Source organism: Actinotalea lenta, assembly GCF_030586465.1.
In the GTDB taxonomy this organism is placed as follows: domain Bacteria; phylum Actinomycetota; class Actinomycetes; order Actinomycetales; family Cellulomonadaceae; genus Actinotalea; species Actinotalea lenta.
In genome coordinates, this window is sequence record NZ_JAUQYP010000001.1 from 1,813,505 (window position 1) to 1,870,275 (window position 56,771).

General features: G+C 71.9%; 54 protein-coding genes, 2 tRNA genes and 1 pseudogene (2 of these 57 running past the window's edge). 39 read left to right on the forward strand and 18 right to left on the reverse strand.

Annotated features, from left to right (window positions below; all coding sequences use genetic code 11):
* Nucleotides 1-100 carry the 3' portion of a hypothetical protein gene (locus Q6348_RS08655; protein WP_304600895.1) on the forward strand. 29 nt of this gene lie to the left of the window's left edge, so 100 of the gene's 129 nt are visible here — the last part of the coding sequence; its start codon lies off the left edge, out of view; the stop codon is at nt 98-100.
* Between the two features lie 16 nt (nt 101-116).
* On the opposite strand, the gene Q6348_RS08660 is transcribed toward Q6348_RS08655, so the two are convergent.
* On the reverse strand, nt 117-536 hold the full coding sequence (locus Q6348_RS08660) for a MarR family winged helix-turn-helix transcriptional regulator (protein ID WP_304600896.1): 420 nt from the start codon (nt 534-536) through the stop codon (nt 117-119).
* 112 nt (nt 537-648) lie between these two features.
* On the opposite strand from Q6348_RS08660, the gene Q6348_RS08665 reads away from it, so the two are divergent.
* Nucleotides 649-2,229, forward strand: a complete 1,581-nt coding sequence (locus Q6348_RS08665) for an MDR family MFS transporter (RefSeq protein WP_304600897.1) — start codon at nt 649-651, stop codon at nt 2,227-2,229.
* Between the two features lie 91 nt (nt 2,230-2,320).
* Here Q6348_RS08665 and Q6348_RS08670 read toward each other — a convergent pair whose 3' ends face one another.
* Nucleotides 2,321-3,307: a glycoside hydrolase family 113 gene (locus tag Q6348_RS08670; protein ID WP_304600898.1), complete on the reverse strand. Its 987-nt coding sequence runs from the start codon at nt 3,305-3,307 to the stop codon at nt 2,321-2,323.
* A gap of 123 nt (nt 3,308-3,430) precedes the next feature.
* Between Q6348_RS08670 and Q6348_RS08675 the strand changes: the two genes are divergently transcribed.
* The 7 genes and pseudogenes from Q6348_RS08675 to Q6348_RS08705 form a co-directional block, all read left to right on the forward strand.
* Nucleotides 3,431-4,468, forward strand: coding sequence for a LacI family DNA-binding transcriptional regulator (locus Q6348_RS08675; RefSeq protein WP_304600899.1), 1,038 nt, complete (start codon nt 3,431-3,433; stop codon nt 4,466-4,468).
* A 201-nt stretch (nt 4,469-4,669) separates the two neighbouring features.
* The gene (locus Q6348_RS08680) at nt 4,670-6,007 is read left to right on the forward strand and encodes an ABC transporter substrate-binding protein (RefSeq protein ID WP_304600900.1); all 1,338 of its coding nucleotides are present in this window, start codon (nt 4,670-4,672) and stop codon (nt 6,005-6,007) included.
* A gap of 89 nt (nt 6,008-6,096) precedes the next feature.
* Nucleotides 6,097-7,080: a carbohydrate ABC transporter permease gene (locus Q6348_RS08685; RefSeq protein WP_304600901.1), complete on the forward strand. Its 984-nt coding sequence runs from the start codon at nt 6,097-6,099 to the stop codon at nt 7,078-7,080.
* Entirely contained in the window at nt 7,077-7,895 is an 819-nt protein-coding gene (locus Q6348_RS08690) for a carbohydrate ABC transporter permease (RefSeq protein ID WP_304600902.1), read from the forward strand. Before Q6348_RS08685 ends, Q6348_RS08690 begins: the two co-directional genes overlap by 4 nt.
* Nucleotides 7,892-10,411, forward strand: a complete 2,520-nt coding sequence (locus tag Q6348_RS08695) for a glycoside hydrolase family 2 protein (protein WP_304600903.1) — start codon at nt 7,892-7,894, stop codon at nt 10,409-10,411. The genes Q6348_RS08690 and Q6348_RS08695 overlap by 4 nt, the downstream gene beginning before the upstream one ends.
* Entirely contained in the window at nt 10,408-10,635 is a 228-nt protein-coding gene (locus Q6348_RS08700; RefSeq protein ID WP_304600904.1) for a hypothetical protein, read from the forward strand. Before Q6348_RS08695 ends, Q6348_RS08700 begins: the two co-directional genes overlap by 4 nt.
* Nucleotides 10,632-10,976: pseudogene (locus tag Q6348_RS08705) on the forward strand (AGE family epimerase/isomerase); the annotation flags it as partial. The gene Q6348_RS08700 and the pseudogene Q6348_RS08705, both read left to right, overlap by 4 nt.
* Nucleotides 10,977-11,231: 255 nt before the next feature.
* On the opposite strand, the gene Q6348_RS08710 reads toward Q6348_RS08705, so the two are convergent.
* Nucleotides 11,232-11,302: transfer RNA gene (locus Q6348_RS08710), tRNA-Gly, on the reverse strand.
* Between the two features lie 93 nt (nt 11,303-11,395).
* Between Q6348_RS08710 and Q6348_RS08715 the strand changes: the two genes are divergently transcribed.
* The 6 genes from Q6348_RS08715 to Q6348_RS08740 all read left to right on the forward strand — a co-directional run bounded on the left by Q6348_RS08715 (nt 11,396) and on the right by Q6348_RS08740 (nt 17,070).
* Nucleotides 11,396-11,469: transfer RNA gene (locus Q6348_RS08715), tRNA-Pro, on the forward strand.
* Nucleotides 11,470-11,582: 113 nt separating this feature from the next.
* Nucleotides 11,583-12,944, forward strand: coding sequence for a trigger factor (gene tig / locus Q6348_RS08720; protein ID WP_304600905.1), 1,362 nt, complete (start codon nt 11,583-11,585; stop codon nt 12,942-12,944).
* A 184-nt stretch (nt 12,945-13,128) separates the two neighbouring features.
* Complete coding sequence (locus Q6348_RS08725; RefSeq protein WP_304600906.1) at nt 13,129-13,752, forward strand: ATP-dependent Clp protease proteolytic subunit; 624 nt, start codon at nt 13,129-13,131, stop codon at nt 13,750-13,752.
* Between the two features lie 9 nt (nt 13,753-13,761).
* Nucleotides 13,762-14,445, forward strand: a complete 684-nt coding sequence (locus tag Q6348_RS08730; RefSeq protein ID WP_304600907.1) for an ATP-dependent Clp protease proteolytic subunit — start codon at nt 13,762-13,764, stop codon at nt 14,443-14,445.
* A gap of 144 nt (nt 14,446-14,589) precedes the next feature.
* The gene (gene clpX / locus Q6348_RS08735; protein ID WP_304600908.1) at nt 14,590-15,846 is read left to right on the forward strand and encodes an ATP-dependent Clp protease ATP-binding subunit ClpX; all 1,257 of its coding nucleotides are present in this window, start codon (nt 14,590-14,592) and stop codon (nt 15,844-15,846) included.
* Between the two features lie 54 nt (nt 15,847-15,900).
* Entirely contained in the window at nt 15,901-17,070 is a 1,170-nt protein-coding gene (locus Q6348_RS08740; protein WP_304600909.1) for a baeRF2 domain-containing protein, read from the forward strand.
* A gap of 3 nt (nt 17,071-17,073) precedes the next feature.
* On the opposite strand, the gene Q6348_RS08745 is transcribed toward Q6348_RS08740, so the two are convergent.
* The 5 genes from Q6348_RS08745 to valS form a co-directional block, all read right to left on the reverse strand.
* Nucleotides 17,074-18,852 (reverse strand): AMP-dependent synthetase/ligase, encoded by a 1,779-nt coding sequence (locus Q6348_RS08745; RefSeq protein WP_304600910.1) that lies wholly within the window; start codon nt 18,850-18,852, stop codon nt 17,074-17,076.
* A gap of 45 nt (nt 18,853-18,897) precedes the next feature.
* Nucleotides 18,898-19,653: an amino acid ABC transporter ATP-binding protein gene (locus tag Q6348_RS08750; protein WP_304600911.1), complete on the reverse strand. Its 756-nt coding sequence runs from the start codon at nt 19,651-19,653 to the stop codon at nt 18,898-18,900.
* Nucleotides 19,650-20,441, reverse strand: coding sequence for an amino acid ABC transporter permease (locus Q6348_RS08755; protein ID WP_304600912.1), 792 nt, complete (start codon nt 20,439-20,441; stop codon nt 19,650-19,652). Before Q6348_RS08755 ends, Q6348_RS08750 begins: the two co-directional genes overlap by 4 nt.
* A 45-nt stretch (nt 20,442-20,486) precedes the next feature.
* The gene (locus Q6348_RS08760; protein WP_304600913.1) at nt 20,487-21,272 is read right to left on the reverse strand and encodes a transporter substrate-binding domain-containing protein; all 786 of its coding nucleotides are present in this window, start codon (nt 21,270-21,272) and stop codon (nt 20,487-20,489) included.
* Nucleotides 21,273-21,360: 88 nt separating this feature from the next.
* A complete protein-coding gene (gene valS / locus Q6348_RS08765; protein ID WP_304600914.1) occupies nt 21,361-23,994 on the reverse strand; it encodes a valine--tRNA ligase in 2,634 nt (877 codons plus the stop codon).
* 265 nt (nt 23,995-24,259) lie between these two features.
* Here valS and Q6348_RS08770 point away from each other — a divergent pair, with 265 nt between their 5' ends.
* The 8 genes from Q6348_RS08770 (at nt 24,260) to cofC (ending at nt 31,943) form a co-directional block, all read left to right on the forward strand.
* The gene (locus Q6348_RS08770) at nt 24,260-24,598 is read left to right on the forward strand and encodes a hypothetical protein (RefSeq protein WP_304600915.1); all 339 of its coding nucleotides are present in this window, start codon (nt 24,260-24,262) and stop codon (nt 24,596-24,598) included.
* A 263-nt stretch (nt 24,599-24,861) separates the two neighbouring features.
* A complete protein-coding gene (locus Q6348_RS08775; protein ID WP_304600916.1) occupies nt 24,862-25,761 on the forward strand; it encodes an ABC transporter ATP-binding protein in 900 nt (299 codons plus the stop codon).
* Nucleotides 25,758-28,307: an ABC transporter permease gene (locus tag Q6348_RS08780; protein ID WP_304600917.1), complete on the forward strand. Its 2,550-nt coding sequence runs from the start codon at nt 25,758-25,760 to the stop codon at nt 28,305-28,307. Before Q6348_RS08775 ends, Q6348_RS08780 begins: the two co-directional genes overlap by 4 nt.
* Before the next feature lie 125 nt (nt 28,308-28,432).
* A complete protein-coding gene (locus Q6348_RS08785) occupies nt 28,433-29,227 on the forward strand; it encodes a hypothetical protein (protein WP_304600918.1) in 795 nt (264 codons plus the stop codon).
* A 64-nt stretch (nt 29,228-29,291) separates the two neighbouring features.
* On the forward strand, nt 29,292-30,293 hold the full coding sequence (locus Q6348_RS08790) for a TIGR03557 family F420-dependent LLM class oxidoreductase (RefSeq protein ID WP_304600919.1): 1,002 nt from the start codon (nt 29,292-29,294) through the stop codon (nt 30,291-30,293).
* The gene (locus tag Q6348_RS08795; protein ID WP_304600920.1) at nt 30,290-30,541 is read left to right on the forward strand and encodes a hypothetical protein; all 252 of its coding nucleotides are present in this window, start codon (nt 30,290-30,292) and stop codon (nt 30,539-30,541) included. Before Q6348_RS08790 ends, Q6348_RS08795 begins: the two co-directional genes overlap by 4 nt.
* Complete coding sequence (gene cofE / locus Q6348_RS08800; protein WP_304600921.1) at nt 30,538-31,338, forward strand: coenzyme F420-0:L-glutamate ligase; 801 nt, start codon at nt 30,538-30,540, stop codon at nt 31,336-31,338. Before Q6348_RS08795 ends, cofE begins: the two co-directional genes overlap by 4 nt.
* Nucleotides 31,335-31,943 (forward strand): 2-phospho-L-lactate guanylyltransferase, encoded by a 609-nt coding sequence (gene cofC, locus Q6348_RS08805; RefSeq protein ID WP_304600922.1) that lies wholly within the window; start codon nt 31,335-31,337, stop codon nt 31,941-31,943. The genes cofE and cofC overlap by 4 nt, the downstream gene beginning before the upstream one ends.
* Nucleotides 31,944-31,992: 49 nt before the next feature.
* On the opposite strand, the gene cofD is transcribed toward cofC, so the two are convergent.
* Nucleotides 31,993-32,985 (reverse strand): 2-phospho-L-lactate transferase, encoded by a 993-nt coding sequence (gene cofD, locus Q6348_RS08810; RefSeq protein WP_304600923.1) that lies wholly within the window; start codon nt 32,983-32,985, stop codon nt 31,993-31,995.
* Nucleotides 32,982-33,554: an HhH-GPD-type base excision DNA repair protein gene (locus Q6348_RS08815; RefSeq protein ID WP_304600924.1), complete on the reverse strand. Its 573-nt coding sequence runs from the start codon at nt 33,552-33,554 to the stop codon at nt 32,982-32,984. The genes cofD and Q6348_RS08815 overlap by 4 nt, the downstream gene beginning before the upstream one ends.
* 122 nt (nt 33,555-33,676) lie before the next feature.
* On the opposite strand from Q6348_RS08815, the gene Q6348_RS08820 reads away from it, so the two are divergent.
* Entirely contained in the window at nt 33,677-34,429 is a 753-nt protein-coding gene (locus tag Q6348_RS08820) for an SDR family oxidoreductase (protein ID WP_304600925.1), read from the forward strand.
* Nucleotides 34,430-34,470: 41 nt separating this feature from the next.
* Here the strand turns inward: Q6348_RS08820 and Q6348_RS08825 are convergent, their stop codons facing one another.
* Genes Q6348_RS08825 through Q6348_RS08835 form a run of 3 tightly spaced genes read right to left on the reverse strand, consistent with a single transcriptional unit; the run spans nt 34,471 to nt 37,314 of the window.
* Nucleotides 34,471-35,241 (reverse strand): ABC transporter ATP-binding protein, encoded by a 771-nt coding sequence (locus tag Q6348_RS08825; protein ID WP_304600926.1) that lies wholly within the window; start codon nt 35,239-35,241, stop codon nt 34,471-34,473.
* A gap of 1 nt (nt 35,242) precedes the next feature.
* Nucleotides 35,243-36,262, reverse strand: coding sequence for a putative F420-0 ABC transporter permease subunit (locus Q6348_RS08830; RefSeq protein WP_304600927.1), 1,020 nt, complete (start codon nt 36,260-36,262; stop codon nt 35,243-35,245).
* Nucleotides 36,259-37,314 carry a putative F420-0 ABC transporter substrate-binding protein gene (locus tag Q6348_RS08835; RefSeq protein ID WP_304600928.1) on the reverse strand — a complete coding sequence of 352 codons (1,056 nt, stop codon included), beginning with the start codon at nt 37,312-37,314 and terminating at the stop codon, nt 36,259-36,261. Before Q6348_RS08835 ends, Q6348_RS08830 begins: the two co-directional genes overlap by 4 nt.
* A gap of 292 nt (nt 37,315-37,606) precedes the next feature.
* Between Q6348_RS08835 and Q6348_RS08840 the strand changes: the two genes are divergently transcribed.
* Both Q6348_RS08840 and Q6348_RS08845 read left to right on the forward strand, forming a co-directional pair.
* The gene (locus tag Q6348_RS08840; RefSeq protein WP_304600929.1) at nt 37,607-38,125 is read left to right on the forward strand and encodes a SigE family RNA polymerase sigma factor; all 519 of its coding nucleotides are present in this window, start codon (nt 37,607-37,609) and stop codon (nt 38,123-38,125) included.
* Nucleotides 38,122-38,940: a hypothetical protein gene (locus tag Q6348_RS08845; RefSeq protein ID WP_304600930.1), complete on the forward strand. Its 819-nt coding sequence runs from the start codon at nt 38,122-38,124 to the stop codon at nt 38,938-38,940. The genes Q6348_RS08840 and Q6348_RS08845 overlap by 4 nt, the downstream gene beginning before the upstream one ends.
* A gap of 26 nt (nt 38,941-38,966) precedes the next feature.
* On the opposite strand, the gene Q6348_RS08850 is transcribed toward Q6348_RS08845, so the two are convergent.
* Entirely contained in the window at nt 38,967-39,200 is a 234-nt protein-coding gene (locus Q6348_RS08850; protein ID WP_304600931.1) for a hypothetical protein, read from the reverse strand.
* A gap of 613 nt (nt 39,201-39,813) precedes the next feature.
* On the opposite strand from Q6348_RS08850, the gene Q6348_RS08855 reads away from it, so the two are divergent.
* From Q6348_RS08855 to Q6348_RS08870, 4 genes are all read left to right on the forward strand, one after another.
* On the forward strand, nt 39,814-40,137 hold the full coding sequence (locus tag Q6348_RS08855) for a hypothetical protein (RefSeq protein WP_304600932.1): 324 nt from the start codon (nt 39,814-39,816) through the stop codon (nt 40,135-40,137).
* A gap of 121 nt (nt 40,138-40,258) precedes the next feature.
* Complete coding sequence (locus Q6348_RS08860; protein WP_304600933.1) at nt 40,259-41,032, forward strand: LLM class F420-dependent oxidoreductase; 774 nt, start codon at nt 40,259-40,261, stop codon at nt 41,030-41,032.
* Nucleotides 41,033-41,085: 53 nt separating this feature from the next.
* A complete protein-coding gene (locus tag Q6348_RS08865; protein WP_434062047.1) occupies nt 41,086-42,936 on the forward strand; it encodes an ABC transporter ATP-binding protein in 1,851 nt (616 codons plus the stop codon).
* Nucleotides 42,933-44,750: an ABC transporter ATP-binding protein gene (locus tag Q6348_RS08870; protein WP_304600934.1), complete on the forward strand. Its 1,818-nt coding sequence runs from the start codon at nt 42,933-42,935 to the stop codon at nt 44,748-44,750. Before Q6348_RS08865 ends, Q6348_RS08870 begins: the two co-directional genes overlap by 4 nt.
* A gap of 37 nt (nt 44,751-44,787) precedes the next feature.
* Here the strand turns inward: Q6348_RS08870 and Q6348_RS08875 are convergent, their stop codons facing one another.
* Nucleotides 44,788-45,564: a DUF1206 domain-containing protein gene (locus Q6348_RS08875; protein WP_304600935.1), complete on the reverse strand. Its 777-nt coding sequence runs from the start codon at nt 45,562-45,564 to the stop codon at nt 44,788-44,790.
* 131 nt (nt 45,565-45,695) lie between these two features.
* Between Q6348_RS08875 and Q6348_RS08880 the strand changes: the two genes are divergently transcribed.
* Nucleotides 45,696-46,286 carry a phosphoribosyltransferase gene (locus Q6348_RS08880; protein ID WP_304600936.1) on the forward strand — a complete coding sequence of 197 codons (591 nt, stop codon included), beginning with the start codon at nt 45,696-45,698 and terminating at the stop codon, nt 46,284-46,286.
* Between the two features lie 15 nt (nt 46,287-46,301).
* Here Q6348_RS08880 and Q6348_RS08885 read toward each other — a convergent pair whose 3' ends face one another.
* Genes Q6348_RS08885 through Q6348_RS08895 form a run of 3 tightly spaced genes read right to left on the reverse strand, consistent with a single transcriptional unit; the run spans nt 46,302 to nt 47,980 of the window.
* A complete protein-coding gene (locus Q6348_RS08885; protein ID WP_304600937.1) occupies nt 46,302-47,078 on the reverse strand; it encodes an anti-sigma factor in 777 nt (258 codons plus the stop codon).
* A complete protein-coding gene (gene sigK, locus Q6348_RS08890; RefSeq protein ID WP_304600938.1) occupies nt 47,075-47,662 on the reverse strand; it encodes an ECF RNA polymerase sigma factor SigK in 588 nt (195 codons plus the stop codon). Before sigK ends, Q6348_RS08885 begins: the two co-directional genes overlap by 4 nt.
* Nucleotides 47,663-47,665: 3 nt before the next feature.
* Nucleotides 47,666-47,980: a hypothetical protein gene (locus Q6348_RS08895; protein WP_304600939.1), complete on the reverse strand. Its 315-nt coding sequence runs from the start codon at nt 47,978-47,980 to the stop codon at nt 47,666-47,668.
* Nucleotides 47,981-48,301: 321 nt separating this feature from the next.
* Between Q6348_RS08895 and ileS the strand changes: the two genes are divergently transcribed.
* The 8 genes from ileS to smc all read left to right on the forward strand — a co-directional run.
* Nucleotides 48,302-51,571, forward strand: a complete 3,270-nt coding sequence (gene ileS, locus Q6348_RS08900) for an isoleucine--tRNA ligase (protein ID WP_304600940.1) — start codon at nt 48,302-48,304, stop codon at nt 51,569-51,571.
* On the forward strand, nt 51,568-52,950 hold the full coding sequence (locus Q6348_RS08905; RefSeq protein WP_304600941.1) for a bifunctional folylpolyglutamate synthase/dihydrofolate synthase: 1,383 nt from the start codon (nt 51,568-51,570) through the stop codon (nt 52,948-52,950). The genes ileS and Q6348_RS08905 overlap by 4 nt, the downstream gene beginning before the upstream one ends.
* A gap of 182 nt (nt 52,951-53,132) precedes the next feature.
* Complete coding sequence (dhaK, locus tag Q6348_RS08910) at nt 53,133-54,128, forward strand: dihydroxyacetone kinase subunit DhaK (protein ID WP_304600942.1); 996 nt, start codon at nt 53,133-53,135, stop codon at nt 54,126-54,128.
* Between the two features lie 114 nt (nt 54,129-54,242).
* Entirely contained in the window at nt 54,243-54,881 is a 639-nt protein-coding gene (gene dhaL / locus Q6348_RS08915) for a dihydroxyacetone kinase subunit DhaL (RefSeq protein WP_304600943.1), read from the forward strand.
* Entirely contained in the window at nt 54,878-55,570 is a 693-nt protein-coding gene (dhaM, locus tag Q6348_RS08920; protein ID WP_304600944.1) for a dihydroxyacetone kinase phosphoryl donor subunit DhaM, read from the forward strand. The genes dhaL and dhaM overlap by 4 nt, the downstream gene beginning before the upstream one ends.
* A 25-nt stretch (nt 55,571-55,595) precedes the next feature.
* Nucleotides 55,596-55,964 (forward strand): DUF4233 domain-containing protein, encoded by a 369-nt coding sequence (locus Q6348_RS08925; protein WP_304600945.1) that lies wholly within the window; start codon nt 55,596-55,598, stop codon nt 55,962-55,964.
* 20 nt (nt 55,965-55,984) lie between these two features.
* On the forward strand, nt 55,985-56,407 hold the full coding sequence (gene ndk / locus Q6348_RS08930; protein ID WP_304600946.1) for a nucleoside-diphosphate kinase: 423 nt from the start codon (nt 55,985-55,987) through the stop codon (nt 56,405-56,407).
* A 21-nt stretch (nt 56,408-56,428) separates the two neighbouring features.
* A protein-coding gene (smc, locus tag Q6348_RS08935; RefSeq protein WP_304600947.1) for a chromosome segregation protein SMC crosses the window boundary here: on the forward strand, nt 56,429-56,771 show its start. 3,206 nt of this gene lie beyond the right edge of the window; the window shows 343 of its 3,549 coding nt (coding positions 1-343); its start codon is at nt 56,429-56,431; the stop codon falls past the right edge of the window.

The following is a 56,771-nucleotide window of genomic DNA, read 5'->3' on the forward strand; positions in this document are numbered from 1 at the left end:
CGAGCGAGAGCTGCGCCGTTGGGCGGTGGTCCTGCGCCTGGAGACGCTGCGTCGGCTCCGGGACCGCGGCCGGCCCGTCGCCGCGGCCGCACGCCGCTGACGACCGCGGACCGTCGTCACGAGGGTTGGTGGGACGCCCCGATCGGCTCGTCGACGAGCTGCTCGAGGAGGCTCAGCAGCTCCACACGGTGGGCCTGGTCGAGGCGGGCCGTCGGTGAGCTCGCGGTGGCGACCGCGATGATCCGGTCGCGCATCGCGGCGCCGTCCGCCGTGAGCTCCAGGAGCTTGACACGCCGGTCGTGCCCGGCGACCCGTCGTACCAGACCGCGCTCCTCGAGGCGGTCGGCGATCCCCGTGATGTGCGAGGGGTCGCACCGCAGGTGACACGCGAGGTCGCCCATCGGTTCCGGTTCCTCCAGCGCGAGCAGCGTGCGGGCCAGCGGGACGGGCAGGTCGAGCTGGTCCATCGCCTCGGCGAACGCGCCCTTGATCCGTTCGCCGACCACGATCAACGTGCGCGCGAGTCGGCGAGACACTGCGACGTCGTTCTCTTGCGCCAGCACTCGACTAGAATACCTCACTCGCTCAACAGTAGACTGAGTCAAGCAATTCTCTCCCACCCCGCGCACGGCCCCAGGAGGTCCGCCCATGAGCCAGCCCGTCGAGGGCGCCGGCACGTTCCCCGACCCGGAGGACGTCGCACGGAACAAGCGGCAGTTCGCGTGGACGTTCGTCGGCCTCATGCTCGCGATGCTGCTCGCCGCACTGGACCAGACCATCGTCGCGACTGCGCTGCCGACGATCGTCGGCGACCTGCACGGGCTCGAGCACCTGTCCTGGGTGGTGACCGCCTACCTCCTGGCCAGCACCATCGGCCTGCCGATCTACGGCAAGATCGGCGACCTGTTCGGCCGCAAGCCGATCTTCCTGTTCGCGATCGCCGTCTTCCTGGTCGGATCCGCGCTGTCCGGCGCGGCGCACAACATGGGTGAGCTGATCGCGTTCCGCGGTCTGCAGGGCATCGGCGGCGGCGGCCTCATGATCGGCGCCCAGGCGATCGTCGGCGACATCATCCCGCCGCGTCAGCGCGGCAAGTACGCCGGCCTGATGGGCAGCGTGTTCGGCCTCGCGTCGATCGCGGGTCCCCTGCTCGGCGGCTACCTCACCGACAGCGTCGGGTGGCGGTGGGTGTTCTACATCAACCTGCCGCTCGGGATCGCGGCGTTCGCAACGGTGCTCGTGACCCTGCACCTGCACAAGCCGACGGGGCAGCGTCCGCGCCTGGACTACGCGGGTACGACGCTGCTGGCCCTGTTCTCCTCGGCCGCGGTCCTGCTGACGAGCTGGGCCGGGAACACCTACGCCTGGGGCAGCCCTCAGATCCTGGGGCTGGCGGTCGTGATCGTCGTGACGGCCGTCGTGTTCGTCCAGGTGGAGAAGCGCGCCGAGCACCCGGTCATCCCGCTGTCGCTGTTCCGGGAACGCAACTTCGTCTTCCCGGCCGCGGCCGGCGTGACCATCGGGATCTCGATGTTCGCCGTGGTCGCCTACCTGCCGACCTACCTGCAGATGGTCCAGCGAGTCAGCGCAACGGCCTCGGGTCTGATGATGATCCCCATGGTCCTGGGGATGCTGACGTCGTCGATCCTCACCGGGCACGCGATCACCCGCACCGGCAAGTACCGCGTCTACCCGGTGGCCGGCGCGGCTGTTGCGGGCGGGGGGCTGCTGCTGCTCGGGCAGATCGGGGTCGCCACACCGTACTGGGAGCTCGCACTGGCCATGGTGATCCTCGGGCTCGGCGTCGGTGGCGCGATGCAGAACCTCACCCTGATCGTGCAGAACAGTGTCCCGCACGGCGTGCTGGGCGCGGCGACGTCGGCGCAGAACTACTTCCGGCAGATCGGTGCCTCGCTCGGCATCGCGGTGTTCGGGTCGATCTTCGTCAACCGCCTCACCACGCAGCTCGCGAGCGGTCCGCTGGCCGGTCACCCCGTCGGAGGCGGGGGAGTGAGCTCGCTCACGCCGGAGGTGCTGGGGACCCTGCCTGCCCAGGTGCAGCAGGCCATCGCCGACGCCTTCGGCACCGCGCTGCCACCCATCTACCTGTATGCCGTACCGGTGGTGCTCCTCGGCGCGGTGCTCGGCCTGTTCATCGAGGCGCGGCAGCTCTCGGACACCGCGCCTGCCGCGGCAATGCGAGAGGAGCGGGTCGAGTCGGCCGTCTAGCTGAGCCCGTGGGGCCATCGCGTCGTCAGCGCGGTCTCGAGGCGGCTGTCCAGCCGGCCGGAGATCGTCACCGGTGTGGTCACGGAAGTGATCACACCGCAGTGGACGCGCCCGCGTCGGCGAAGTGCCGGGCCACGACGGCGGCGCCCACCTTCCCGTACACGCAGTAGTCGCCGTTGGTGGCAGCCTGGGACGGCGGGTACAGCTCCGGCGGCCAGTCCCACAGCGCCACGCCACGCACCCACGGTTCTCGGGCCAGCGCGGTGAACATCTCCTCGAGGTAGTCCGCCTGAGCCTGTTCGTCCGGCGTGCCGGGAAGGCTCCAGTCATTGGGGCGTTGCGGCGACGTGTCCCGGCTGGGGCAGCCCGCTTCGAGGAACACGAACTCCTGGGCGTGCTGTTCCGCCACGGCACGGATGCGTGCGAGGTTCTGGTCCCAGGTCCCGGTGGGGTAGTACCCGGAGGAGCTGATGACGTCGACGGCGTCCCACCACGTCAGCCGGTCCTCCTGGTACTTGTCGCAGTTGTAGGTGATCGGACCGGAGTAGGCCTCGCGCACCCGGGCGGCAAGGCGGCGCCACCGACCTTCCTGGGCGTCGGCCCTGACCAGCTCGCACCCGATCGCGAACATCTCGGCGCCCAGCTCCTCGGCGAGGCGTGCGTGGTGCAGGATGTAGCGGTCGTAGGAGTCGAACCACTCGTCCCACGTGGGCTCACCGGGGACGTCGCGGTCGAAGAACCCGATGTGGGCGCGCCACGTGCCGTCCGCGACGTTGACCGTCGGCTTCAGGCACACCTTCAGCCCGAGGCTCCGTGCCTGAGCGACGGCTGACCGGACGTCGTCGTCGGTGAGTGCGGGAGCGTCCTGCCAGTGGATCTGCGTCGACTGCGCAGTGTCCTGCAGGGCTGCGTAGGCGAGCACCACCCACGTGGGATGCACGGTCGTCATCGCGTCCATCGACGCCTTCGCCGCTGGAGACGTCCAGGTGCCTCGGACGCCCGTCCAGCCCCACGTCATCGCGTGGAAGGCGCCCGGAGGGAGTGCGCGTGGCGTGGTCGTGACTGCAGTCTCTGCCATGGGGGAGAACCTTCCTACTTAATCGTTACATCTTGCCACGGGGTGCCGGGCGTGGGCGCGGTCCGGCCCGCGTTATGGTGACGTCCAGCGAGCGGCCGACCCGCTCGACATGAGGAGGGGCACATGGCCAGCCGCGGTGTGCGACGGCCGACGATCGCGGAGATCGCCGAGCGGACGGGCGTGTCTGCAGGCGCCGTGTCGTACGCGCTCAACGGTCGGCCCGGCGTGTCGGAGGAGACTCGCTCGCGGATTCTCCAGGTGGCGCGCGAGATCGGGTGGATGCCGAGCGCCGCCGCCAGAGCCCTGCGGGGAGGCGGGACCTCGACCGTCGGGCTGGTCATCACCCGCGAGCCCGCCGTGCTCGGGATCGAACCGTTCTTCATGGCCTTCGTCGCAGGTATCGAGCAGGTGATCTCCGAGGAGGGCTACGCACTGCTCCTGCAGGTGACCGCTGACCCTGCACGGGTCCTGCAGACCTACCGCGAGTGGTGGTCGGCCAATCGCGTCGACGGCATCTTCCTGACCGACCTGGAGCGCAGCGACGCGCGCCTGGGCCTCCTCAAGGAGCTCGAGCTGCCGGCGGTCGTCGTGGGTGACCCGGCCTTCGCGGAGGGGCTGTGTGCGGTGGGCAGCGACGATGCGGGCGCTGCGCGGGCGGCCGTCGCCAAGCTGGCCGACCTCGGCCACCGGCGGATCGCGCACCTTGCCGGTCCCGACCGGTTCGTCCACACGCGGGTGCGGTCCGAGGCGATCGGTGCGGCGGCGCGGGAGCTCGGCATCGAGGTGGTGTGCGAGATCCACACCGACTACTCCCTGGACTCAGGGGCACGCGCCTGCGACCGGATGCTCGATGCCCAGCCCCGGGCCACGGCCATCATCTGCGACAACGACCTGACTGCGGTGGGCGCCGTCCGCGCGGCTCGCAGCCGGGACCTGCAGGTCCCGCGGGACCTCTCGGTCCTCGCCTGGGACGACTCGCCGCTGTGCCAACTCGCCGAGCCTCCGCTGAGCGCGCTGAGCCGGGACGTGTCCGCCTATGGCGTCGCCGCGGCCCGGGCGCTGCTCGACCTGGTGAAGGGCGGCGACGCCGTGGGCCTGACGCCCTCGACCGCCACGCTCGTCGACCGCGGGAGCCTCGCCCAGGTCCCGGCCGGCAACTAGGGACGCGCGATGCCGGGCCGCCACTGCGCGCGGCCCGGAGCGGGGACGCGTCGGGGCAGGGGTAACGATCACGTAACGACTGTGACGTTTAAGTACACGACCCTTGTCAGCCTCGCCTTAAACGTTAAAGTACAGGCAGTCGCCACGGTCGGCGGCCCCCCGCGTGGCAGCGGTGGTCTGGTACGGACAGGAGAAACATCGATGAGGATGCGGAACACGGCTGCACTTGCGGTCGCGGCCGGACTGGTACTCGGGCTCGGGGCGTGCGGCGGCGTGAGCACGCCGGGTTCGTCGGCGGCCGGCTCGTCGTCGGCGGATGCGGGCCCGGCCGGCGAGATCACCTTCCTGACGAACAGGACGGACCTGCAGCAGGACGGCACCTTCGACGGCTACGTCACTGAGTTCCAGAAGACCTACCCGAATGTCAACGTGAAGGTCGAGGGCATCACCAACTACGCCGACGACGTGCGTACGAGGATGAGCACGCCCAACGGCTACGGCGACGTGCTGATGATCCCGCCGTCGGTTCCCGCCAACGAGTTCCAGACGTTCTTCGAGCCGCTCGGGTCGGTCTCGGACCTGGCCGCGACGTACCGCTTCCAGGCCCCCGCGAGCTACGACGGCACGCAGTACGGGATCGCGCTCGGAGGCAACGCGAACGGCGTCCTGTACAACACCAAGGTCTGGGCGGACGCCGGCATCACCGAGCTGCCCACGTCGCCCGACGCGTTCCTCGCGGACCTGGCAGCCATCAAGGCCTCGACAAGCGCGATCCCGCTCTACACGAACTACAAGGACGGCTGGCCGCTGGGCGGCCAGTGGTTCAGCAACGTCGGCGCGATCTCCGGTGACGTCAACGCGCAGAACGAGATGGCCCACGACCCGGCGCCCTGGACCCCGGGCAAGGACGTGTACGTGATCGACTCGCTGCTCTTCGACGCCGTGGCGAAGGGGCTCACCGAGTCGGACCCGCTCACCACGAACTGGGAGCAGTCGAAGGGAGACTTCGCCACCGGCAAGATCGCGACGATGGTGCTCGGCTCTTGGGCGATCTCTCAGTTCCAGGCGGCCGCGAAGGACGCAGGCGTGGATCCGTCCGTCGTCGGCTTCATGGCTTTCCCGGCCACCGCCCCGGACGGCAAGCAGTACGCCACCATCGGCGGCGACTACAACCTGGCGATCAACGTCAACTCCAAGAACAAGGACGCTGCGCGTGCCTGGATGGACTTCCTCCTGCAGAAGTCAGGCTTCACGGACTCGCAAGGAATGATTTCCGCACTCAAGGATGCGCCCCTGCCGGCCAACCTCGCGAGCCTGTCGGACAACGACGTCACCCTGATCGAACCGGCTCCGGCACCCGCGGGTGAGGAAGGCTTGCTCAACTCGGTCGCCGACAAGTCGAAGGTCGACGTCTGGGGCAACATCTACCGCCAGAAGCTCGTCGACGTGGCGCGAGGCCAGGCGTCCGGTGACAAGGCGTCGTTCTTCGCCGACCTCAATGCCAGGTGGGCCAAGGCCGTCCAGGAGCTCGCCTCCTGACCCGGCGCGCCCCGGTGTCGTCATCTCGCGCAGGGCGACACCGGGGCGTGCGCTGCGGTACGCACGTCAGTCCGACTCTTGGAGCTTCGATGTCGATCGTGTCGAACGGTTCGCTGGCGAGGTCCGGTGCCGAGGAACCGATCGCTGTGCGGGGGCGCCGACCCGTGCGCCCGCGTGGCCGGCGGCGCGGGCAGGGTCCGCGAACGCGGCGACTGGTACGCGGCCTGACTCCCTACCTCTTCGTGGCGACCGCGTTCGCACTGCTGGTCCTGCTGACCTACCTGCCGGCGGCCAACATGGTGTGGTACAGCCTCAACGAGTGGTCGGGCTTCGGCCCGGTCGACAGCTTCGTCGGCCTGAGGAACTACGTCGAGGTGTTCACCGACCCGTCAATCTTCGCGGTCTTCGGCGTGAGCCTGTACTACTTCGTCGGCTCCTTCGTCCAGATGGCCCTCGCCCTGTACTTCGCGACGGTGCTCAGCTTCAGCACCAGGTTCTCCAACCTCTTCCGCGGCATCTTGTTCTTCCCCTACCTCATCAACGGTGTGGCGATCGGGTTCGTGTTCCTCTACCTCTTCCAGCCGGGAGGCACGCTCGACACCGTGCTCGGGTGGGTAGGGGTCTCCAGCCCTCCGCAGTGGCTCGGGGATGCGTCGATCGCCAACTACTCGCTCGCCGGTACGTCGGTGTGGCGGTACACCGGGCTGAACTTCGTGCTCTTCCTGGGCGCCATCCAATCCATCCCTCGCGAGCTCTACGAGGCCGCCGAGCTCGACGGCGCGGGCCGCTGGCGCCAGTTCCGCTACATCATCTTCCCCGGGATCCGACGCATCATCGGCCTGTCGTTCATCCTCGCGGTCTCCGGGTCCCTCTCAGTCTTCGAGATCCCATACATCATGACGTCCGGTGCGAACGGCACGTCGACGTTCGTGATCGAGACGATCCAGACGGCTTTCCAGTACCGACAGGTCGGCCTGGCGTCAGCGATGGCCGTCGTCCTCCTGGTCATCGTCCTCGTCGTGACGTGGATCCAGCGAAGAGTCTTCCCCGACGAGAAGGTGGATCTCGTATGAAGCGCACGGTCGCCGGCACAGTCAAGTACGCGACGTTGATCGGCGCTTCGTTCGTGGTCCTCTTGCCGCTGACGGTCGTGCTCTTCGCTAGCTTCAAGACAAAGAAGGAATATGCGACCACCGGCCCCCTTGCGCCCCCTGAGAACTGGCTGAACTTCCAGAACTTCATTGACGCCGCCGTCAAGAGCGACATGGTGTCGGGATTCATCAACACGACGATCGTCCTCGCGATATCTCTGACCGGGACGGTGATCATCGGCACCATGGCTGCCTACGCCATCGACCGGTTCGACTTCCGCGGACGGAAGCTGGTCATGGCCATGTTCCTGGTGGCGACCCTGATCCCCAGCGTGACGAGTCAGGTGGCCACGTTCCAGATCATCTCCGGGCTCGGCCTCTACAACACGAAGGCTGCTCTGGTGCTGCTCTTCATGGGTACCGACATCATTGCCATCTACATCTTCATCCAGTTCATGCAGTCGATTCCGGTGGCGCTGGACGAGGCCGCGATGCTCGACGGCGCCAACCGGTGGACCATCTACTGGAGGATCATCCTGCCATTGCTCAAGCCCGCGATAGCCACGGTAGCGATCATCAAGGGGATTGCCATCTACAACGAGTTCTACCTGCCTTTCCTCTATCTGCCCTCGCAGAATCTCATCTCCACATCGCTGTTCCGGTTCAAGGGACCGTACGGCGGCCAGTGGGAGCTGATCACGGCGGCGACCGTGATGGTCATCGTCCCGACCGTCATAGCGTTCGTCTTCTTGCAGCGATGGATCTACCGCGGTCTGACGGCTGGGGCGGTCAAGTGACCGCCCCGTCCACCGCGGGGGTGGCCCGGGCGGTGGAGCGGCGGCAGCTGACCACGTGGACGCTGCACCTCGTCTCGGCGGACTCCGACGTCCCGCAGGCGCTGGCTCCGGTCCTGCGGGCCGGGCTCGAGACCACGGTGCCCGGCTCCGTGCTCGGCACGCTGATCGCCGCGGGCCTGGCCAGCGACGTGACCGTCGACGGGCGCGAAGAAGACGTCGCGTGGGCGTCGGGATGCAGCTGGGCCTACCGGGCCACCGTGCCCAAGACCGGTGACGGCGCGCGAGTGCGGGTCGTGCTCGAAGGTGTCGACACGCTCGGGGTCGTGCGCGTGGACGGTCGCGACGTCGCCCAGACCGACGACATGTTCCACCGGTGGGTCGTGGACCTCGGGGTCGACGATGCGCCTGGTGCGTGGTCGGTCGAGGTCCAGGTGGACCCGGTTCTCCCGGCGATCCGCGCCGCTCAGCGGGCTCACCCCCTGCCACGCGCGGAGATGTACGAGATCCCGTACAACCAGGTGCGCAAGATGGCCTGCTCGTTCGGCTGGGACTGGGGGCCCACCACCGCGACCGCGGGGCTCTGGCGCGCCGCCCAGGTCGAGCGTGCGCACTCGGCCGGGCTCGCGCGTGTTCTCCTGGCGCCGACCTGGGACGGGGGGGCGGTGCTGAGAGGCACCGTCGTCGTCGAAGGCGACGCGCGAGCCGCCTCGGTCAGGGTGGCGGCCGCAGGAGGTGGGCGGACCCTCGTCGAGGTCGAGGTGCCGGTCGAGGCATCTGCTCGTGAGCTGGACCTCCCGGTCCCCGGGGCCGAGCGCTGGGACGTGGCGGGGCGTGGTTCGCAGCCGCTGTACGACGTCGAGATCGTCCTGCTGGCCGCGGACGGGTCGGGCGTGGACCGCGTGACGCGTCGAGTGGGCTTCCGCCGGGTCGAGCTCGTCCAGGAGCCGGACGCCGGGGGGCGGAGCTTCGAGCTGCGCGTGAACGGTGCGCGCGTGTGGGCCCGAGGATTCAACTGGGTCCCGCCCGACGTGCTGCCCGAACGGGTGACGCGCGAGCGTGCACGGTTGCTGGTCGGCGAGGCCGCGGCAGCCGGAGCGAACCTGTTGCGGGTGTGGGGCGGGGGGGTCGTCGAGTCCGACGACTTCTTCGACGTCTGCGACGAGCTCGGCGTCCTGGTCTGGCAGGACTTCGGGTTCGCCTGTGCGGCCTATGCGGAGGACGACGACCAGGCCGCGCGAGTGCGACGGGAGGTCGAGGACGCCGTCGTCCGGGTGGGGCACCGACCGTCACTCGCCCTGTGGTGCGGCAACAACGAGAACCTGTGGGGCTGGCGGGACTGGGGTTGGCAGGACGTCCTCGGCCCCGACGGGGCGTGGGGAGCGCGCCTGTACTACGACGTGATCCCCGGCGTCCTGTCCTCCCTGGACCCTGCGCGGCCCTACGTCCCTGGCTCGCCGTTCTCGCCCGACACGCACGCGCACCCGAACGACCCGACACAGGGCCTCACCCATCATTGGGACACCTGGAACCGGCTGGACTACACCGCCTTCGACGACAAGTCCTCGCGGTTCGCCTCCGAGTTCGGCTGGCAGGCGCCGGCGTCGTGGCCGACGCTGGTGCGCGCGATCGGCCATGAGCCGAGGTCCGGGGACGACCCCGACCTCCGTCGCCTGCAGAAGCATCCCGACGGGCGTGCGGCGCTGGCCCGGGCCGTGGCCGACCACGTTCCGCACCTACCGACCGACGGGCGCGGCTGGTACCTGGCCACCCAGCTGGTCCAGGCGCGCGCCCTCCGCGCCGCCGTGGGCCGGTTCCGCTCACTGCACGATCTGTGCTCGGGCGCTCTGTGGTGGCAGCTGGACGACTGCTGGCCCGCACAGTCCTGGGCAGTGCTCGACGTCGCCGGTCGGCGCAAGCTCGCCTGGTACGCCGCAGCCGAGGTCATGGCACCGCGTGCGGTGATCCCGACCGCCGCCGCCGACACCTGGGGCCTCACCCTTGTCAACGACCTCCCGCAGGACTGGGAGGTGGCCGGCACGCTTCGCGTGCTGGACGAGGCGGGCGGGGCGCTGCACGAGCAGCGGATCGACAGCGTCGTTCCCGCCGACGACCATCTGGTGGTCGCCCCGGCGGGCGTGCCGCGTGGCGGCAGCCTGCGTGGGGCTGCGGTGGTGGTCGTCGACGTCGACGCGGTGCGCGGAGCTCGATGGATCAGGCCCGACCTGGAGCTGACCCATCTCCGTGCGAGCCTGTCCGTGGTCGAGGTGTCCCGCGGACCCGACCGGGTTCAGGTCACCGTGGCGGCCCGGTCGCTCGTCCGCGACCTCGTCCTCCTCGCCGAGCTCGCCCCCCAGCTCAGCGACGCGCGTGTGGACGGGCAGCTCCGGCTGCTGCTCCCCGGAGAGCGCACGACGTTCACGATCCACGGGTCAGCCGCCGACGCAGTGGCGGACGCGGACCTGGTGGGCCTGCTCGCTGCGGGGGGCGAGCTGGACGTCACCTGGGAGCCGGGATGACGCCGCAGGAGTCGGCATTCCTCGCGGCGCAGCGGGCAGACCTGCTCCGTTTCGCCGCGCGGGCCGTCCGGCTGCTCCGGCTCGCGGAGCACGGTGTGCGCAGCCTGAACGACGTCTTCCGGGATCGGTGGCATGGCGGTTGGTACTCGTCCGTCGGTGGGGGCTCGCCACGGGACGCGCCAACAGGCACACCGTCGAGGCGTACCTGGCCGCCGGAGACGTGACGGGCCAGCGCGCCTGGCACGAACGGGCGGGTCGCACGGTGGCGCGCGTCGCCGGCTGGGCGCAGGCCAACGGGTGGCGCATCCCGGAGCACTTCGACGGCGACTGGAAGCCGCTGCTCGACTACCACCGCGACCAGCCGGCGCACCCGGTCCGCCCCTACGGTGCCACCGTCGGCCACGCCCTGGAGTGGGCCAGGCTCATGCTGTCGGTCGCCGCGTCGCTGGGGGCCGACGCCCCCGCCGGGCTCGAGCGTGCGGCGGTGGCCCAGTACGACCGCGCCGTCGCCGACGGCTGGGGCGTCGACGGCGCCGATGACTTCGTGGACACCACGGACTGGGACGGCACGCCGGTGGTCCGCGAACGCATGCACTGGGTGCTGGCCGGGCGTATCGGTCCGGCCCGGGAAGCCCGACGCCTACCACGCCTCCCAGGCGGCACTCCTCCCTGCGCTTCCCCTCGTGCCCTCTTTCGCTGCAGCGCTTGCTCGGGCGCGGCCACGACTCCCGTGACGGACCCGCCCACCGTGAGGAGCTCTCCGGCCCGCGGCCCACGCTCGCGGCAGGGTGGACGGGCCCCGCTCGGCTCCGCGCGTCGGAGCGGACGACGGGAATCGAACCCGCGTAGCCAGTTTGGAAGACTGGGGCTCTACCATTGAGCTACGTCCGCGTGGCCCGTCCGGGCCGTGCCCCAGGGTAGTGGCACGCAGCCCTCCGGCTGAACACGGCGGACGACGCAGCGGCGGCACTACGATGCGCAGCACGGGATGTGGCGCAGCTTGGTAGCGCGTCCGCTTTGGGAGCGGAAGGTCGTGGGTTCGAATCCCGCCATCCCGACCCGGTGAGGCTCACGCGCGACGAGCGCGGCCGGTGCCGTAGGATCGACGGGCCGAGCGCGTGGCTCACGCCTGCCCGCGCACCCCTGACCACCACATCTGGAGACCACTGCTGTGAAGAGCGATGTCGAGACCCTGGACGCCACCACGGTCAAGCTCACCGTCGAGGTGACCGGGGAGGAGCTCAAGCCCAGCGTCGACCACGCCTACCAGGCGATCGCGTCGCAGGTGCAGGTCCCCGGCTTCCGCAAGGGTAAGGTCCCCGCCCGCATCATCGACCAGCGCATCGGCCGTGCGGCCGTCGTCGAGCAGGCCGTCAACGAGGGGATGGCGACCTTCTACCGGCAGGCGATCACCGAGGCGAACCTGCGCCCGCTGGGTCAGCCGGAGATCGAGGTCACCGAGATCCCGGCGCTGACCGAGGCCACCGGCGGCCTGACCTTCACCGCCCAGGTCGAGGTGCGCCCGGAGATCGCGCTGCCCGCCCTGGACTCGCTGACCGTGACCGTGGACGACGTCGAGGTCACCGAGGCCGATGTGGACGCTCGCCTGGACTCCCTGCGCGAGCGCTTCGGCACGCTCGTCGGGGTCGACCGGCCCGCGGCCGACGGCGACTTCGTGGTGCTCGACCTGGCTGCGCACGTGGGCGAGGAGGAGGTCGACGCGGTCAGCGGGATCTCCTACCAGATCGGCGCCGGCAACATGCTCGAGGGCCTGGACGAGGCGCTCGTCGGCCTCTCGGCGGGGGAGACCACCACGTTCGAGACCGCGCTGGCCGGCGGTGAGCACGCCGGCGAGACCGCGACCGTGACGGTGACGGCGACCTCGGTGAAGGTGCGGGACCTGCCCGAGCCGGACGACGACTTCGCTCAGCTGGCCTCGGAGTTCGACACGCTCGAGGAGCTCCGGGCCGACCTGCGGGTGCAGGTCGCCGGGACCAAGGCGTCGAACCAGGCGGTGCAGGCGCGGGACGCGCTGCTGACGGCCCTGCGTGAGCAGGTCGAGATCCCGATCCCCTCCGGCGTCGTGCAGGCCGAGGTGCACCGGCACCTGGAGTCCGAGGGTCGCCTCGAGGACGACGAGCACCGTGCCGAGGTCGAGAAGGACGCGACCGAGAACCTCACCCAGCAGATCCTGCTCGACGTGCTCGCCGAGCAGCTCGAGATCAAGGTCTCCCAGCAGGAGCTCGTGGACTACCTGATCAACGCCGCCCAGCAGTACGGCATGGACCCCAACGAGTTCATCCAGACCCTCGACCAGCAGGGTCAGATCCCGGCGATGATCGGTGAGGTCGGCCGTTCCAAGTCCGTCGCCGTGGCGCTGCGCCAGGTCTCGGTGGTCGACTCCACGGGTTCGGCGGTGGACCTGACGCCGTACATCGGCACCGACGAGGAGGCCCAGGGCGAGGAGCCGGAGGCCGGCGAGGCGTCGCAGGCCGACGAGCAGGACGAGGCCGAGGCGACGCCCGCCTCCTGAGCGCACCTCGAGACCGCCGGCCCGCGCCACACGCGCGGACCGGCGGTCTCGTGCGTCGGGCGCGGGGTGCGGACGAACGGCCGGCGGACCCGCCGGGTGCGCCGACAGCGAAAACCTCCCCGGAGCGGACGTGGCGGCCCTGGGCACCGCGTTAGGGTCCAAGAACATCGAGACGAGGAGCGCCGTGAACGACATCTCCACCGCCCCGAGCGCGAGGGGTGAGGGCCCCCAGCTCGGGCTGTCCGACCACATCTTCAACCGACTGCTGCGCGAGCGGATCATCTGGCTCGGCTCCGAGGTGCGCGACGACAACGCGAACGCCATCTGCGCCCAGATGATGCTGCTCGCCGCCGAGGACCCGGACAAGGACATCTGGCTGTACATCAACTCCCCGGGCGGCTCCATCACCGCTGGCATGGCGATCTACGACACCATGCAGTACATCCAGCCCGACGTGGCGACCATCGCGATGGGCATGGCCGCGTCGATGGGCCAGTTCCTGCTGTCCTCCGGTGCGAAGGGCAAGCGCTACGCCACCCCGCACGCGCGGGTGATGATGCACCAGCCCTCCGGCGGCATCGGCGGCACCGCCACGGACGTGCGGATCAACGCCCAGCTGATCCTGCACATGAAGAAGGTGCTCGCCGAGCTGACCGCCGAGCAGACCGGAAAGTCGATCGAGCAGATCAACTCCGACGCGGACCGCGACCGTTGGTTCACCGCCGACGAGGCGCTCGAGTACGGCTTCATCGACCACGTCGTCACGCACGCCGGCTCCGTGTCCGGCGGCGGTGGCACCACCCGCTGAGGAGTGAATGTGAGCATCGAGCACGACTACCTGGCCCGCGCGGCCTCGCTCGCCGGTGGCCGCGGACTGCCCTACGGCGCGCCGTCCTCGCGGTACGTGCTTCCTCAGTTCGAGGAGCGCACGGCCTACGGCTTCAAGCGCCAGGACCCGTACACCAAGCTCTTCGAGGACCGGATCATCTTCCTGGGCGTCCAGGTCGACGACGCGTCGGCCGACGACATCATGGCTCAGCTCCTGGTGCTCGAGTCGCAGGACCCGGACCGCGACATCACGGTCTACATCAACTCACCCGGCGGCTCGTTCACGGCGATGACCGCGATCTACGACACGATGCAGTACATCAAGCCGCAGATCGCCACCGTGTGCCTGGGGCAGGCGGCGTCTGCCGCGGCCGTCCTGCTCGCGGCCGGCACCAAGGGCAAGCGCCTCGCGCTGCCCAACGCCCGGGTGCTCATCCACCAGCCCGCCCTCGAGGGTGGGGGCTACGCGCAGGCGTCGGACATCGAGATCCACGCCAACGAGCTCATCCGGATGCGCGAGTGGCTCGAGGAGGTGCTCGCCAGGCACACCGGCAACGAGGTGGAGAAGGTTCGCAACGACATCGAGCGCGACAAGATCCTGTCCGCGCAGCAGTCGATGGAGTACGGGATCGTCGACCAGGTGCTCGAGAGCCGCAAGGCCCAGGTCGTCTGACCCACCGCAACCGGGCGTGTCCGCCGCTCGACTCGACCTGGGTCGCACGAACGGAGCAGACACGCCCGGTTCCCGGCTGACAGCCGGGCCGCGGTGGTGTGCAATGGTGGTGGTTGCTGCGCCCACGAATGGGAGGAGGGCTCCGTGGCACGAATCGGTGACGGTGCCGACCTGCTGAAGTGCTCGTTCTGCGGGAAGAGCCAGAAGCAGGTCAAGAAGCTCATCGCCGGCCCTGGGGTCTACATCTGCGACGAGTGCATCGACCTGTGCAACGAGATCATCGAGGAGGAGCTCGCCGAGGCGACCGAGGTCGGTATGGTCGAGCTGCCCAAGCCTCGCGAGATCTACGACTTCCTCGAGCAGTACATCGTGGGCCAGGACACCGCCAAGCGGTCGTTGGCCGTCGCCGTCTACAACCACTACAAGCGCGTCCAGGCCGGTGAGGCCAAGGACGTCGACGTCGAGCTGGCCAAGAGCAACATCCTGCTCATCGGCCCGACGGGCTGCGGGAAGACGTACCTGGCCCAGACGCTGGCGCGGATGCTCAACGTCCCGTTCGCCATCGCCGACGCGACGGCGCTGACGGAGGCCGGCTATGTGGGCGAGGACGTCGAGAACATCCTGCTCAAGCTGATCCAGGCGGCCGACTACGACGTCAAGAAGGCCGAGACCGGGATCATCTACATCGACGAGGTCGACAAGATCGCGCGCAAGAGCGAGAACCCGTCGATCACGCGCGACGTGTCGGGCGAGGGCGTGCAGCAGGCGCTGCTGAAGATCCTGGAGGGCACGACCGCCTCCGTGCCACCGCAGGGGGGCCGGAAGCACCCGCACCAGGAGTTCATCCAGATCGACACGACGAACGTGCTGTTCATCGTGGCCGGTGCCTTCGCAGGGCTGGACGAGATCATCTCGTCGCGCGCCGGGCGCAAGGGCATCGGTTTCGGCGCGCCGCTGCACAGCGCGGACGACGCCGACGTCTACGGCGAGGTGATGCCGGAGGACCTCCTGAAGTTCGGGCTCATCCCGGAGTTCATCGGCCGGCTCCCCGTCATCACCACCGTCTCGCCGCTGGACCGCGCAGCGCTGGTGAGGATCCTCACCGAGCCGCGCAACGCGCTGGTCAAGCAGTACCAGCGGATGTTCGAGATCGACGGTGTCGAGCTCGAGTTCACCGAGGATGCCATCGAGGCGATCGCAGACCAGGCGTTGCTGCGCGGTACCGGTGCGCGCGGGCTGCGGGCGATCCTGGAGGAAGTGCTGCAGCAGGTGATGTTCGACGTGCCCAGCCGCGACGACGTCGCCCGGGTTGTCATCACGGGGGACGCGGTGCTGGACAACGTCAACCCGACCATCGTGCCGCGGGAGACGAAGCGGACTCCGAGGGAGAAGTCCGCCTGACTGGCGAGCCGCGGCCAGGTCGGAGAGTGTGGAGACCCCGACGGAAGGTGCGCGATGAAGCTCGACTCGCTCAGGCCTCTGCTGGACCACGACGGACCGCTGACCACGGTCTGCATGGATGTCACCAGGGCCGACGAGGCCGGAGATCGCGAGATCCGGAACCGATGGAGCGCGCTCAAGCGCGCCCTTGACCACCAGAAGGCACCGGCGGAGACCGTCGACACGATCGCCGACGTGTTGCTGCGTCCCACGCACGTGCCCGGGCCGCACGGCAGGTTCGTGGTGGCGTCGGGCACCGAGATCCTGTTCGACCGGGTGCTCGCCGACGCCCCGGTCCACGAGGAGGCGTTCCACGACGGCGTCCCGTCCCTCATGCCTGCCGCTCAGGCGATCGACGAGGCCGTGCGCTACCTGCTGGTGGAGATCGACCGTACCGGTGCCGACCTGACGTGGTCCGGCGTCGACCTGCCCGACGAGGAGGTGGTCGGCGGCCACGACGTGCTGCACAAGGCTCGCGCGGGCGGCTGGTCGCACCGGCGTATCCAGACCCGGGCGGAGGACTCCTGGGAGCGCAACGTCGGCGCGGTCGCGGCAGAGCTGGACCGTCTGGTCGGCCTCGCGCACCCCGAGGTCGTGCTCGTGACCGGCGACGTCCGTGCGGTCGCGATGCTGCGCGACGAGGTCGGCAAGGCTGTGGCCGAGGTGCTCGTCGAGGTGCCGGGCGGTTCACGGGCCGACGGCGTGAAGGAGGACGTGTTCGCGGCGCGTCTGCACGAGGCGATGGAGGCTTACCGTGCGCGGCGCCGGGAGGCCGTGGTCGACCGGTTGCGGGAGGCGCTGGGCCGCGGCGCCGGCGTCACCGCCTTGGACGACGTGGTGGACGTGCTGCGGCGCGGTCAGGTGGCCGAGCTGGTCATCGTGGAGGACGCGGCCGGGAACCCGCCGCCGCTCGGCGAGCGGGAGCTGTGGGTCGGTCAGGACGCGCTGGCGCTTGGCACACGACGCAGCGAGATCGAGGCGTTGGGCCAGGACCCGCGGCGACTGCGTGCCGACATCGCACTGCTGCGTTGCGCGGTCGGGCAGGACGCCGGCGTGACGTTCGCGGTCGAGGGCAGCATCTCACTGGTGGACGGTGTGGGCGCGGTGCTGCGCTGGACCGACCCGGCCACGCCGCACGAGACGGCACCCGCCTACACGGCGGACCGGCACCGCAAGAGCCGCTGAGCCTCAGGTGTAGAGGCTCTCGATCTCCGCGGCGAAGTCGGTGAGGACGCGGGCCCGCTTGACCTTGGTCGACGGCGTGAGATAGCCGTTGGTCTCGGTGAAGTCCACGTCGAGGACCTTGATCTTGCGGATCGACTCGGCGCGGGAGACCGCCTGGTTGGCCCGCGTCACGGCCCGGTCCAGTGCCGCCAGCACGGCGTTGGACCGGGCGGCCTCGGCCACGGTCATGTCCGGCAGGTCGTGGCCGGCGAGCCAGCCCGGCAGCATCTCCGCGTCCAGCGTGACCAGCGCGGCGATGAACGGCTTGCCGTCCCCGACCACGACGACCTGGCTCACGAGCGGGTGGCCTCGCAACCGGTCCTCGAGCACGGCCGGGGCGACGTTCTTGCCCCCGGCAGTGACGATGATCTCCTTCTTGCGGCCGGTGATCGTCAGGTAGCCGTCCTCGTCGAGCGACCCGAGGTCGCCCGTGTGGAACCACCCGTCGACGAGCGCCACGGCGGTCGCCTCGGGGTTGTTGTGGTACCCGCGGAACACGTGCGCGCCGGAGACCTCGATCTCGCCGTCGTCGGCGATCCGGATGCTTGCGCCGGGGAACGGTGGCCCCACAGTCCCGATCTTGGACTTCGCGGGCATGTTGACGGCTGTCGGCGCTGTGGTCTCGGTCAGGCCGTAGCCCTCGAGCACGTGCAGACCCAGGCCTCGGTAGAAGTGGCCCAGCCGGTCGCCGAGCGGAGCTCCGCCGGAGATGGCCCAGCGGGCCTGGCCACCGAGGGCCGCCCGCAGCCGGTGCAGCACCAGGGCATCGGCCACCTTCAGCCAGAGCTTCTGGCGCAGGCTGGGTCGGGTGTCCATGGAGCGCGAGTAGGTGATCGCGACCTTGGCGGACCAGCGGAAGATGCTCAGCTTCAGGGTGCTCGCGGACGCCGTCTGCTCGGCCGAGTTGTAGACCTTCTCGAACACCCGCGGCACAGCGAGGAGGAACGTCGGTCGGAACGTCGCGAGGTCCGACAGGAGGTTCTTGGTGTCCGGCGTGTGCCCCAGCACGGAGCCCGACGCGACGCACATCACCTGGATGTAGCGCGCGAACACGTGCGCCAACGGCATGAAGAGCAGGGTCCTGGCACCGGGGTGGGCAACGACCTCGGGCAGGCCGGTGGCGCCCTCGAGCGACAGGGACGTGAAGTTGCCGTGCGTGAGCTCGACGCCCTTGGGCCGACCGGTGGTGCCCGAGGTGTAGATGATGGTCGCCAGGTCGTCGCTGCCGGCCAGGCCGCTCCGGCGCTCGATCTCGGCCTCGGGCACGTGCAGGCCTTCGGCGACCAGGGCCTCCACCGCGCCGTCGTCGATCACGAGCACCGGCACCTCGGCCGTCGCAGCACGCGTGACCTCGGCGTGCGCGGGCGTCTCGACGAGCGCGAGCCGCACGCCGGCATCCCCGAGGATCCAGGCGATCTGGTCCCTCGACGACGTCTCGTAGACCGGGACCGGGATCGCGCCGGCGGCCCAGATGGCGAAGTCCAGCAGGGTCCACTCATACCGCGTCCGGGCCATGATGCTGACCCGGTCGCCCGGCTCGACTCCGCGGGCCACGAGCCCGCGCGCCACGGCGTTGACCTGGTCGACGAACGCCCGGACGGTCATGGCACTCCACGTGCCGCCGAGCTCGGCCTTGCGTTCGCAGAAGGTGCTGGCCGGGGCGCGCTCCAGGCGCGCCGCGAGCAGGCCGGGGATGGACGGCAGGGCCGGGTCGATCAGGCTGGGCGACGTCGCGGTGCGCACGGGGGGCTCCAGGGGGCAGGCGGTGGCTCAGACCCTAGCGGCCCGTCAGGCGTCGTGGTGGTGGGTCGGGTCGAGCACGCGGGCCAGGAACGTCCGGGTGCGCTCCTCGCCGGGGTTGCCGATCACGTGGTCCGGCGAACCCTGTTCGACGATCTGCCCGTCGTCCATGAACACGACGCGGTCGGCGACCTCACGCGCGAAGGCCATCTCGTGCGTGACGACGATCATCGTCATCCCGGCCTCGGCCAGATCGCGCATCACGGAGAGCACGTCGCCGACGAGCTCCGGATCCAACGCGGACGTCGGCTCGTCGAAGAGCATGAGCGCGGGGTCCATGCTCAGGGCCCTGGCGATCGCGACGCGCTGCTGCTGGCCACCGGAGAGCTGCGCCGGGTGGGAGTCGGCGCGGTCAGCGAGCCCGACCTGCTCGAGGTTGCGGCGCGCGACCTCCTCGGCCTCGGACGCTCCGCGCCGCAGGACCTTGCGCTGCGCCATGGTGCAGTTCTCCAGCACTGTGCGGTGCGGGAAGAGGTTGAACTGCTGGAACACCATGCCGACATGCGTGCGCACCCGGTCGATGTCCACATCCGGGTCCGTCACCTCGACGCCGAGCACGCTCACGGCGCCTCCGGTGGGCTGCTCGAGCAGGTTCACGCAGCGCAGGAGCGTGGACTTGCCCGATCCGGACGGCCCGATCACGCACACGACCTCGCCCTGGGCCACGGCCAGGTCGATGCCCTTGAGCACCTCGCGCTCGCCGAAGGACTTGCGCAGGCCGGAGATCTCGACGACGGCGCTCACACGTGCCCCTTGCTTCCGGTCTTGCGCTCCAGCCACCGGGTCAGGGCGCTGAGCGGGATCGTGATCATCAGGTAGGCGATGCCCACCACGACGAACGCGGTCAGGCCGCCCACAGCGACGTTGTTCAGCGTGTATCGGGCGAGTCTGGTGAGGTCGTAGTCGGGCACCGCCAGGCCCATGACGTAGATCAGTGACGTGTCCTTGGTCAGCAGCACGATCTCGTTGGTGACCGGGGGGAGCACCATGCGGAACGCCTGCGGGATGACCACGGAGCGCATCGTCTGGCCGGACGTCATGCCCAGCGATCGGGCGGCCTCGACCTGGCCCTTGGGCACGGCCTGGAGCCCGGCGCGCAGGGTCTCGGCGAGGTACGCCGCGGAGACCATGCCGAGTGCGAGGGCGATCGTCACGGTCACCGAGGAGAACCTCACCTGGAACGCCACGGGGACGATGTAGGCAAAGGCGAGCACCACGAGCAGGGCAGGGACGCCACGGAAGAACTCGACGTAGCCCGTGGCCACGATCCGGTAGAGCCGGACCGACGACAGCTTCATGAGGGCGAGGACGAGCCCGAGCGCGAGTGCCACCGCGAACGCCGACGCGGTGTACTTCACCGTGTTGACGAACGCGTACGGCACGTCGGACGCCATCTTCTGGACGGCCTCGAGGTTGAACACCTGCTCGCGCATGTTCGACCAGTCGGTGCCCATGACCACGGCGACGACGATCACCACCAGGACGCCGTACTGCACGACCCGGGAGTACCGGGCGCGCTTGCGCGGGCTCATCCGCGCACGCCCTGGGGGCATCGTCACGCTCGGGCTCGTCATCGCTCAGCCCTTGCTCGGTGCGGTCCCGATGTACGTGGTGTAGATCGAGTCGTAGGTGCCGTCGGACTTGATGCGCGTGAGGGTGGCGTTCACCTTGTCGAGCAGTGCGGTGTTCCCCTTCTTGACGCCAAGACCGTACTGCTCGCCCGTGACGAACTCGGTGCCGACCTCGTAGCCGTCCGTCGCGTACGGGCCGAGGACCGCGATGTCGTTGATCACGGCGTCGACGTCACCGTTCTTCAGGCCCTGGATCTGCAGGCCGAGGTCCTCGTACTCGAGGGTGTCGAGGTTGTTCTTCTTGGCGAAGTCTGCGCCGGTCGTGGCCTGCTGCACGCCGACCTTCTTGCCGGCGAGCGACTCGAGCGAGTCGAGGCCGGAGCCAGTGGGCACCAGGAGGCCCTGGTTGGCGTCGAAGTACGGGTCGGAGAAGTCGAGCTTGCCCTTGCGCTCGTCGGTGATCGTGATCGCCGACGCGACGAGATCGCAGGTCCCCGCGTTGAGCGCGGCCCCGGACTGGATGCCGTCGAAGCCGGTCTCGACGGTGGTGAGGGTCACGCCGAGGTCGTCCGCGACCTGCTGGACGACGTCGATGTCGAGCCCCACCAGCTTGTCGCCCTCCTGGTACTCGAAGGGCTCGTAGGGCGGGTTGGTGCACACGGTCAGCGTGCCGGGAGTGACGAGCGGCACCTCGGACGCGCCGTCGGAGCTGCTGCTCCCAGCGGTCGAGCTGCAGGCGGCGAGGGTGAGGACGGAGATCGCGCCGAGGGCGGCGATGCGGAGCCGAGCCATGGGGGTCCTCTCGGAATGGCGGTGGAAGAGTATGCAGGATCGACGATAGATATACAGGATCTCGGCGCCCCGGACCAAGGTCCCAGGGCTACGCGTCCCCGAGGGTCCCCTCGCGCACGAGCGGGACCTCGACGTCGTCCGGGACCAGCGTGACCCGGGCTCGACCGGCGGCGAGGACGTCGCGCCATGCGGTCTCGACCAGGGCCGCGTCGGCGTTCGGCACCGCCAGCTCGCCCGCGATGATCGGGGTGCGCATCGAGACCTTCGCCTCACTCTTGACCTTGCGCAGCGCAGCCAGCGCGCGACCCGCGGCCTCGAGCGTGGCCGGGTCGGCGTCGCCCGCGATCGCGCGCAGCGGGGCCGATGTGGGCCACGGCGCGCGGTGCACCGACCCCGCACGCCACCAGGACCAGACCTCCTCGGTGGCGAACGGGATGATCGGAGCCAGCAGCCGCAGCAGGGTGTCCAGCGCGGTGGCGAGCGCCAGGCGTGCGGACGCGGTCGCCTCGGGCGGCACGCCGTCAGCCCCGTAGGCACGGTCCTTGACCAGCTCGAGGTAGTCGTCGCAGAACGTCCAGAAGAACGTCTCCGTGGTCTCCAGCGCGCGCGTGTGGTCGTAGGCCTCCAGGGCCTCGGTCGCGGTGTCGACCACGGCGGCAAGCCCGGCGAGCATGGCGCGGTCCAGCGGTTCGGTCACCCGCGCGTCGTCGGCGACCTCGCCGAAGCCGAGGGCGAACTTGCTGGCGTTGAGGACCTTGATCGCCAGTCGGCGCCCGATCTTCATCTGGCCCTCGTCGAAGGCGGCGTCGGTACCCAGGCGTGCACTGGCCGCCCAGTACCGGACGGCGTCCGAGCCGTGCTTCTCCAGCAGGCCCATCGGCGTGACGACGTTGCCCTTGGACTTGGACATCTTCTTGCGGTCGGGGTCGAGGATCCAGCCGCTGATGGCGGCGTGCTTCCACGGCAGCGAGCCGAACTCCAGGTGCGAACGCACCACCGTGGAGAACAGCCAGGTCCGGATGATGTCCTGGCCCTGCGGGCGCACGTCCATGGGGAACACCCGGGAGTACAGGTCCTCGTCCCAGCCCCAGCCACCGGCGATCTGTGGGGTCAGCGAGCTGGTGGCCCAGGTGTCCATGACGTCGGCCTCGCCGACGAAACCGCCCGGGACGCCACGCTGGTCCGCCCCGTAGCCGGGCGGGACGTCGCTGCTCGGGTCGACCGGGAGGGTGTGCTCCGCGGGCACGATCGGGTGCTCGTGGTCAGGCGCGCCGTCGGCGTCCACGGGGTACCACAGCGGGATCGCGACGCCGAAGAAGCGCTGGCGCGAGATCAGCCAGTCGCCGTTGAGACCGCCCACCCAGTTCTCGTAGCGCACGCGCATGAAGTCCGGGTGGAACTCCAGCTCCCGACCGCGCGCGAGCAGCTGCTCGCGCAGGCCCTGGCCGGCGCCCTCGTTGCGGCCCCCGTTGCGGATGTACCACTGGCGCGAGGTGACGATCTCCAGGGGCTTGTCGCCCTTCTCGAAGAAGTTCGCCATGCGCTGGGTCGGGGTGGGTTCGCCGTCCAGGTCCCCGGTCTCGCGCAGCAGGTCGACGACGGCCGTGCGTGCGGAGAAGGCGGTCTTGCCGGCGAGGTCGGCCCAGCGGCGCCGACCGGCCGCGGTCTCGATCCAGGACGGGACCTCGCGCAGCAGGCGTCCGTCGCGGGTGATGACGGGGTGGGTGGGCAGCTGGAGCTCGCGCCACCACTGGACGTCGGTGAGGTCGCCGAAGGTGCAGCACATCGCGATGCCGGCGCCCTTGTCGGGCTCGGCGGCGGGGTGGGCGAGGACCGGGATCTCGATGCCGAACAGCGGGTCGCGGACGCGGGTGCCGAACAGCGGCTGGTACCGCTCGTCGTCCGGGTGCGCGATGAGCGCGACCACGGCGGGGATGAGCTCGGGCCGCGTGGTCTCGATGTGGACCGGCGTGTCGTCCTCGACCTTGTGGAACGCGACGCGATGGAAGTGGCCCGGGTACTCGCGCGCCTCGAGCTCGGCCTGGGCCACCGCGGTCTGGAAGGTGACGTCCCACAGCCCCGGCGCCTCGGCCTGGTACGCCTCGCCGCGGGCCAGGTTGCGCAGGAACGCGCGCTGCGCGACGGCCCGGGAGCGCTCGTCGATGGTCTGGTAGTGGTGCGACCAGTCCACCGAGAGACCCAGGTGCCGCCACAGCGCCTCGAACTGCTGCTCGTCCTCGACCGTGAGACGTTCGCACAGCTCGACGAAGTTGCGACGCGAGATCGCGGTCTGGTCCGCCGCCTTGATGCTCTTGCCCTCGCCGCCCTCGTGCGGGGGCGTGAAGACCTCGTCGTAGGGCAGCGACGGGTCGCAGCGCACTCCGTAGTAGTTCTGGACGCGGCGCTCGGTGGGCAGGCCGTTGTCGTCCCAGCCCATCGGGTAGAAGACCTCGCGGCCGCGCATCCGCTGGTAGCGGGCGACCACGTCGGTGTGGGTGTAGCTGAACACGTGGCCCACGTGCAGCGAGCCGGACACGGTGGGCGGCGGCGTGTCGATCGAGTAGATCTCCTCGCGCGTCTTGCTGCGGTCGAAGGCGTAGGTGCCCTGCTCGCGCCAGACGCCGTCCCACTTGTCCTCGAGACCGTCCAGGCTGACCTTGTCCGGTACGCGCGACGCCGACGGGGTCGACGGGACAGGGCGGATCGGCTGGTCGTCGCTCATGGCCGGTGATTCTCCCAGAGATCGCGGGGTGGACGCGCACGGGTCGTGCAGTTCGGGCACGCGTGCGTGCCGAGCCGGTCACGTCCCTCGGTGGTCACGCCGGAACTGAGGCATGTCCGGCCCGGACCTTGGTCCCTTGACGCCTCGCTTCGGACTATCGACAGGGGTCGCCCTCGGGTGCATGCTTAGGTCACCCTAAGGAGAGCCTTCACCGGCGAAGCGCTCCACCCGGTGCGTGCCCGGGCGGCTCGGAACGGAGTTGTCCATGCGTATCAGACGGATCGTCGCGGTGGCTGTCTGCGCCCCGCTCCTGACGATCGCGGGAGCTGGTGCTGCGAATGCAGGCGAGATCAGCGGCCCCCCGCAGGACGGGTTCGGCACCGGTGGCTGGACCCCCGTCGCCGGCTACGTGATGCAGTCGATCTGCGCGTTCTCCGGGCTCAACGCCTACCACCCGGCCGGTGGCGGCTTCCCGGAGAAGCAGCCGGCCTTCCCCACCGTCCAGAGCTACGGCATGTTCGTCAAGGCAGGCCTCAAGGACGTCGTCCCGGCTCCTGGTGACGCGTGCAACGGGCACACGGGAGAGATCGCCTCCGGAGGCTGACGGGCCTCGGCCGCAGGCGGCGGACCGACGTGACAGCGGCCCTGGCGCACGGTGCGCCAGGGCCGCTGTCCGCTCGAACCGGCGGATGACCACGGCCGCGTGCGCAGGCTCGGGAGCCCGGCGCGAGCTCCCGAGCGGCGCACCAGGAGCAGGGGTCCGCGCGCGCAATGATCAGGGCCGGCCCAGGGTTGTCCCTGATGACCCGCCGGCGCTGGTTGCTGCAGGATCGTCCCCAGGACACGCCGGGACGATCAGGAGAGCACATGCGGGCACTCGCACAGGACCCCACCGACAAGGCGCAGATCGCCTCCGCGCGGGGTCTCGTCAAGATCTACGGCAAGGGCGAGGCTGCCGTGCGCGCGCTCGACGGCGTGGACGTGGACCTCGCTCGCGGCGAGCTCACCGCGATCATGGGGCCCAGCGGCTCCGGCAAGTCGACGCTCATGCACTGCATGGCCGGGTTGGACACCGCCACCGCGGGCAGCATCGTCGTCGACGGGCTGGACATCGGCCGGATGAACCAGCGCAAGCTCACCAGCCTGCGCCGGACCCGGATCGGCTTCGTCTTCCAGGCGTTCAACCTCATCCCCACGCTGACGGCGGAGGAGAACATCACCCTGCCGTTGGACATCGCGCGCGCGCCGCTGGACCGGGAGTGGTTCGACGCGGTGGTCGACGCCGTGGGGCTGCGGGACCGCCTGGACCACCGGCCCAGCGAGCTGTCCGGCGGGCAGCAGCAGCGGGTGGCGTGCGCCCGCGCGCTCGTCTCGCGGCCGTCGGTGATCTTCGCCGACGAGCCCACCGGGAACCTCGACTCGCGCTCGGCGGCCGAGGTGCTCAGCTTCCTGCGGCGCTCCGTCGACGAGCTCGGGCAGTCGGTGGTCATGGTCACGCACGACCCGACGGCGGCCTCCTACGCGCACCGGGTGCTCTTCCTGGCAGACGGCCGCCTGGTCGGAGAGGTGCAGGACCCGACACGGGAGACCGTGCTCGACGCGCTGCGGCTGTACGGCGACGCCGGTCACGACGAGCGGGAGCACGGGCACGTCGCACCGGCCGGCACGGCCCCCTCGCCGCACCACGAGCCGGCGCTCGAGGGGGGCCGGCACGCTGCGCTCGACGCCGCTGCGGTGGCCGCCCCGGCCGACACGGTCGAACGATGACCCGCGTCGGGCTGCGGGGGATCCGTGCGCACCTCGGGCGGTTCCTCATGTCCGTGGTCGCCGTGCTGCTCGGCGTCGCCTTCGTGGCCGGGACGTTCGCGCTGCGCACGATGATGTCGGCGACCTTCGACCGGATCGTCGACGCCGGCACCGTCGGTGACGTGTACGTGCGTGGCCCGGAGGTGGCCGGCGGTGGCGGACCGGGTGGCGACCAGGGCCCGGTCTCGGGGACCACCCGCAGCCCGATCCCGCTGTCGCTGACCGACCGGATCGCGACCGTGGCAGGCGTGACCGACGTGGTGCCCGACATCTCCGGACCGATCGTCCTGGTGGGCGCCGACGGGACCGCCACGTCCAGCGGCAACGGGGCGCCGAGCTTCGCGATGGCGCTCGAGCCGGGTGATCCCAGCCTCAGCGTGGCCGCCGGCCGAGCGCCGCGCGGCCCGGGCGAGATCGCCCTGGAGTCCAGCACGATGGCGGCGTCCGGCCTGAGCGTCGGGGACACGACGAGCGTCGTGCTGGGCGGCACGGTCCAGCAGGCCACGGTCGTGGGGGAGGTACGGTTCGGCGCACCGATCGCCGGGGCGACCATCGTGTTCCTGGATCCGAAGACCGCGCGGCAGGCGTACGCGCCCGACGGCACCACCTCCTCGATCGCCGTCTACGCCGACGCCGGGATCTCTGAATCGACCCTCGCCGACCGTGTCCGCCAGGAGCTGTCGGGCGCGTCGGGCGTCCAGGTGGTCACCGGGGACACGGTGCGCACCGAGACCAAGGACCAGATCGCCTCCGCGCTGGGTTTCGTGTCCACGTTCCTGCTGGTGTTCGCGGGGATCTCGCTGTTCGTCGGCGGTTTCCTCATCGCCAACACGTTCCAGATGATCGTGCGCCAGCGGCAGCGTGAGTTCGCCATGCTCCGCGCGATCGGGGCGTCGCCGACCCAGGTGTTCGGCTCGATCCTCGTCCAGGCCGCCGTCGTCGGGCTGCTGGGCTCGGGGCTGGGCATCGGAGCCGGAGTCGCGCTGGTGGCCGGGCTGCGTGTCGTCCTGGACCGGATGGGCATGGAGCTGTCCGGCGAGATCCCGCTGGACGGGTTCACCGTCGTGATCGCCCTCGTGGTCGGTGTGACGCTGAGCGTGCTGGCCGCCCTCGTGCCGGCCCGCCGCGCCGCTCTCACCCCTCCCGTCGAGGCGATGCGGGACGACGTCGCGACCCACGACCGCGCCTCGGTGCTGCGCGCGGTGGCCGGTGGCGTGCTCGCCCTGGCCGGGGTCGGCGCGGTGCTGGCCGCGTCGGTCGGCGATCTGAGCAGCCCGGGTCCCGTGCTCGGGCTGGGTGCCGCCTGCCTGCTGCTCGGGACGCTGATGCTCGCTCCCAGCGCCGTGCCGGGAGGCCTGCGGCTGCTGGCCGCCCCCGCGGCGGCTGCCCTGCGCCCGCTCGGCGGCCTTGCGCGCGGCAACGTGACCCGCAACCCGAGGCGCACGGCGAGCACGGCCAGCGCCCTGATGATCGGCATGGCCCTGGTGGGCGCCGCCTCCGTCCTGGCGGCCTCGACCCAGGCGTCGACGCGCACGATCGTCGACAGCGAGGCCACCGCTGACTTCCTGCTCCAGTCCGCGACCCGCGACGTGCCCGCCGACCTGGCTTCCGAGGTCTCCGGGCTGCCCGGCGTCGGGCACGTCGACACGCTGCACGTGGGTCCGGCGACCGTCGGTGGACGCGACACCTTCGTGACAGGCGTCGACCCGGGGGTCTTCGACCACTCGTTGGACGTCCCGGTGGACTCGGGGGACACCGCGGCCCTGGCCTCCGGCGAGATCGTCGTGCTGCGCTCCATGGCTGCTGCGCAGGGATGGGCGGTCGGGGACACGGTCGAGGTGACCGGAGGGGCGGGGAGCCGCGAGGTCCGGATAGGCGCGATCATCGACTCGCGCTCTCTGCAGGGCACGGTGATCGCGCCCCAGTCGCTGTTCGACGCCGTGGTCCCGCCCGCTCAGGGCTCGATCAACACGGTGTTCGTCGAGGTGGCGGCGGGCGCCGACGGCGAGCAGGTACGAGCGGAGCTGACGGCGGCCGCCAAGCCGTACGTCGTGGTCTCCGTGCTGGACAAGGAGCAGTTCGCGGACCGGCTCGCCGAGCAGGTCAACCAGATCCTGGTGATCCTGTACGCGCTGCTCGGACTCTCGATCGTGATCGCTGCCCTCGGCATCGTCAACACCCTCGCCCTGTCCATCGCCGAGCGCACCCGGGAGATCGGTCTGCTGCGAGCGGTCGGTCTGGGCAGGCTCCAGCTCGCCACCGTCGTGACGATCGAGTCGGTCCTCACAGCCGTGTTCGGGACGGTGCTCGGTGTGGCGATCGGTGCGGGTCTGGCGTCGACGCTGCCGACCGTCTTCGCCGACCAGGGCCTGTCCACGCTGGTGGTGCCCTGGGGTCAGCTCGGGGTGTTCCTGGGTGTGGCGGTCGCGGTGGGTGTGGTCGCGGCGGTCTGGCCCGGGGTCCGGGCGGCGCGCCTGGACGTGCTGGAGGCGATCTCCTACGAGTGACGGCCACGGGCCTGTGCGCCGCTGCGGGTGATCTCCGCGTGACCGACTCATGGCCGACGTGCGACCTGCCGATGACCGGGACGGTCCGTCGCGCCGGCGGGCCCGCGCCACCGATAGGGGACCCGATGAGCCAGCAGTTCTGGCAGCCCGCCGACCCGCCACCCGACCCGTACGCGGTCGCCCCCGAGCAACCCGACGGGGCGGGGTACGCGGCAGGCGGTCCGGGCTACGGTCAGCAGCCGTACGGGCAGCCGGGCTACGGTCAGCAGCCGTACGGGCAGCCGGGCTACGGCCAGCAGCCGTACGGGCAGCAGTCGGGCTACGGCCAGCAGCCGTACGGCCAGCAGTCGGGTTATGGGCAGCAGCCCTACGGGCAGCAGCCGGGCTATGGGCAGCAGCCCTATGGGCAGCAGCCGTACGCGCAGCCGGCCTACGGCCAGGCGCCCTACGCCGGCGGCCCGTACGCCCAGCCGTTCTGGGGTCAGCCGGCGCGGTCGTATCCCCACCACGCGTGGTCGCGGACGATGATCGTCGTGCTGAGTCTTCAGCTGTTGGTCGGGGTTCTCGGACTGCTCGCCGGTCTCGTGATGCTGGGCTCAGCTGGTGCCGCCCCCGACGAGTACGGGTACGGCGACCTCGGCGCCGCGATCGGTGGCGTCGTGGTCATCGCGATGCTCGTCGACCTCACGATCGCGATCGTGCTCATGTGGCTCACCGTCTCCGGGCGCAAGCGGGCGGACCTGGGTCGACCCGGTCGGCTGCGTGCAGTTGGCATCATCGCGACCGTCCTGGGTTCCTTGGGACTGCTCGGCGCGGTGTCGAACCTGGCCCAGGGGACACCGGGTGGAGCGATCGCGAGCCTGGTCGGTGCCTCCTTGTACCTGGTCCCCGGGATCCAGCTGATCCGGCTGACGCGCTGACCGCGCGGTGCGTCTGCGCCGTGACCTAGGGTCGGGGCGAAGGCGACGAGGACGGGTGGTCACGGTGGCAGGTCTCACGGTCGGGTTGGCGGCGGCGCTCGAGCAGTTCTCGCCGTCCGAGATCCTCGAGCACGTGGTGCTCGCCGAACAGCATGGGTTCTCCGGCGTCATGGCCGCGGACCACTTCCAGCCATGGGTCCCCGCGCAGGGCCAGGCGAGCTTCGTCTGGAACGTCATGACCGCGATCGCCGAGCGCACCGCCGGGGACATCGGCCCTGGCGTGACCGCGCCGACGTTCCGATGGCACCCCGCGCTGGTGGCCCAGGCCTCGGCCACCCTCGCGGCGATGTACCCCGGGCGGCACTGGCTGGGCCTGGGCTCGGGCGAGGCGCTCAACGAGCACATCCTGGGCACCTACTGGCCCGAGGTGCCGGTCCGGATCAACCGGATGTTCGAGGCCATCGAGATCATCAACAAGTTGTTCGGCGGCTCGCTCGCCGGCAAGGACGTCAAGCACGCCGGCGAGTACTACACCCTGGAGTCGACCCGGCTGTGGACCATGCCGCAGACCCCGCCGGACATCTACGTCGCCACCGCCGGGCCCGTCACCGCCAAGCGCGCCGGCCGGCACGCGGATGGTCTGATCACCGTGGGAGCACCGCTGGAGAAGATCGGGACCCTGTTCTCCCGGTTCGACGACGGCGCGCGGGAGGCCGGCAAGGACCCGTCAACGATGCCTCGCCTCCTTCAGGTGCACCTGTCCTGGGCCGAGACCGACGAGGAGGCCATGGCCAACGCTATGGACCAGTGGCCCAACGGCGGCATGAAGTTCCCCAAGGGCGACATTCGCTCGCCCTACGACTTCGAGCAGATGGCCAAGCTCGTCCGGCCGGAGGACTTCGAGGGCCGGATGGTCATCTCCGCCGACCCGGACGTGCACCGGGCCGCCCTCCAGAAGTACGTCGACCTCGGCTTCGACCGGGTGTACCTGCACAACGTGGGCCGCAACCAGGCGCAGTTCTTCGAGGTCTTCGGCCGCGACGTGCTTCCCCAGCTCCACCGGTGAGCGCCGTGGTCGCGCACCGGCCGTGGTCCACCGCGCTGGTCAGGTTCGCCGGCCTGGCAGCCGTGGCAGGTGCGGTCGCGCTGGTCATGGCGCTGGCCGGCGCTGCGCAGCACGGTGTGGCCGGCCCGGCGGCCGCCTTCCGCCTCGCGACGCTGGTCTTCGTGGCGCTGGTGGCGTGCTGCGCCGTCGCGGTCATCCGGGCCACGCGAGTGGTCGTGGCCACGCCTGCCCGGGCCGAGTCACCGTGACCGCCCCCGTCGAACCGGGCGCCCGCCTGGAGGCCTGGGCACCGGCCGGCATGGGAGAGGTCCGCCCGGGCGATGACCTGGGCGCCCTGATCGGCACGCTCCTCGAGGATGTGATCGCCGACGGCGACGTCGTCGTGGTCACCAGCAAGATCGTGTCCAAGGCCGAAGGCCGGGTGGTCGCGGCCGACGACCGCGAGCAGGCGATCACCGAGCAGACGGTGCGCGTCGTCGCGACCAGGGAGCATCCCGGAGGGGTCCTGCGCATCGTGGAGAACCCGCAGGGCCTGGTGATGGCCGCCGCCGGGGTCGACGCGAGCAACACCGCACCTGGCACCGTCCTGCTCCTGCCGGTCGACCCGGACGAGTCGGCGCGCCGGCTGCGCGCTGCGCTGACCGGCCGGCTGCGCGTGCGGGTCGCGGTGGTGATCACCGACACCGCAGGGCGCGCGTGGCGCGACGGCGTGGTGGACCTGGCCATCGGCGCGGCCGGCCTGCGCGTGGCTGAGGACCTGCGCGGCACTCCCGACTCCCACGGCCAGATGCTCTCCGCCACGGTGGTGGCGGTCGCCGACGAGATCGCGGCAGCCACCGATCTGGTGCGTGGCAAGGCGGCCGGCCGCCCGGTGGCGGTGGTGCGAGGTCTGGCCCGGCACGTCACCGACGACGACGGCCCTGGTGCCCGCGCTCTGCAGCGGCACGGCGAGAGCGACCTGTTCCGGCAGGGCGCCGACGAGGCGTGGCGTGCCGGGTACGACGCGGGGGTCGCCGCGGCCGGCGAGCGGGAGCCCGGGTCGTGACGGTCTGGACCGTTGTGGTCCCCATGAAAGACCTCGAGCTGGCCAAGTCCCGGCTTGAGGCGCCCAGCGGCGCGCGGGCCGAGCTCGCGCTCGCCTTCGCCCGGGACACGCTCACCGCCGTGCTGGCCGCGGCCTCCGTGACGGGCGTGGTGCTGGTCACGTCCGAGCCGCGGATGGTCACGGCGCTGCCGGACGGCGTGCGCATGGTGCCGGACCCGGGGAGGGGACTGGTCGCGGCCTTGGCCGCCGGGGTCGAGGTGGTGCCTGGCGGCCCCGTCGCCCTGCTGCTCGGCGACCTGCCGGCGCTGCGGGCCGCTGAGCTCGACGCGGCCCTAGCCGCGGCGTCCGACCACGAGCGCGCCATGGTTCCCGACGCCGAGGGCACGGGCACCACGCTGCTCACCGCGACCCGGCCCGACCTGGTGCGGCCGGCCTTCGGCCCCGGCTCGCGCGCCGCGCACGAGCGGGCCGGCCATTGGGTCGTGGAGGCCGGCCCAGGCCTGCGCCGTGACGTGGACACGGCGGACGACCTCGCGGCCGCAGTCCGGCTCGGCGTAGGTCCGGCCACGGCGGCCGCGCTCGCGGCGCTGGCTCCGCTGGACTGAGGGGCCGCGCTGTCGGGAGCTCGCCCAGCACGAAGACGTGTCGGGTGCGTCAGCGCCGGGTACGGCTCGCGGCGAGCTCGCGGCCCAGGTCGAGCGCGGCGCGCGCGATGGCGGCGGTCGCGGCCTGGTCCGACATCAGCAGAGGGAGCGCCCGGGCCTCGATGCCGGCCTCGCGGATCGCATGCACATCGGCCGCGTCGGTGTCGTCGACGAGCCAGCCGTCCAGCATCCCGCCGGCGGACCGCGCGCCGTAGTGCTCGGCGACGGTCCGCGCGGCCGTCTCCACGCCGATCGCGGTCAGGCACGCGTCCGCCATGCCGCGTACCGGCGCGCCGCCGATGATCGGCGAGACACCGACCACCGGTGCGGCCGCGCCGCGCACCGCATCGCGGATGCCGGGCACCCCGAGGATCGTCCCGATCGACACCACCGGGTTGGACGGCGGCAGCAGCACGAGGTCCGCCTCGGCGACCGCCTCGAGCACCCCAGGCGCGGGGCGCGCGCCGGCGACGCCGCGTTGCACGAAGCGTCGGGCCGGGAGGGCGGCGCGGTGGCGCACCCACCACTCCTCGAAGTGGATCGTGGTGACGTCGCCGTCCGCCTCGACCTCGACCCAGGTCTCCACCTCGTCGTCGGACATGGGCAGCAGCGTGGCGCCAGGCCGCCAGCGCTCGCACAGGCGCGCGGTCACGGCGGACAGCGGCAGGCCGGAGCGCAGCAGCTCGGTCCTGGCCAGGTGGGTGCCGAGGTCCAGGTCACCCAGGGTGAACCAGTCCCAGCCGAGGCCGTAGGCGTGCAGCTCGGCGGTCACCCGCGAGGACTCGTCCGCCCGCCCCCAGCCCTGCTCGCCGATCACGCCCCCCAGGGTGTACATCACGGTGTCCAGGTCCGGGCACACCCTTAGCGCGTCGAGCCACAGGTCGTCGCCGGTGTTGACCACCACGGTCAGATCGAGCCCGAGGTCCTCGGCGCGCCCCAGGTCCCGCAGGCCCCGGGTGAACCGCGCCCCGCCGACGCCTCCGGCGAGCAGCACGACCTTCACCGGCCGCGCTCCCGACGCGCTTGCGCCTTGACGGCGCGCTTGTGCTCGCGCACCTTCGCCAGGGAGTCCGCATCCACCACGTCGGCGACCGAGCGCAGCGAGCCCTCCTCGCCGTAGGAGCCGGCGGCCTCGCGCCAGCCGTCGGGCTGCACACCGCGCTGCTTGCCCAGGAGCGCCAGGAAGATCTGCGCCTTCTGCGCGCCGAACCCCGGGAGCTGCTTGAGCCGGCGCAGCACCTCCGGGCCGTCCGGGTCTCCGTCGGTCCACAGCCGGGAGGCGTCACCGTCGTACTCCTCGACCACGGTGCGCGCCAGGGTCTGGATGCGGCCCGCCATCGAGGACGGGAACCGGTGCACCGCGGGGGGAGTCGCGCACAGCTGGGCGAACTCCTCGGGATCCGCCGCGGCGATCCGCTGCGGGTCCAGGCCGCCCATCCGGTCCGCGATCTTCGCAGGGCCGGCGAACGCGTTCTCCATCGGCACCTGCTGGTCGAGCAGCATGCCGGTCAGCAGCGCGAACGGGTCATCGGTGAGCAGTCGGTCGGCCGCGTCGTCCCCGGTCAGTCTCATGCCGTCATCCTCGCACCGGGGTCGAGCCCGATGCGCGGGCTGGCCGGGCCGTGCGGCGCCCGATGCTGACATGCTGGGCACCGACCGCACCGGTCGAGGGTCGACCGCACAGGAGGAGCACAGTGGACGAGACGTCGGGCCGTCGGGTCCTGGTCACCGGGGCGTCGGCGGGCATCGGCGCGGCCACCGCACGGCGACTGGCCGCCGAGGGGTGGTCCGTGGTGGCCGTCGCACGACGCGAGGAGCGGCTCGCCGCGCTCGCGGCCGCGACCGGGATCGAGGTGAGGGTCTGCGACGTCACGAGCGCTGCCGACGTCGCCGAGCTCGCCGCGCACCTCGCCGCGACCGGCGGGGTGGACGCCGTGGTCAACAACGCCGGCGGGGCCCTGGGCCTGGAGCCCATCGCCGAGACGGACGTGGAGCTGTGGCGCCGGATGTACGACGTCAACGTGCTGGGCACGCTGCGGATCACCCAGGCCGTGCTGCCGATGCTGCGCGAGCGCGGCGGGGACGTCGTGGTGATCACGTCCACCGCGGCACTCGCCCCATACCCGGGCGGTGCCGGGTACACCGGCGTCAAGCATGCGCAGCGCATGCTGGCCGAGACGCTGCGCTGGGAGCTGGTGGGCGAGCCGATCCGGGTCATCGACATCGCGCCCGGCGCCGTGGAGACCGAGTTCGCGACGGTGCGGTTCGCCGGGGACGTCGAGCGGGCCGCACAGGTCTACGCCGGGTACACCCCGCTGACCGCCGACGACATCGCCGACACGATCTCCTGGTCGCTGAGCCGCCCTCCGCACGTGAACATCGACCGCATCGTGGTGCGTCCGCGCGCGCAGGCCAACAACACGACGATCGCGCGCTCGCAGGACTGACGCCGGGCTGCCCGTCCTGGGCCCGGCCGCGCCCTGGACCCTCAGCGGGGCGTGCGGTCGAACACCAGCACCGGCCGACCGTCCCGGGGATGCTCGAGCACGGTGCACCGCACGCCGTAGACGGGCTCGAGCACCTCGGGCCGCAGCACCTCGGAGACGGGGCCGGCCGCGACGACCCGGCCGTGGTCCAGCAGCACCACGTGCTCGCAGCTCGCCGCGGCGAGGTTGACGTCGTGCAGGGCAGCCACCACCGTGACACCCGCAGCCGTGAGGTCGGCGACCACGGCGAGGGTGTCGAGCTGGGCGCGCACGTCCAGGTGGTTGGTGGGCTCGTCCAGCAGGAGCACGCGCGGGTCCTGGGCGAGCGCGCGTGCCAGGTGCACGCGCTGGCGCTCGCCGCCGGACAGCGTGGTCATCATCCGGTCGCGCCACGCCTCGGCTCCCGCGGTGACCAGGGCCCACTCGGCGTGGTCCCGGTCGTCGTCGGACATGCCGGCCAGGAGGCCGCCGTGCGGGGTGCGGCCCAGCAGCACGGTCTCGGCCACGGTCATCGACTCCGGGACCCCGCCGTCCTGCTCGACGAAGGCCAGCACACGGGCGCGCTCGCGGCGGCGCAGCGCGAGCAGGTCGGTGCCGTCCAGGTGCACTGCGCCCGCTCCGTGCAGCACCCCGGCGACCAGCCGCAGCAGGCTCGACTTCCCGGCGCCGTTGGGACCGAGCAGCCCGGTCAGCGCGCCGGTCGGGGGAGTGACGTCCACGCCGTCGACGATCACCCGACCGTCGACGGACCAGCTCAGCCGATCGAGGTGCACCTCACGCCTCCCGTCCACGTCGGCGCCAGAGCAGCAGCGCGAACACCGGTGCACCCACGAACGCCGTGACGATCCCCACGGGCAGCTCGCGCGGCGCGAACATGGCCCGCGCCGCGGTGTCCGCCCACACCAGGAACGTCGCGCCCACCACGGTGCTCAGCGCGAGCAGCCGCCGGTGCCCCCCGCCCACCACCAGGCGCACCGCGTGCGGCACGGTGAGCCCGACGAACCCGATCGCCCCGCTGACCGCGACCAGCGCCCCGGTCAGCAGGGCCACGGCGACCAGCATCGCCCAGCGCGCACGAGATACCGGGATGCCGAGTGCCGACGCGGCGGTGTCCCCGAGGGCGAACGCATCCAGCGGCCGCGACGCGAGCGCCAGCCCGGTGGCCACCACACCCACCGCGACGCCAGCGATGGCTACCGAGGACCACTCCGCGCCGGCGAGCGACCCCATCAGCCACGCCAGGATGCTGCGGTAGGAGTCCCCGGTCGCGGACCAGAAGATGACGAACGAGGTCCCGGCCGCCGCGAGCTGCCCCACGGCCAGGCCCGCGAGCACCGTGCGTGACGGGGTGAGGGTGCTCGTGCGTCCGGCCAGGGTGAGCGCCGCGACCAGCGCGGCCAGCGCCCCGACGAACGCGGCCACCGGCAGCAGCACAGAGATGCCCAGCACCAGGACAGCCACCGCCCCCAGCGAGGCGCCGCCGGACAGCCCCAGCAGGTACGGGTCGGCCAGCGGGTTGCGCACCAGCGTCTGCATGACCGCCCCGGCCACCGCCAGCCCCGCGCCGACCAGGGCGGCGGTGATCACGCGGGGCAGGCGCAGCTCCCACACGATCCCGTCCAGCAGCGGGCTGAGGGTGCCGGGTGCGGGCAGGCCGACGTGGTGGGCGATGGTCGCCCACACGTCCGCGGGTGCGATCCCGGCCGGCCCGATCGTCACCGCCACCACGAGGGAAGCCAGCAGGACCAGGGCCGCCAGCGTGAAGGCCGCCCAAGCGGGCAGGCCACGCCTCACAGGTCGGCCAGTTGCTTGGCCAGGTCCATCGCCACCGGGACGTTGCGCACGCCGGCCTCGGTGCCGGGGAAGGGCACGACGAGGTAGCGGTGGTGCTGGACGGCGGACAGCCGCGCGGTCGCGGGGTTCGCGGCGAGCTTGGCCATCTTGGACGTGGCCGTGTTCCACGAGGCGTCCACCAGGACGATGACGTCGGGGTCGTCCTTGGCGACCTGCTCCCAGCTGAACGACGTCCAGGTGTCCTGGACGCCCGCGGCGATGTTGGTCAGCCCGACTGCATCCATGATCATCTGAGGTGCGCCGATGCCCGCGCCGACGTACGGCACGTCGTCACCGGAGGAGTACCACAGCGCGGTCAGCCCGCGGCTGTCCGGCGTGATCGAGGCGAGCTCGGCGCGCTGCTCGGCGACCAGGTCAGCGGCGGCCTGGGGCACGCCGAGCAGCCGGCCCATCTGCGTGATCTCACCGAACACCCCGTCGAACGTGAGCGGGTGCGGCTGGTAGGCGGACTCCTTGCAGGCCGACGGCGAGACGTAGGTCGCCACTCCCAGCCCCGCCAGGGTCGTGCGGTCGCCCGCGCCCTGCGCGGTGAGGTTGGACTCCCATCCGGCGTAGACCAGGTCCGGGCGGGTCTGCAGCACGACCTCGGCCGACGGCACCTTGTCCGAGAGCTGGTGCAGGTCCGGCGCGTCCGCGGCGAGGTCCGTCGGCAGCGGGCCGTCCGGGAACCCGGTGCCGACGATCCGGTCACCGACGCCCAGGGCGAGCAGCATCTCGATCGCGGAGGACTTGATCGCCACGATGCGCTGCGGCGGGCCGTCGACGGTGACCTCGACGCCGCAGTTGTCCACGGTCATCGGGGAGGCCGCGTCGGAGGTGGACGGGGACGCGCTCGGCGCGGCCGTTCCGGCGGGTGCGGCCTGCGATGCCGTGGCACTCGAGCAGCCGGCGAGCAGGGCGAGGGCGGCCGTCGCGGCGGACGCGCTGCGCAGCAGGCGGCTGCGACGCGCCGAACGGGACAGAGGGGAGAAGGACGAGCGAGAGACAGGCATGGTGGGCACGGGCGGACTTCCGGATCGGCGCGAATCGGGATGGCCGTCCATCTGCCGACCTCGGACCGCGACCCAAAGGAGGGGTCGGGCTTCCGGGCCAAGCCGCGGCCCGGGGTCCTGTGATCACCCTAGGCGACGCCGGCCGCCGACGTCGGCCCGTGCTGTGGAACCTGAGGAGGCCCTGCTGCGTGTGCAGCGTGTGAGAGTGACGGACGAGCGACCTGCGGACGCGAGGAGCGGTGCGACGACGATGGCCCACCATCCCCGACGACATGCGGCGCGGGAGGACGCGGTGCAGGTCCTCACCGGCGCGACACCCGTCGAGGAGTTCCGCGCGTTCGTCGAGACGGCGAAGGATCCCCTGCACCGGATGGCCTACCTGCTGTGCGGTGACTCCCATCGCGCCGACGAGCTCACGCAGGCGACGTTCGAACGGACCTGGCGCGCGTGGTCGTCCGCCCGCGACGGCGACCCCTTGGCGTATGCGCGTCGGATCCTCGCGAACCTGAGGATCGACACCTGGCGCCGCACCCGCCGGGAGGTGCTCACGGGCGAGGACGGTCCAGAGCGGTCCGTCGGGTCCGATCCCGCCGTGGCCGTCGCGGACCGGGACGCCGTCGTGCGGGCCCTGCTCCAGCTGCCGGTGAAGCAACGCCGCGTCGTGGTGCTTCGCCACCTGCTCGACCTGTCCGAAGCCGAGGTGGCCACCGAGCTCGGCATCCCGCTCGGAACCGTGAAGTCGACCGCGTCCCGAGCGCTGGACCGGCTGCGCACGATCCTGACCGACCACCCCGAAGGAGCGCCAGAATGACCGGCCCCGACGACGTCGCCGCCCGCCTGCGCGAGGCGGCCCGGACCGAGGACCTCACCTCGCGTCTCGACACGGACCGCGTGGTCGCCGTCAGCCGACGCAAGCGCACGACTCGCCGGGCCGGCGCCGGGCTGCTGGGCGTGGGCCTGGTCGCTGCCGTGGCGATCGCGGTGCCGGCGCTGACCCGCCCGGCACCCGTCCCGGCCGCGACGGGTCCGAGCACGACGTCCGCGTCGCCGTCCGCCTCGGCACCGGGGGGCGCCCCGCTCCCTGCGGGCTTCCAGGTGGGCCACGTCCCGTCGTGGCTCGAAGGGTCGGGCCTGGCGTGCGGGATGGACGCGGCGGCACTCGCCCCCAGGCCGGGCGACCTGACGCTCCGCTCGCCCGGAACGGTCTCCGCCGAGCGCACCACGGACGGGACCTGGCTCTACACCCTCCCGGCCGAGCTCGACAGCGCGAGGTCGGCCACGGACGTCTGGTCGCCGACCGACGCTGCCGTCGCGTGGATCCAGGACGGCACGGTCGTCGGGCTCGGACCGGACCAGGCCGAGCTGCCGACCGTCGGGCCGTTGACGCCCGGCACGCCACGGCCTGCGTCGGCGATCGCGACGCGCACGGACTTCTGCGTGCCGAACGGTGACGGCACGTACACCACCGACCTGCCTGCCGGGCACTACGAGCTCGTGCTCTACCTGCCGGTCTCGCCGCAGGGCTACGACCCGAGCACGGTCACCTGGGTGACCAGCGAGCGGCTCTCGGCGAGCCTGGCGGACGATGGCCGACTGACGCGGGTCGAGCCCTCTCCGGGCGGGTGAGGCCGCCGCCCACCTGCGCGGTCGGGTCAGTGTGCGTCGGCCGCGCGTCGCGACGCCGGGCGGTGCCAGCGCCGACGCTCGCCGTGCGCGGCCGTCGGCGCGTAGATCGGGATCGGGCGGTCGGCGGGCCACCTCGCGCGTCGAGCCTCCGCTTCGAGCGCGAGCTCGTGCAGCAGCGCGAGGAACTCATCCGGGGTCTCCTCCTCGATGAGGTCGACCTCGATGACCTCGATGTCACCCTGCGACCGCGGCCGGCGCATGGCCCCAGGGTACGTCCGCGTCCCTTGCCCGCACAGGGGTTGCGGGGCCCCGCTACCAGCGCTCGGACCGCTTCGGCGACGCGCAGGTCGCCGCCTGCTCAGCACCGCTGTGTCCGGCGCCCCACGCGGCGTGCGCGGGCGCAAGCACCGAGCGTCGCACGGCCGTCCACCATCCGAACGCCGCTGTGCTCCGGAAACCCCTTCGCCGCGTGGGCCGCCGGTGCTTGCGGACGTGGGCCACGCCCGGCAGCGTCGGGGCGCCGGTGGGGTCTGGACGAGGCGGTGGCATCTCCGGCCGACCCCGGGCTCGGCGCCTACGTGCTCTGGCTGCCCGTGGACGGTCACTCGAGCTACAGCACCGACGTCTCGGGGGTGCCTCGACGCCTCGGGCGAGGTCGTCGCCCGCGGGTGAGTCGCCGGGACCCGCCGGGATCGAGCGCAGGAACCGCATGGATCGGAGGTCGCTTGCGGCCAGCGCGGGTGGTCCTAGCGTCGGCAGTGAGGGGGCGTGCAGGTGCGGACCGTGCGACCGTGAGGAGGTGGCGCGGTGCCTGGTTCTACTGGTGTGGCGCCCCGCAGCGCGCGAAGCGATCGAGACAGGGCACGCCCCGCCATGGTGGCTGCCTGGACGGGTGTGGCGCTCGTGCTGCCCGCCCTGCTGGGCGGGATGCTCGCGGGCGAGGCGCTCATGTCCGCGCTGGGCTACGGCGGGCTGGACGCCTCGGACATACCCGGCTGGGCGCTCCTGGTCACCGCCACGACGGTGACCCTGATCGTCTGGCTGCCGGCCGGGATCGCCGTCGGCTACGGGCTGCGCGCCCGTCGGCTCGGCGACCCCAATGGACTCATCCCCGCCGTGATCGGGGTGGTCGTCGGCGTCGGGTTCCTGCTGACGAACCTCCTCGGCTTCGTCGGCCAGCTCGTGACGGGCGGGTGAGCCCTCCATCAGGGCTGCCGCGTCCGGCGGGCGGGAGACCGGAGCGCGCGCTCCGGGGCCGGGGTGCGGTGCGGTGGGGTGATGACATGATCACGGGCGAGCAACGCGAAGGAGCCCGCCCATGTCTTTCCCGATCCGCGTCGGCGTCCAGATCCATCCCCAGCACGCCGACTACGGCCAGATCCGCGACGCCGTGCGGCGAGCCGAGGACCTCGGCGTCGACATCGCCTTCAACTGGGATCACTTCTTCCCGCTCTACGGCGATCCCGACGGCAAGCACTTCGAGTGCTGGACGATGCTCGGGGCCTGGGCCGAGCAGACCTCGCGGATCGAGATCGGCGCGTTGGTCACGTGCAACACGTACCGCAACCCCGAGCTCCTGGCGGACATGGCCCGCACGGTCGACCACATCTCCGACGGCCGCCTGATCCTGGGGATCGGCTCGGGCTGGTTCGAGAAGGACTACGACGAGTACGGGTACGAGTTCGGCACGGCCGGGTCCCGCCTCGACGACCTGTCCCAGGCGATGCCCCGGCTCACCGCGCGCCTGGACCGGCTCAACCCGGCCCCCACCCGGCACATCCCCGTCCTGATCGGCGGCGGAGGGGAGCGCAAGACGCTGCGCATCGTCGCCGAGCACGCCGACGTGTGGCACTCGTTCGGCGACGCCGCCACGCTGCGCCGCAAGAGCGCGATCCTCGACGAGCACGGCGCCGCGGTCGGTCGGGACACCGCACGCCTCGTGGAGCGGTCCGTGGGCGTCGATGGGTGGCCCGCCGACGAGGCTGACGACCTGCTGGCCGCCGGGGCCACCCTGTTCACCGTGGGGGTCAACGGTCCGGACTACGACCTCTCTCGGCTCGCCGAGTGGGTGGCCTGGCGCGACGCCCAGTGAGGTCGCCTCGGCCGCGGTGAGCGGGCGTCGGTGCCCGCTCGTAGTCTGGCCGGGTGCCCTCCGATCCGGGCGGCGCCGGAACGGCGCCGCAGACCTCCGTGCGCCCACCCGCAGTGTCCTCGTCCAGCCTGTGGCGACTGCGGGAGTGGGCTCGTCCGGCGCTGGCCCGCGTCGCGCTCGGGGGACTCGCCGGTCTGGGCGCGAGCCTGCTGGCGCTCGCGGTGCCACAGGTCCTGCGCGTGGTGGTCAACGGCCCGCTGCTCAGCGGCGGTCACTCCGGAGCCGTGGTGCTCGCGGCGGGTCTGGTCGCAGCGCTGGGTCTCCTCGAGGCGTTCTTCGTCTGGTCGCGTCGTGCGTTGATCGCCTCGCCCGGAACCACGGTCGAGCGCGAGATGCGCACCGCGCTCTTCGCGCACCTGCTGGACCTGCCGATGGCGTTCCACGACCGCTGGGCGGGCGGTCAGCTGCTGTCCCGGGCGATGTCCGACCTGTCGATCGTGCGGCGATGGATGGTGTTCGGTCTGGCGATGATGGTGGTCAGCGTCGCGACCACGCTCGTGGGGGTCGGCCTGATGCTGGCCACCAGCTGGCAGCTCGGGCTGGTGTACGTGGCGGGAGCCGTGCCGGTGGTCTGGCTCGGCTTCCGGTTCCGGCAGGACTACAAGGTGGTGGCGCGTCGAGCGCGCGACCAGGCGGGGGACCTGGCGACCACGGTCGAGGAGTCGGTGCACGGCATCCGGGTGCTCAAGGCCTTCGGCCGCGGCGACGACGCGCTGGAGGACTTCGCCCAGCAGGCGGACGAGCTGCGCAGCACCGAGATCGTCAAGGCGCGGACGCTGTCCCGCATCACGTTCGCCCTGGGAGCGCTGCCCGAGCTGGTGCTGGCCCTCTCGCTCGGCGTCGGGGTGTGGCTGGCCTCGGCCGGAGACCTGACCGTCGGTGACCTGGTCGCGTTCTTCGCCACCGCCGCGGTGGTGAACACGCCTGTGGAGCGGCTCGGCCAGCTCCTTGCGATGACGATGGACGCGCGCACCGCGGCCGACCGCTACCTCGAGGTGATGGACACCGTTGCCGCGCTCACCGACCCCGCGCGCCCCCGGGCCCTCCCCGAACCCCCGGCGGCCGGCACCCGCGTGGAGCTCTCTGGCGTTCACCTGCGCCACGCCGGTCAGGGGGCCGGGACGCCCGACGTGCTCGACGGTGTGGACCTGGTGCTCGAGCCGGGGGAGACTCTCGCGCTGGTCGGTCTCACGGGCACCGGGAAGTCGACCCTGCTCTCGCTGATCCCGCGCCTGCTGGACGTGACCGACGGTTCGGTCCGCCTGGACGGGGTCGACGTGCGTGACGTGGGCCGCGCGGAGCTACGGGCCGCGGTCGCCGTGGCGTTCGAGGACCCGGTGCTGTTCTCCGCGTCCGTGCGCGAGAACGTCCTGCTCGGCACGCCGGGCCTGTCCGACGCCGAGGCCGAGGAGCGCGCTCGGGGCGCCCTGGAGGTGGCGAGCGCATCGTTCGTCGAGGACCTTCCCGACGGCATGGACACCGTGATCGGGGAGGAGGGCCTGAGCCTGTCCGGGGGCCAGCGGCAGCGGGTCGCGCTCGCGCGGGCGATCGCCGTTCGCCCCCGCGTGCTCGTCCTCGACGACCCGCTCTCGGCACTCGACGTGGCGACCGAAGCCGTCGTGACCGAGCGGCTGCGCCAGACCCTGACGGGCACGACGACGCTCGTGGTCGCCCACCGCCCCTCGACGGTCGCGCTCGCGGACCGCGTCGCGGTCCTGCAGGACGGGCGGATCACCGCCGTCGGACGGCACACGGACCTGCTCGCCGAGCACGCCCACTACCGGTACGTGCTGACCGCGATGACCGAACCCGCGCCCGACAGTGCCGTGGGGGTGACCCGATGAGCGTGTCGGTCCGCGACGAGGACGTCGCCGACGCCGCGGGCGGTCGCGAGGAGGGGCGCCGTCGCCGCTCCGTCGCGCTGCTCGGCTCGCTGCTGCGCCCGGTGCGCGGGCCGGCATGGGGCACCGTGCTGCTGGTGGTCGCGGCGCAGGGCGCGCAGGTCGCCGGGCCCGCGCTGGTCGCGGCCGGGCTGGACCGCGGCCTGCCCGCTCTGCGCGACGGCGACCCCGTGCCGCTGCTGCTCGCGGCGGGAGGCTACGTCGTCACCGCCCTGCTCGGCGGGGTGCTCACCGCGGCCACGGTCCGGGCCTCGGCGCGCGTCAGCCAGGCGATCCTGCTCGACCTGCGACGCCGCGTCTTCCGGCACACCCAGCTGCTGAGCCTGGAGTTCCACGAGCGCTACACCTCGGGCCGGATCATCTCCCGGCAGACCTCGGACCTGGACGCCGTGCGCGAGCTCCTGGACGGCGGGATCACGACGCTTGCGACCAGTGGCCTGGCGATGCTGCTCACCGCGGCGTCACTGACGGTGCTGGACTGGCGCAGCGGGGCCGTCCTGCTGGTCGCGGTGATCCCCGGCGCGATCCTCACCCGGTGGTTCCAGACCCGGTCGCAGGTCACCTACCGGCGCAGCCGCACCGCGTCGGCCCGTCTGATCGTGCGCTTCGTGGAGACCATGACCGGGATGCGCGCCGTGCAGGCGTTCCGACGGGAGGCGGCCGAGCGGCGGCGGTACGGCGACCGTGCCGAGGAGTACCGGTCCGCGAACGACGCCGCGATCCGGCTCAACGGGGTCTTCGACACGGGTCTCACCCTGATCGGCAACCTCACGGTCGCCACCGTGCTGGTGGTCGGTGGGCTGCGTGTGCTGCACGGCGGGATCGACGTCGGCGTGCTGGTCGCAGCCGTGCTCTACGCCCGGCGGTTCTTCGCCCCGCTCAGCCAGATCGGCATGTTCTACAACTCCTTCCAGTCCGCCAACGCCGCACTGGAGAAGCTCGCGACCCTGCTGGCCGAGGAGCCCACCGTTCCAGCGCCGCAGCATCCCGTCGCCCTGGCGACCCCGCGCGGTGACGTGCGCTTCGAGGCAGTGGAGTTCGGGTACGGGACGGGCCCGGTGGTGCTGCCCCGGTTCGACCTGCACCTGCCCGCCGGGCGGACCGTGGCACTGGTGGGGGAGACCGGAGCCGGCAAGTCGACCGTCGCCAAGCTGCTGGCCCGGTTCTACGACCCGCGGCACGGACGCGTGCTGCTCGACGGTGTCGACCTGCGTGACCTCGACCCGGCGGACCTGCGGCGTGCGGTCGTGATGGTCACCCAGGAGGCATACCTGTTCTCCGGATCGGTCGCGGCGAACATCGCGCTCGGGCGTCCCGGTGCGACGCGGGCGGAGATCGAGCGCGCGGCCCGCGCGGTGGGGGTGCATGACCTGGTGGCTTCCTTGCCCGCCGGTTACGACACCCTGGTGGACAAGCGGGGTGTGCGGCTCTCGGCAGGCCAACGACAGCTGGTCTCGTTCGCGCGAGCGTTCCTCGCCGACCCGGCCCTCCTCGTCCTGGACGAGGCGACGAGCTCGCTGGACGTCCCGGGTGAGCGGCTCGTGCAGGACGGCCTGCGGACGTTGCTCGCGGACCGCAGCGCCGTGGTCATCGCCCACCGGCTGTCCACCGTGATGACCGCGGACCGGGTGCTCGTCGTGGCCCGGGGCCGGGTGGTCGAGGATGGCAGCCCGGACGAGCTGGTCCGAGCCGGCGGTCGGTTCGCCGCCCTGCACGCGGAGTGGCGCGCGTCGGTGGGAGGAGCCGGCCTCGTGTGATCCCGGGCGGGGTTGTCAGTCACGGGCGCAGGCGGCCTCAGAACTCTCCGTAGCGCATGCGTGCCAGCGCATAGCCGCCGTAGCACGCCATCCCGGCGGCGATCGCGGCGACGACGACCTGACCGGCGGGCAGGCCGAGCAGGGAGTGCAGCGCCGTGTCCAGCCCGCCGGTCTTCTGCGGGTCGTGCTGGACCGCCGCGAGCAGGAACAGGCCGCCGATGGCCGCGATAGCGAGCCCACGCGTCGCCAGTCCGATCCGGGCGAGCTGGACCACCCACGGGGGCGGATCGGGTCGCAGCTGCTTGCGGAAGCTCCCCTGTGCGGCCCGCCACACCTGGACGGCTCCCACCGCCAGGATCACCAGCCCGACCGCGCCCACTGTCACGACGCCGACGGTCCGGTCCATGAGGCGGGCGGACAGGCTCCTGGCCTGCTGGCTGCCACCCCCGGACGAGCCCAGGAGCACGGAGAGGCTGACGAACGCGAGTGCCGCGTGCACAAGGGCCCGAGCGGCGGGCGGCAGCCGATCCTTGCCGCGTCGGACCAGCGCCTCGGTCACCTGCCACACGGCGAGCAGTGCGAACCCGCCCGCCGCGATCCACAGCAACCCCTGGCCCAGGGTGGTCCCGGCGAGCTGGCGCAGTGCACCCGTCTGGTCGGCGTTCTGACCGCCCGACCCGAACGCCAGCTGGAGCGCCAGCCACGCCAGGATCAGGTGCACGAGGCCCGACGCGCCGAGGCCCACACGGGCGCCGATCTCCAGCACCGCTGAGTCGTTGACGCGCCGGGCAGCGGCGCGGGCGGAACGGGGCATTCCGGCAGGATCGCATCGGGACGGCGATCCCGCGCGGGCTGGCACGCCTACCGGGACCCGTGCCCGGCACACGTGGCCGGTCGCCTGCGCGTTCGGCCCCGCGCGCGGGCGCCTATCGCTAGCCTCGCCCCATGACCGACGAGACCCCTGAGGGCACGGACCTGCCGAGCGATCGCGAGGTCCTCACGTGGGAGCTCCTGGGGGAGGCCACCCGCCACCTGGCACAGGCGGTGGTGGACTCGGGGTTCGCCGTCGACGTGGTGGTCGCGGTGGCCCGGGGCGGCCTGCCCGCCGGCGGTGCGATGGCGTACGCGTTGGGCACCAAGGCAGTCGGCACGCTCAACGTCGAGTTCTACACGGGCGTGGACCAGCGCCTCGCGGCTCCGGCGGTCCTCCCGCCGCTGCTGGACACCGACGCGCTCACGGGCCTGCACGCGCTGGTCGTCGACGACGTGGCGGACACCGGGGAGACACTCGCCCTCGTCCGTGACCTCATGGCGCAGCACTGCGCCCAGGTGCGCACCGCGGTGCTCTACGCCAAGTCGCGCTCGGTGATCGAGCCGGACTACGTGTGGCGTCGCACCGACCGCTGGATCACGTTCCCGTGGTCGGCGCTGCCCGTGGTGTCCGGCGACACACCGGTGGCCCGGGCCGTCGAGGCGGACACCGTCGCCCTGGCTGCCGAGCCGGGGGCAGACACCGGCGAGCAGCCGGAGGCGTGACCGTCGCGCGGCGCCTCACAGGTGCAGCTCTGCCACCAGACCGCCAGTCGGCTCCTTGGACCCACCCTGCGGCTCCTCGGTCACCATGACCGCGGTGACGTCGGACAGGTCGCCCTGCACGACGGTCATGACCTCGCCGTCGTGCGGGACGAACGTCGGCCCCGCCGCCATGGAGCCGTCGGCGTGCATCATCCAGACCTGGTAGACCATCCCGCTGCGCGCAGGCATCGGCACGTCGTCACCCATCACCGCGGCGGCGTCCACGGAGGGGCTCATGACGAGGTGGCTCGAGCCGAGCCCGAGGTCGTGGCTGATCATGTCGGGCGCGGACAGGATCCGGATCACCTCGGCCTGGGCGGCCTCGTGGGCGCTCTCGGTCTGCTGTGAGCGGACGAACAGCACGCCGCCCACCGCGAGCAGCACCGCGACCGAGGCCGCTGCTGCGGTGACCGGCCAGGAGGTCAGCCGCGCTGACCACGACCGGCGCCGGCGCGCGGGCGCTCTCGCGTCGCGCTGGGTGGGGACCGGTACGTCGGCGCGCTGGGCATCTGCCGTCGCCGCGACGGCAGGGGGATACTGCGGCGTGCGCGCGATGCGGTCCCGCACGAGGTCGCGGAGCCCGGGTGGCGGCGTGGTCGCCTCGGCGGCGCCCATCGTCGTGGCGGCCGCGCGCAGCGAGTCGACCTCGGCCCGGCAGTCGGCGCAACCCGGCAGGTGCGCTTCGAACTCGGCCCGCTCATCGGCGTCCAGGGCGTCCAGGACGTAGGCACCGGTCAGCGCGTGCAGGTTCACCGTCCCACCCCTTCTCCCAGAGCATCTCTCAACCGGATCAGACCGTCCCGGATCCGGGTCTTCGCGGTCCCGAGCGGGACCGCCAGGACGGCGGACACCTCCTGATGGGTGTACCCGCGCCAGTAGGCGAGCTCGATCGCCTCACGTTGGACGGGGCTCAACCCGGACATCGCCCGCCGCACCCGGACCGCGTCCAGGGAGCGTTCCGCGGCCGCGTGGACCTCGTCGGCGTGCGGCACGTCGTGCACCGCCGCGGCTCGGGTGGCGATGCCGGACTGCGTCTCCTCCCGCCGGACGCGATCCACGGCGCGCCGGTGCGCGATGGTCATCACCCACGCCATGGCGCTGCCCTTGCTCGGGTCGAAGCGTGGTGCCTGCCGCCAGACCTCGACGAGCACGTCCTGGGCCACGTCCTGAGCCAGGTGCGGGTCGCGCAGCACCCGCAGGGCCAGCCCGTAGACCGGTCCGGCCACCCGCGGGTAGAGCGCGTCGAAGGCCGCGGCGTCGCCTCGGGCGATCGCCGCGACCAGCGACTCGGCGGTCGGGGAGCGCTCGGGCTCCCCGACCGCCGGCTGCGCGTCCACGTCTCAGCCGCCACTTCCGTCCGTCATCGCGCCGGCGGTCATGCTGTCCGACGGCGCGTCCGAGGACACCCCGTCGCCGGACATCGTGTCACCCGACATGCCGTCCGAGGGCATGTCGGAGGACGTGCTCCCCTCGCTGGACATCGGGTCGGACGACATCGACTCGTCGCCCATGCTGTCGGACGACATCGAGTCGCTGGGCTCCATGCTGCTCGGGGTCATCGTGTCGTCCGAGGCCGGCTTCGTGTCGTTGCACCCGGCCAGCAGTCCTGCGATGAGCAGTGCTGCGGCGGGTAGGGCGATCATTCGGCGGTTCATGCGTCCCCCTCGCGGGTCGGAGCCGTTCCGGACACCCGGTCTTCGCGCCCCGGGCCACGCCGGATGGGGTCGAGGGACCGCTCCCTGGGGACTCGGCGCTCCGAGCGGTTACCATCGGGCGCACAGGCGTCGACCCGGCCATCACCGGCGAGCCTCCGGAAGAACGGGCCGCGCGCGGCCTCAGTAGAACCGGACGGGGCAGGCCCGTCACAGCCGTCGCAGAGTGGCCGTCGAGGGATCGGCGGCAAGCGGGGTGGTACCGCGGTGAGGCCCGACCGGGCGTCGTCGTCCTCGCGACCCGATGCGTCCCACGGAGCCCGCGTGTACCCGAAGCACCGCCCGACCGCCCCTGTCCCCGCGTCGCCCGACCTGCCGGGCGTCGAGCGCGACGTGCTCGCACACTGGGACGTGGACGGCACGTTCGTCGCCTCGGTCGAGGCCCGCGAGGCGGGCCGGCACGGCGACAACGAGTTCGTGTTCTACGACGGTCCGCCGTTCGCCAACGGCCTGCCGCACTACGGCCACCTGCTGACCGGCTACGTCAAGGACGTCGTGCCGCGCTACCAGACCATGCGCGGGCGGCGCGTGGAGCGCCGGTTCGGCTGGGACACCCACGGCCTGCCCGCCGAGCTCGAGGCCGAGCGGATCCTGGGGATCACCGACAAGTCCCAGATCGAGGAGATGGGCATCGCGGCCTTCAACGCCGCGTGCCGTGAGTCGGTCCTGCGCTACACCGGGGAATGGGAGCGCTACGTCACCCGGCAGGCGCGGTGGGTGGACTTCGAGAACGACTACAAGACGCTCGACCTGACCTTCATGGAGTCGGTCCTCTGGGCGTTCAAGCAGCTCTACGACAAGGACCTGGCCTACGAGGGCTACCGCGTCCTGCCGTACTGCTGGCGGGACCAGACGCCGCTGTCCAACCACGAGCTGCGGATGGACGACGACGTGTACGCCGACCGCCAGGACCGCACGGTCACGGTGACGTTCCCCCTGGTGGGGGAGCGCGCCGAGGCGCTCGGCCTGTCCGGCGTGGCGGCGCTGGCCTGGACGACGACGCCCTGGACGCTGCCGACGAACGCCGCGCTCGCCGTCGGTCCGGACATCACCTACGTGGTGGTCCCGCACGCGGTCCCTGAGGGTGAGCGGACCGGCAAGCAGGCCCGGCTCGCGAGCGGCTCGTTCCTGCTGGCCGCGGACCGGCTCGCCGCGCACGCCAAGGACCTCGGGTACGAGTCGCCCGAGGCCGCCCAGGCCGCCGTGACGGCGCGCCTGGTCGGCTCGGACCTGGCGGGGGTGCGCTACCGGCGGCTGTGGGACTGGTTCGTCGAGGGCTACGGCGACGCCGCCTTCCAGGTGCTGGTCGAGGACTACGTCACCACGGAGGACGGCACCGGTGTGGTGCACGAGTCGCCCGCGTACGGCGAGATCGACCAAGAGTCCTGCGAGCGGGTCGGCATCCCCACGATCCTGTCCGTCGACGCCGGCGGCGTGTTCACCTCCGCGGTCCCGGACTTCGCCGGTCAGCAGGTGTTCGACGCCAACCCGGCGATCATCCGGCGTCTGGAGGCCGATGGGCGCCTGCTGCGCGAGTCCAGCTACGTGCACTCCTACCCGCACTGCTGGCGGTGCCGGAACCCGCTGATCTACAAGGCGGTGTCCAGCTGGTTCGTGCGGGTCAGCCAGTTCCGTGACCGGATGGTCGAGCTCAACCAGCAGATCACCTGGGTGCCCGAGCACATCAAGGACGGCCAGTTCGGCAAGTGGCTCGCCGGTGCGCGCGACTGGTCGATCTCCCGCAACCGGTACTGGGGCACCCCCATCCCGGTGTGGGTGAGCGATGACGCGGCACACCCGCGGATCGACGTGTACGGCTCGCTGGCGGACATGGAGCGCGACTTCGGGCGGCTGCCCCGCAACGAGGCGGGCGAGGTCGACCTGCACCGGCCGTGGATCGACGACCTCACCCGGCCCAACCCCGACGACCCGACCGGCGCGTCCACGATGCGCCGCATCCCGGACGTGCTGGACGTGTGGTTCGACTCGGGGTCGATGCCGTTCGCGCAGGTGCACTACCCCTTCGAGAACGCGGACTGGTTCGAGCACCACTACCCGGGCGACTTCATCGTGGAGTACATCGGGCAGACCCGCGGCTGGTTCTACACGCTGCATGTGCTGGCCACGGCGCTGTTCGACCGGCCGGCGTTCAGCACGTGCGTGTCGCACGGCATCGTGCTGGGCGACGACGGTCGCAAGGCGAGCAAGTCGCTGCGCAACTTCCCCGACCCGTCGGCGATGTTCGACAAGTACGGCTCGGACGCCGTCCGCTGGTCGCTGATGAGCTCGCCGGTGCTGCGCGGCGGGAACCTGGTGGTCGCCGAGGAGAACATCCGCGACGGTGTGCGTCAGGTGCTGCTGCCGCTGTGGAGCACCTGGTACTTCTTCACGCTGTACGCGGGCGCGGCGAACGGCGGCGCGGGGTACGAGGCGCAGCCGGTGACCGCCGACCGGGCCCCCGGGCTCCCGGTGCTGGACCGGTACGTCCTGGCGCGCACCCACGACCTCGTGGAGCGCGTGACCACCGAGCTCGACGCGTTCGACGTCGCGGCGGCCTGCGAGGCCGTCCGTGACCACCTCGACATGCTCACCAACTGGTATGTGCGCACCCAGCGCGAGCGGTTCTGGTCGGAGGATTCCGATGCGTTCGACACGCTCTACACCGCCCTGGAGGTGCTGACCCGGGTCATGGCCCCGCTGGCGCCGATGGTGGCCGAGGAGGTCTGGCGCGGCCTGACCGGTGGGCGCAGCGTGCACCTGACGGACTGGCCGGCCGCCGGCGGCGCCCTGGTGCCCGACGCCGGGCTGGTCTCGGCGATGGGGCGGGTGCGCGAGGTGGTGTCCAGCACGCTCGGACTGCGCAAGGCCAACGGGCTACGGGTGCGCCAGCCGCTGCGTGAGCTCGGCGTCGCGGTGTCCGACCCGGCCGCGATCGAGCCGTACGTGGACCTGCTCGCGGCGGAGCTCAACGTCAAGAGCGTCACGCTCGTGGACGTCGCCGAGGTCGGGCTCGCGGAGCTGGGTGTGGAGCAGCGGCTCGCGGTCAACGCCCGGGCCGCGGGACCCCGTCTCGGGCGTCAGGTGCAGTCCGTCATCCGCGCCGCGAAGGCCGGCCGGTGGTCCGCGACGGGGGATGCGGTCACGGTGGAGACCGACGAGGGCCCGGTGGCGCTCGCGGACGGCGAGTACGAGCTGACCACGGTCGTGGCCTCGGGTGGCCCCGCCGACCGGGTGGCTGCCGTGCTGTCGGACGGTGGCGTGGTGCTGCTGGACACCGCGGTGGACGCCCAGCTCGAGGCGGAAGGCTTCGCCAACGACGTGGTGCGTGCGGTCCAGGACGAGCGCAAGGCCGCCGGCCTCCAGGTCAGCGACCGGATCCGGCTCGTGCTGACCGTGCCCGCGGAGCGCGTCGACGCGCTGCAGGTGCACCTGGACCTCGTGTCCCGGGAGACCTTGGCGCGCGAGGCCCGGGTGCAGGTCGGCGACGTCCCGGACGGTGCGGTCGCGGGCGTCGCGCTCGAGGTGCTGGCGTGAGCGGCGAGGACCGCGGGCGCGCCGCGGACACCCCCGAGGAGCTCGACGCGCTCCAGGAGGTCTACGCGGGCCTCCTGGCGCGGGCGCCGGAGCACGACGTGGCGCCGTCGACGGAGCGCGTCGAAGCGGTGTGCGACCTGCTGGGTCACCCGGAGCGCTCGTTCCGGGTGCTGCACGTCGCGGGCACCAACGGCAAGACCTCGACCGCGCGGATGGCCGAGCGCCTCCTGCGCGAGCACGGCCTGCGCACGGGCCTGTACACCAGCCCACACCTGACGAGTGTGACCGAGCGGATCCGGGTCGACGGCGAGCCGTTGTCCGCAGCGGAGTTCGTGGCCGCGTGGCAGGACGTGGCGCCGTACGTGCACATGGTCGATGCCCGTTCCGCGCAGACCGGTGGGCCGCGGATGAGCTACTTCGAGGTCCTCACGGTGATGGCGTTCGCGGCGTTCGCCGACGCTCCCGTGGAGGTCGCCGTCGTCGAGGTGGGCATGGGCGGCCGGTGGGACGCGACGAACGTCGTCCAGCCCGAGGTGGCCGTGGTCACGCCGATCGCGCGCGACCACGAGCGCTGGCTCGGCCATGAGCTGGTGGACATCGCCGGCGAGAAGGCGGGCGTGCTCAAGGAGCGGGTCACCGCGGTCCTCGCCGAGCAGCGCGAGGAGGTCGACGGCGTGCTGCTGGCCGCCGCTGCCGAGCGCGGCGCGCGCGTGCTTCGCGAGGGTGTCGACCTGGAGGTGCTCTCGCGGCAGGTCGCGGTGGGCGGCCAGCTCGTCGACCTGCGAACCCCCGGAGGGGTCTACGCGGACGTGTTCCTCCCGTTGCACGGCGAGCACCAGGCCCACAACGCGGTGCTCGCCCTGACGGCCGTCGAGTCCATGCTGCGCGGCGTGGGGGCGCTCGTGGCCGGGCCGGTGGAGGCCGCCTTCGCGGACGTCAGCTCGCCGGGTCGACTCGAGCTGGTGCGCAGCTCCCCGGCCGTGCTGGTGGACGCCGCGCACAACCCGCACGGCGCGGAGGCACTGGCCGCCGCCGTGCGCGAGGCGTTCACCTTCGAGCGGCTCGTCGGCGTCGTCGGTGTGCTCGCGGACAAGGACGCCGAGCAGATCCTGGCTGCGCTCGAGCCGCTCATGGACGACGTCGTGGTGACGCGGTCGTCGTCCGAGCGAGCTCTGGACGTGGCCGACCTGGCCGAGGTGGCCACCGACGTGTTCGGCGAGGACCGGGTGCACGCCGTGGACCGGCTGGACGAGGCGATCGCGCGCGCGACCGACCTGGCCGAGCAGGGCGTCAGCGGGTCGCCCACCGGGGCCGGCGTCCTGGTCACCGGCTCGATCACGCTGGTCGCCGAGGCCCGCACGCTGTTCGGCCGCGCCTGAGTCGGCCCGGGGCGGGTCGTGTCGGCCGTGCACATACGTGCATGGCCGATGCACGCTCTCCCCTTGACCCCGTTGTGACCTGCTGCACACGATGACGGGCGGGGGCGAGGGGCGCGGCGAAGCGCCCCGAACGCCGGAGGCGACGATGCCTGCGGTGTCGGTGCGGCGGAGGGGAGTGCAGCGTGAAGAAGCTCATCAACGACCCGGCACGAGTGGTCGACGAGTCGCTCGAAGGATTCGGACAGGCGCACGCCGATCTGGTGGCCGTGCACACGGACCCGAACTTCGTGACCCGTGCCGGCGGGGCCAAGCCCGGCAAGGTGGGGCTGGTCAGCGGAGGCGGGAGTGGGCACGAGCCGCTGCACGCCGGGTTCGTCGGGCTGGGCATGCTCGACGCGGCGGTCCCCGGCGCGGTCTTCACCTCGCCGACGCCCGACGCGATCGCCCCTGCGACCACCGCGGCGGACGGCGGCGCCGGTGTCCTGCACATCGTGAAGAACTACACGGGTGACGTGCTGAACTTCGAGACCGCGGCCGAGCTCGCCGACGCCGAGGGCATCGAGGTCAAGGCCGTCGTGGTCAACGACGACGTCGCGGTAGAGGACTCGCTGTACACCGCCGGTCGGCGCGGCGTCGCGGGCACCGTGGCGGTGGAGAAGATCGCGGGTGCCTCGGCCGAGCGCGGCGACGACCTCGCCACGGTCGCCGCGATCGCGGAGAAGGTCAACAAGAACGTCCGTTCCATGGGCGTGGCCCTGACGGCCTGCACCGTCCCCCACGCCGGCAAGCCGAGCTTCGACCTGGACGACACCGAGATCGAGATCGGCATCGGGATCCACGGAGAGCCCGGCCGGCGCCGCATCCCCGTGGCACCCGCGGACGAGATCACCGAGATGCTCACCAACGCGGTCCTGGACGACCTGGGGCTGGGCAGCGGAGAGCAGGCTCTCCTGCTGGTCAACGGCATGGGTGGCACCCCGGCCTCCGAGCTGTACATCGTGTACCGCGCGGCCAGGAAGCTCATCGAGGCGCGGGGCGCCACGGTGTCCCGTTCTCTGGTCGGCAACTACGTCACGTCGCTCGAGATGCAGGGCTGCTCGGTCACCGTGCTGCGGCTGGACGACGAGCTGACCGCCCTGTGGGATGCCCCGGTGCACACTCCCGCACTGCGCTGGTGAACGTCCGAGCGCGCCGGACGGCTCGTGTGCCGTCCGGCGCGCTCGGGTCGACGTGGCAGGCTGCCCCCAGGACCCGGCGCGATGCCGGGTCGCCGCCCGGGACGAAGGAGAAGCATGGCTCTGGACGTGGCATGGGCCCAGACGTGGGTCCGCCGGACCGCCGAGGTGATCGCCGAGCACCGTGAGGAGCTCATCGAGCTGGACCGTCAGATCGGTGACGGTGACCACGGCGAGAACATGAACCGCGGGTTCACCGCCGTGGTGGGCAAGCTCGACGCGCTGGACGAGGCGCCGGCGCACGTCGCCGACGTGCTCAAGCTCGTCGCGACGACCCTGATGTCGACCGTCGGTGGAGCCGCTGGCCCGCTGTACGGCACGGCCTACCTGCGGGCCGCCAAGGTCACCGGCCTGGAGGAGCTGGACGCACCGGCCGTCGTCGCCATGATCGAGGCGGGGCTCGAGGGCATCGTGGCCCGCGGGAAGGCCACCACGGGCGAGAAGACCATGGTGGATGCGTGGACCCCGGCGGGCAGCGCAGCCCAGGAGGCAGCGTCCGGTGGGGCGTCGCCTGCCGAGGTCCTCGCCGCCGCGGCCACCGCGGCCGAGGAGGGCGCCGTGGCGACGATCCCGATGGTCGCCACCAAGGGCCGGGCCAGCTATCTCGGTGAGCGCAGTGCCGGGCACCAGGACCCGGGGGCCACGTCCACCGCGCTGATCCTGCGCGCCGCCGCCGACACGGCCGCGGCCGGATGAGTCCGCGCGTCGCCCTGGTCCTGGTCTCGCACTCGGCTCAGGTCGCCGACGGCACCGCGCAGATCGCGGGGCAGATGGCGCCCGACGTGCTGCTGCTGCCCGCCGGCGGGATCGACGGTGACATCGGTACCAGCGTCGACCTGGTGATGGAGTCGGTCGAGCGGGGGCTGGCCGAGTGCGACGACGCCACGGGCGGCGTCGTCGTGCTCACCGACCTCGGGTCCGCCGTGCTGACCACCGACCTGGTGCTCGAGATGGTCGAGCCCGACCGTGTGCGCGTGCCGCAGGCGCCGTTCGTCGAGGGCGCGGTCTCGGCCGCCGTGGCGGCCCAGCAGGGTGGCGACCTCACCGCCGTCGAGGCGGCGGCCCTCGAGGCGGGCAGTCAGTACGCAGCGGCGCGGCCTGCGCAGGACGCGGCAGCGTCCGCGGACGGGGCCGTGAACGCGACCGTCACCCTGCGCAACCCGCTCGGTCTGCACGCCCGCACCGCGGCGCAGGTGGCCAGGGCGGTGGCCGACTCCGGGCTGACGATCACGGTGGACGGTGTCGACGGCTCCAGCGTGCTGGCGCTCATGGCCCTGGGGGCGACCGGGGGCCGCGAGCTGACGCTCAGCGCGTCCGGCGACGGTGCGGCTGCGGCGGTGGAGTCACTGGTCGCCCTCATCGACTCCGGCTTCGGCGAGGTGTGAGCCGGCCGCGGGTACCCTGACCGGCGTGCCGCGCCCACCCCGCCCTCGCTCCGCCCGGCGGCAGTTCTGTGCCACGATCCTCGGCCTCGAGGTGTTCGTGGTGCTGTTCGCCGCGCTGGTGGTCTTCGGCCTGGACCTGGTGGGCCCGCGGTCGTTGGCCCTCGGCGGTGGCGCGCTCGCCCTGTCGCTCGCCGTGGCGGCCGGCCTGCAGGGCCGGCCCGGGGGGATCGTCGTCGGCTCGGCGCTCCAGGTGCCGCTGCTGGCCGCCGGGATCTGGCTGAGCATGCCGATGCTCGTCGTCGTGGCGGTGCTCTTCGCGGCGCTGTGGGTCACCGCGGTGCGGCTGGGCGGTCGGATCGACCGGGAGCGCGCGGCACGGGCCGCCGCGGGCTGAGCCCCGCTAGGCTTCCGGCCATGCCTGAGGCCCGCACTCTCGTCCTGGTCAAGCCCGACGCCGTTCGCCGTGGTCTGGTGGGGGAGGTGCTGCGCCGCATCGAGGCCAAGGGGTACACCCTGGTCGCGGCCGAGCTGCGCACCGCGGACCCCGCTCTGCTGGAGGAGCACTACGCCGAGCACGCCGGCAAGCCGTTCTTCGAGCCGCTGGTGACCTTCATGTCCTCGGGGCCCGTGCTGGCAGCCGTGGTCGCCGGCGAGCGGGTGGTGGAGGGATTCCGGTCCCTGGCGGGGGCGACCGATCCCACGTCGGCGGCGCCTGGGACGATCCGTGGTGACCTCGGGCGCGACTGGGGTCGCCCGGTCACCGAGAACCTCGTGCACGGATCGGACTCGGACGAGTCCGCCGCGCGCGAGATCTCGCTGTGGTTCCCCGGCCTGTGACCTGCTCCTAGGCTTCGCCCCGTGCACCTGAAGACGCTGACCCTGCGGGGCTTCAAGTCGTTCGCCTCGGCGACGACGTTGGGCTTCGAGCCGGGGATCACCTGCGTCGTCGGCCCCAACGGGTCGGGCAAGTCCAACGTCGTCGACGCTCTCGCCTGGGTGATGGGCGAGCAGGGCGCGAAGTCGCTGCGTGGCGGCTCCATGGAGGACGTCATCTTCGCGGGCACCTCGGGCCGGCCCCCGTTGGGGCGTGCCGAGGTGTCGTTGACCATCGACAACGCCGACGGCGCGTTGCCCATCGACTACGCCGAGGTGACGATCTCCAGGACGCTGTTCCGCAACGGCGGCTCGGAGTATGCGATCA

Excerpts from the sequence above, each read along its gene's own strand:
- Q6348_RS08775 (WP_304600916.1), top strand. The coding sequence starts at position 24,862 with ATGCGGGCACTCGCACAGGACCCCACCGACAAGGCGCAGATCGCCTCC.
- Q6348_RS08855 (WP_304600932.1), top strand. The coding sequence starts at position 39,814 with ATGGTGGCTGCCTGGACGGGTGTGGCGCTCGTGCTGCCCGCCCTGCTG.
- Q6348_RS08785 (WP_304600918.1), top strand. The coding sequence starts at position 28,433 with ATGAGCCAGCAGTTCTGGCAGCCCGCCGACCCGCCACCCGACCCGTAC.
- Q6348_RS08835 (WP_304600928.1), bottom strand. The coding sequence starts at position 37,314 with ATGCCTGTCTCTCGCTCGTCCTTCTCCCCTCTGTCCCGTTCGGCGCGT.
- Q6348_RS08700 (WP_304600904.1), top strand. The coding sequence starts at position 10,408 with ATGACGCCGCAGGAGTCGGCATTCCTCGCGGCGCAGCGGGCAGACCTG.
- Q6348_RS08675 (WP_304600899.1), top strand. The coding sequence starts at position 3,431 with ATGGCCAGCCGCGGTGTGCGACGGCCGACGATCGCGGAGATCGCCGAG.
- Q6348_RS08850 (WP_304600931.1), bottom strand. The coding sequence starts at position 39,200 with ATGCGCCGGCCGCGGTCGCAGGGTGACATCGAGGTCATCGAGGTCGAC.
- Q6348_RS08760 (WP_304600913.1), bottom strand. The coding sequence starts at position 21,272 with ATGGCTCGGCTCCGCATCGCCGCCCTCGGCGCGATCTCCGTCCTCACC.
- Q6348_RS08880 (WP_304600936.1), top strand. The coding sequence starts at position 45,696 with ATGACCGACGAGACCCCTGAGGGCACGGACCTGCCGAGCGATCGCGAG.
- Q6348_RS08780 (WP_304600917.1), top strand. The coding sequence starts at position 25,758 with ATGACCCGCGTCGGGCTGCGGGGGATCCGTGCGCACCTCGGGCGGTTC.
- ndk (WP_304600946.1), top strand. The coding sequence starts at position 55,985 with ATGCCTGAGGCCCGCACTCTCGTCCTGGTCAAGCCCGACGCCGTTCGC.
- Q6348_RS08665 (WP_304600897.1), top strand. The coding sequence starts at position 649 with ATGAGCCAGCCCGTCGAGGGCGCCGGCACGTTCCCCGACCCGGAGGAC.
- Q6348_RS08875 (WP_304600935.1), bottom strand. The coding sequence starts at position 45,564 with ATGCCCCGTTCCGCCCGCGCCGCTGCCCGGCGCGTCAACGACTCAGCG.
- Q6348_RS08685 (WP_304600901.1), top strand. The coding sequence starts at position 6,097 with ATGTCGATCGTGTCGAACGGTTCGCTGGCGAGGTCCGGTGCCGAGGAA.
- Q6348_RS08770 (WP_304600915.1), top strand. The coding sequence starts at position 24,260 with ATGCGTATCAGACGGATCGTCGCGGTGGCTGTCTGCGCCCCGCTCCTG.
- Q6348_RS08860 (WP_304600933.1), top strand. The coding sequence starts at position 40,259 with ATGTCTTTCCCGATCCGCGTCGGCGTCCAGATCCATCCCCAGCACGCC.
- Q6348_RS08740 (WP_304600909.1), top strand. The coding sequence starts at position 15,901 with ATGAAGCTCGACTCGCTCAGGCCTCTGCTGGACCACGACGGACCGCTG.
- dhaM (WP_304600944.1), top strand. The coding sequence starts at position 54,878 with ATGAGTCCGCGCGTCGCCCTGGTCCTGGTCTCGCACTCGGCTCAGGTC.
- Q6348_RS08680 (WP_304600900.1), top strand. The coding sequence starts at position 4,670 with ATGAGGATGCGGAACACGGCTGCACTTGCGGTCGCGGCCGGACTGGTA.
- Q6348_RS08690 (WP_304600902.1), top strand. The coding sequence starts at position 7,077 with ATGAAGCGCACGGTCGCCGGCACAGTCAAGTACGCGACGTTGATCGGC.
- dhaL (WP_304600943.1), top strand. The coding sequence starts at position 54,243 with ATGGCTCTGGACGTGGCATGGGCCCAGACGTGGGTCCGCCGGACCGCC.
- Q6348_RS08895 (WP_304600939.1), bottom strand. The coding sequence starts at position 47,980 with ATGAACCGCCGAATGATCGCCCTACCCGCCGCAGCACTGCTCATCGCA.
- Q6348_RS08845 (WP_304600930.1), top strand. The coding sequence starts at position 38,122 with ATGACCGGCCCCGACGACGTCGCCGCCCGCCTGCGCGAGGCGGCCCGG.
- Q6348_RS08755 (WP_304600912.1), bottom strand. The coding sequence starts at position 20,441 with ATGAGCCCGCGCAAGCGCGCCCGGTACTCCCGGGTCGTGCAGTACGGC.
- valS (WP_304600914.1), bottom strand. The coding sequence starts at position 23,994 with ATGAGCGACGACCAGCCGATCCGCCCTGTCCCGTCGACCCCGTCGGCG.
- Q6348_RS08870 (WP_304600934.1), top strand. The coding sequence starts at position 42,933 with ATGAGCGTGTCGGTCCGCGACGAGGACGTCGCCGACGCCGCGGGCGGT.
- Q6348_RS08670 (WP_304600898.1), bottom strand. The coding sequence starts at position 3,307 with ATGGCAGAGACTGCAGTCACGACCACGCCACGCGCACTCCCTCCGGGC.
- Q6348_RS08815 (WP_304600924.1), bottom strand. The coding sequence starts at position 33,554 with ATGAGACTGACCGGGGACGACGCGGCCGACCGACTGCTCACCGATGAC.